This is a genomic window from Mycobacterium sp. RTGN4, from assembly GCF_033804635.1.
GTDB lineage: Bacteria > Actinomycetota > Actinomycetes > Mycobacteriales > Mycobacteriaceae > Mycobacterium.
The window spans coordinates 1-57,671 of record NZ_JAPZLB010000002.1; the positions used below are offsets into that span (position 1 = coordinate 1).

The 57,671-nt window shown below is 64.2% G+C and carries 52 protein-coding genes, 3 tRNA genes and 1 pseudogene (1 of these 56 running past the window's edge); 28 read left to right on the top strand and 28 right to left on the bottom strand.

The window, feature by feature from the left end; all coding sequences use genetic code 11:
* Positions 1-94: 94 nt before the first annotated feature.
* The 3 genes from SLQ30_RS33075 to SLQ30_RS04080 form a co-directional block, all read right to left on the bottom strand.
* Positions 95-742: a maleylpyruvate isomerase family mycothiol-dependent enzyme gene (locus SLQ30_RS33075; protein WP_413467925.1), complete on the bottom strand. Its 648-nt coding sequence runs from the start codon at positions 740-742 to the stop codon at positions 95-97.
* A gap of 185 nt (positions 743-927) precedes the next feature.
* Positions 928-1,323: a hypothetical protein gene (locus SLQ30_RS04075; RefSeq protein ID WP_319448967.1), complete on the bottom strand. Its 396-nt coding sequence runs from the start codon at positions 1,321-1,323 to the stop codon at positions 928-930.
* 113 nt (positions 1,324-1,436) lie between these two features.
* Positions 1,437-2,219, bottom strand: coding sequence for a maleylpyruvate isomerase family mycothiol-dependent enzyme (locus SLQ30_RS04080; protein ID WP_319448966.1), 783 nt, complete (start codon positions 2,217-2,219; stop codon positions 1,437-1,439).
* Positions 2,220-2,591: 372 nt separating this feature from the next.
* On the opposite strand from SLQ30_RS04080, the gene SLQ30_RS04085 reads away from it, so the two are divergent.
* The gene (locus SLQ30_RS04085; RefSeq protein ID WP_319448965.1) at positions 2,592-2,984 is read left to right on the top strand and encodes a hypothetical protein; all 393 of its coding nucleotides are present in this window, start codon (positions 2,592-2,594) and stop codon (positions 2,982-2,984) included.
* 164 nt (positions 2,985-3,148) lie between these two features.
* Positions 3,149-3,490: a hypothetical protein gene (locus SLQ30_RS04090; RefSeq protein ID WP_319448964.1), complete on the top strand. Its 342-nt coding sequence runs from the start codon at positions 3,149-3,151 to the stop codon at positions 3,488-3,490.
* Positions 3,491-3,590: 100 nt separating this feature from the next.
* Here the strand turns inward: SLQ30_RS04090 and SLQ30_RS04095 are convergent, their stop codons facing one another.
* The 4 genes and pseudogenes from SLQ30_RS04095 to SLQ30_RS04110 form a co-directional block, all read right to left on the bottom strand.
* Positions 3,591-3,851, bottom strand: a complete 261-nt coding sequence (locus SLQ30_RS04095; RefSeq protein WP_319448963.1) for a hypothetical protein — start codon at positions 3,849-3,851, stop codon at positions 3,591-3,593.
* A 712-nt stretch (positions 3,852-4,563) separates the two neighbouring features.
* Positions 4,564-6,357, bottom strand: a complete 1,794-nt coding sequence (locus tag SLQ30_RS04100) for a restriction endonuclease (protein ID WP_319448962.1) — start codon at positions 6,355-6,357, stop codon at positions 4,564-4,566.
* 141 nt (positions 6,358-6,498) lie between these two features.
* Positions 6,499-6,729, bottom strand: coding sequence for a helix-turn-helix domain-containing protein (locus SLQ30_RS04105; RefSeq protein WP_319448981.1), 231 nt, complete (start codon positions 6,727-6,729; stop codon positions 6,499-6,501).
* Positions 6,706-7,104 (bottom strand): annotated as a pseudogene (locus tag SLQ30_RS04110) (recombinase family protein); the annotation flags it as partial. The gene SLQ30_RS04105 and the pseudogene SLQ30_RS04110, both read right to left, overlap by 24 nt.
* A gap of 568 nt (positions 7,105-7,672) precedes the next feature.
* Between SLQ30_RS04110 and SLQ30_RS04115 the strand changes: the two are divergent.
* From SLQ30_RS04115 to SLQ30_RS04130, 4 genes are all read left to right on the top strand, one after another.
* Positions 7,673-9,061, top strand: coding sequence for a hypothetical protein (locus SLQ30_RS04115; RefSeq protein WP_319448961.1), 1,389 nt, complete (start codon positions 7,673-7,675; stop codon positions 9,059-9,061).
* Between the two features lie 51 nt (positions 9,062-9,112).
* Positions 9,113-9,568, top strand: a complete 456-nt coding sequence (locus tag SLQ30_RS04120; protein ID WP_319448960.1) for a hypothetical protein — start codon at positions 9,113-9,115, stop codon at positions 9,566-9,568.
* Between the two features lie 240 nt (positions 9,569-9,808).
* Positions 9,809-9,931, top strand: a complete 123-nt coding sequence (locus SLQ30_RS04125) for a DUF3892 domain-containing protein (protein WP_413467926.1) — start codon at positions 9,809-9,811, stop codon at positions 9,929-9,931.
* Between the two features lie 651 nt (positions 9,932-10,582).
* Positions 10,583-11,389 (top strand): hypothetical protein, encoded by an 807-nt coding sequence (locus tag SLQ30_RS04130; RefSeq protein WP_319448959.1) that lies wholly within the window; start codon positions 10,583-10,585, stop codon positions 11,387-11,389.
* A gap of 466 nt (positions 11,390-11,855) precedes the next feature.
* Here the strand turns inward: SLQ30_RS04130 and SLQ30_RS04135 are convergent, their stop codons facing one another.
* Complete coding sequence (locus SLQ30_RS04135) at positions 11,856-12,797, bottom strand: abortive infection family protein (RefSeq protein ID WP_319448958.1); 942 nt, start codon at positions 12,795-12,797, stop codon at positions 11,856-11,858.
* Positions 12,798-12,927: 130 nt separating this feature from the next.
* On the opposite strand from SLQ30_RS04135, the gene SLQ30_RS04140 reads away from it, so the two are divergent.
* Both SLQ30_RS04140 and SLQ30_RS04145 read left to right on the top strand, forming a co-directional pair.
* Positions 12,928-14,937 (top strand): ATP-dependent nuclease, encoded by a 2,010-nt coding sequence (locus SLQ30_RS04140; protein ID WP_319448957.1) that lies wholly within the window; start codon positions 12,928-12,930, stop codon positions 14,935-14,937.
* A complete protein-coding gene (locus tag SLQ30_RS04145; RefSeq protein ID WP_319448956.1) occupies positions 14,934-16,454 on the top strand; it encodes a UvrD-helicase domain-containing protein in 1,521 nt (506 codons plus the stop codon). Before SLQ30_RS04140 ends, SLQ30_RS04145 begins: the two co-directional genes overlap by 4 nt.
* 450 nt (positions 16,455-16,904) lie before the next feature.
* Here the strand turns inward: SLQ30_RS04145 and SLQ30_RS04150 are convergent.
* Positions 16,905-16,987 (bottom strand) — tRNA-Leu (locus tag SLQ30_RS04150).
* 235 nt (positions 16,988-17,222) lie between these two features.
* Here SLQ30_RS04150 and SLQ30_RS04155 point away from each other — a divergent pair.
* The 7 genes from SLQ30_RS04155 to pknB all read left to right on the top strand — a co-directional run bounded on the left by SLQ30_RS04155 (position 17,223) and on the right by pknB (position 26,964).
* A complete protein-coding gene (locus tag SLQ30_RS04155; RefSeq protein ID WP_319448980.1) occupies positions 17,223-18,749 on the top strand; it encodes an FhaA domain-containing protein in 1,527 nt (508 codons plus the stop codon).
* A gap of 168 nt (positions 18,750-18,917) precedes the next feature.
* Positions 18,918-19,385: an FHA domain-containing protein FhaB gene (locus SLQ30_RS04160; protein ID WP_319448955.1), complete on the top strand. Its 468-nt coding sequence runs from the start codon at positions 18,918-18,920 to the stop codon at positions 19,383-19,385.
* Positions 19,382-20,914, top strand: coding sequence for a PP2C family protein-serine/threonine phosphatase (locus tag SLQ30_RS04165; protein WP_319448954.1), 1,533 nt, complete (start codon positions 19,382-19,384; stop codon positions 20,912-20,914). The genes SLQ30_RS04160 and SLQ30_RS04165 overlap by 4 nt, the downstream gene beginning before the upstream one ends.
* Positions 20,911-22,326 (top strand): FtsW/RodA/SpoVE family cell cycle protein, encoded by a 1,416-nt coding sequence (locus SLQ30_RS04170; protein WP_319448953.1) that lies wholly within the window; start codon positions 20,911-20,913, stop codon positions 22,324-22,326. Before SLQ30_RS04165 ends, SLQ30_RS04170 begins: the two co-directional genes overlap by 4 nt.
* Entirely contained in the window at positions 22,323-23,798 is a 1,476-nt protein-coding gene (pbpA, locus tag SLQ30_RS04175; protein WP_319448952.1) for a D,D-transpeptidase PbpA, read from the top strand. Before SLQ30_RS04170 ends, pbpA begins: the two co-directional genes overlap by 4 nt.
* The gene (locus SLQ30_RS04180) at positions 23,795-25,093 is read left to right on the top strand and encodes a serine/threonine-protein kinase (protein WP_319448951.1); all 1,299 of its coding nucleotides are present in this window, start codon (positions 23,795-23,797) and stop codon (positions 25,091-25,093) included. Before pbpA ends, SLQ30_RS04180 begins: the two co-directional genes overlap by 4 nt.
* Positions 25,090-26,964: a Stk1 family PASTA domain-containing Ser/Thr kinase gene (pknB, locus tag SLQ30_RS04185; protein WP_319448950.1), complete on the top strand. Its 1,875-nt coding sequence runs from the start codon at positions 25,090-25,092 to the stop codon at positions 26,962-26,964. Before SLQ30_RS04180 ends, pknB begins: the two co-directional genes overlap by 4 nt.
* Positions 26,965-26,976: 12 nt before the next feature.
* Here the strand turns inward: pknB and SLQ30_RS04190 are convergent, their stop codons facing one another.
* A complete protein-coding gene (locus tag SLQ30_RS04190; RefSeq protein ID WP_319448949.1) occupies positions 26,977-27,654 on the bottom strand; it encodes an aminodeoxychorismate/anthranilate synthase component II in 678 nt (225 codons plus the stop codon).
* A 64-nt stretch (positions 27,655-27,718) separates the two neighbouring features.
* A complete protein-coding gene (locus tag SLQ30_RS04195) occupies positions 27,719-28,555 on the bottom strand; it encodes a DUF881 domain-containing protein (protein ID WP_319448948.1) in 837 nt (278 codons plus the stop codon).
* A 116-nt stretch (positions 28,556-28,671) separates the two neighbouring features.
* Here SLQ30_RS04195 and crgA point away from each other — a divergent pair, with 116 nt between their 5' ends.
* Both crgA and SLQ30_RS04205 read left to right on the top strand, forming a co-directional pair.
* A complete protein-coding gene (gene crgA, locus SLQ30_RS04200) occupies positions 28,672-28,956 on the top strand; it encodes a cell division protein CrgA (RefSeq protein WP_319448947.1) in 285 nt (94 codons plus the stop codon).
* 155 nt (positions 28,957-29,111) lie between these two features.
* A complete protein-coding gene (locus SLQ30_RS04205; RefSeq protein WP_319448946.1) occupies positions 29,112-29,525 on the top strand; it encodes a PH domain-containing protein in 414 nt (137 codons plus the stop codon).
* A 33-nt stretch (positions 29,526-29,558) separates the two neighbouring features.
* Here the strand turns inward: SLQ30_RS04205 and SLQ30_RS04210 are convergent, their stop codons facing one another.
* Complete coding sequence (locus SLQ30_RS04210) at positions 29,559-30,086, bottom strand: peptidylprolyl isomerase (protein WP_319458306.1); 528 nt, start codon at positions 30,084-30,086, stop codon at positions 29,559-29,561.
* 66 nt (positions 30,087-30,152) lie between these two features.
* Here SLQ30_RS04210 and cwsA point away from each other — a divergent pair, with 66 nt between their 5' ends.
* Positions 30,153-30,578, top strand: a complete 426-nt coding sequence (gene cwsA / locus SLQ30_RS04215) for a cell wall synthesis protein CwsA (RefSeq protein WP_319448945.1) — start codon at positions 30,153-30,155, stop codon at positions 30,576-30,578.
* Positions 30,579-30,615: 37 nt separating this feature from the next.
* Here the strand turns inward: cwsA and SLQ30_RS04220 are convergent, their stop codons facing one another.
* On the bottom strand, positions 30,616-31,473 hold the full coding sequence (locus SLQ30_RS04220; protein WP_413467927.1) for a TylF/MycF/NovP-related O-methyltransferase: 858 nt from the start codon (positions 31,471-31,473) through the stop codon (positions 30,616-30,618).
* A 537-nt stretch (positions 31,474-32,010) separates the two neighbouring features.
* Between SLQ30_RS04220 and SLQ30_RS04225 the strand changes: the two genes are divergently transcribed.
* Entirely contained in the window at positions 32,011-33,420 is a 1,410-nt protein-coding gene (locus SLQ30_RS04225) for a wax ester/triacylglycerol synthase family O-acyltransferase (protein ID WP_319448977.1), read from the top strand.
* A 58-nt stretch (positions 33,421-33,478) separates the two neighbouring features.
* On the opposite strand, the gene SLQ30_RS04230 is transcribed toward SLQ30_RS04225, so the two are convergent.
* From SLQ30_RS04230 to dnaA, 10 genes are all read right to left on the bottom strand, one after another.
* A tRNA-Ala gene (locus SLQ30_RS04230) sits at positions 33,479-33,551 on the bottom strand.
* Positions 33,552-33,696: 145 nt separating this feature from the next.
* A tRNA-Ile gene (locus SLQ30_RS04235) sits at positions 33,697-33,770 on the bottom strand.
* Positions 33,771-33,835: 65 nt separating this feature from the next.
* Positions 33,836-34,723, bottom strand: coding sequence for a DUF3566 domain-containing protein (locus tag SLQ30_RS04240; RefSeq protein WP_319448944.1), 888 nt, complete (start codon positions 34,721-34,723; stop codon positions 33,836-33,838).
* 60 nt (positions 34,724-34,783) lie between these two features.
* Positions 34,784-38,569: an intein-containing DNA gyrase subunit A gene (gene gyrA / locus SLQ30_RS04245; protein WP_319448943.1), complete on the bottom strand. Its 3,786-nt coding sequence runs from the start codon at positions 38,567-38,569 to the stop codon at positions 34,784-34,786.
* A gap of 35 nt (positions 38,570-38,604) precedes the next feature.
* A complete protein-coding gene (gene gyrB, locus SLQ30_RS04250) occupies positions 38,605-40,638 on the bottom strand; it encodes a DNA topoisomerase (ATP-hydrolyzing) subunit B (RefSeq protein WP_319448942.1) in 2,034 nt (677 codons plus the stop codon).
* Between the two features lie 217 nt (positions 40,639-40,855).
* Entirely contained in the window at positions 40,856-41,425 is a 570-nt protein-coding gene (locus SLQ30_RS04255) for a DUF721 family protein (RefSeq protein ID WP_319448941.1), read from the bottom strand.
* Positions 41,422-42,582, bottom strand: coding sequence for a DNA replication/repair protein RecF (gene recF, locus SLQ30_RS04260; RefSeq protein ID WP_319448940.1), 1,161 nt, complete (start codon positions 42,580-42,582; stop codon positions 41,422-41,424). The genes SLQ30_RS04255 and recF overlap by 4 nt, the downstream gene beginning before the upstream one ends.
* Before the next feature lie 20 nt (positions 42,583-42,602).
* On the bottom strand, positions 42,603-43,520 hold the full coding sequence (gene gnd / locus SLQ30_RS04265) for a phosphogluconate dehydrogenase (NAD(+)-dependent, decarboxylating) (RefSeq protein WP_413467941.1): 918 nt from the start codon (positions 43,518-43,520) through the stop codon (positions 42,603-42,605).
* Between the two features lie 6 nt (positions 43,521-43,526).
* Complete coding sequence (gene dnaN / locus SLQ30_RS04270) at positions 43,527-44,726, bottom strand: DNA polymerase III subunit beta (RefSeq protein WP_319448938.1); 1,200 nt, start codon at positions 44,724-44,726, stop codon at positions 43,527-43,529.
* 586 nt (positions 44,727-45,312) lie between these two features.
* Complete coding sequence (gene dnaA / locus SLQ30_RS04275) at positions 45,313-46,785, bottom strand: chromosomal replication initiator protein DnaA (RefSeq protein ID WP_319448937.1); 1,473 nt, start codon at positions 46,783-46,785, stop codon at positions 45,313-45,315.
* Positions 46,786-47,348: 563 nt separating this feature from the next.
* Between dnaA and rpmH the strand changes: the two genes are divergently transcribed.
* The 9 genes from rpmH (at position 47,349) to SLQ30_RS04320 (ending at position 53,780) form a co-directional block, all read left to right on the top strand.
* Positions 47,349-47,492 carry a 50S ribosomal protein L34 gene (gene rpmH / locus SLQ30_RS04280; protein ID WP_068001749.1) on the top strand — a complete coding sequence of 48 codons (144 nt, stop codon included), beginning with the start codon at positions 47,349-47,351 and terminating at the stop codon, positions 47,490-47,492.
* 31 nt (positions 47,493-47,523) lie between these two features.
* Entirely contained in the window at positions 47,524-47,883 is a 360-nt protein-coding gene (gene rnpA, locus SLQ30_RS04285) for a ribonuclease P protein component (RefSeq protein WP_319448936.1), read from the top strand.
* Positions 47,880-48,170 carry a membrane protein insertion efficiency factor YidD gene (yidD, locus tag SLQ30_RS04290; protein WP_319448935.1) on the top strand — a complete coding sequence of 97 codons (291 nt, stop codon included), beginning with the start codon at positions 47,880-47,882 and terminating at the stop codon, positions 48,168-48,170. The genes rnpA and yidD overlap by 4 nt, the downstream gene beginning before the upstream one ends.
* Positions 48,171-48,213: 43 nt before the next feature.
* The gene (gene yidC / locus SLQ30_RS04295) at positions 48,214-49,305 is read left to right on the top strand and encodes a membrane protein insertase YidC (RefSeq protein WP_413467942.1); all 1,092 of its coding nucleotides are present in this window, start codon (positions 48,214-48,216) and stop codon (positions 49,303-49,305) included.
* 80 nt (positions 49,306-49,385) lie between these two features.
* On the top strand, positions 49,386-49,952 hold the full coding sequence (locus SLQ30_RS04300; RefSeq protein ID WP_319448933.1) for a protein jag: 567 nt from the start codon (positions 49,386-49,388) through the stop codon (positions 49,950-49,952).
* 147 nt (positions 49,953-50,099) lie between these two features.
* Positions 50,100-50,801, top strand: coding sequence for a 16S rRNA (guanine(527)-N(7))-methyltransferase RsmG (gene rsmG / locus SLQ30_RS04305; protein WP_319448932.1), 702 nt, complete (start codon positions 50,100-50,102; stop codon positions 50,799-50,801).
* Positions 50,798-51,790: a ParA family protein gene (locus tag SLQ30_RS04310; protein WP_319448931.1), complete on the top strand. Its 993-nt coding sequence runs from the start codon at positions 50,798-50,800 to the stop codon at positions 51,788-51,790. The genes rsmG and SLQ30_RS04310 overlap by 4 nt, the downstream gene beginning before the upstream one ends.
* Positions 51,787-52,782, top strand: a complete 996-nt coding sequence (locus SLQ30_RS04315; RefSeq protein ID WP_319448930.1) for a ParB/RepB/Spo0J family partition protein — start codon at positions 51,787-51,789, stop codon at positions 52,780-52,782. Before SLQ30_RS04310 ends, SLQ30_RS04315 begins: the two co-directional genes overlap by 4 nt.
* Positions 52,783-53,027: 245 nt before the next feature.
* Positions 53,028-53,780 carry an acetyltransferase gene (locus SLQ30_RS04320; protein WP_319448929.1) on the top strand — a complete coding sequence of 251 codons (753 nt, stop codon included), beginning with the start codon at positions 53,028-53,030 and terminating at the stop codon, positions 53,778-53,780.
* Positions 53,781-53,785: 5 nt separating this feature from the next.
* Here the strand turns inward: SLQ30_RS04320 and SLQ30_RS04325 are convergent, their stop codons facing one another.
* The 5 genes from SLQ30_RS04325 to sigM all read right to left on the bottom strand — a co-directional run.
* Positions 53,786-54,982 (bottom strand): N-acetylmuramoyl-L-alanine amidase, encoded by a 1,197-nt coding sequence (locus SLQ30_RS04325; protein ID WP_319448928.1) that lies wholly within the window; start codon positions 54,980-54,982, stop codon positions 53,786-53,788.
* A gap of 144 nt (positions 54,983-55,126) precedes the next feature.
* A complete protein-coding gene (gene trxA, locus SLQ30_RS04330; protein WP_319448927.1) occupies positions 55,127-55,459 on the bottom strand; it encodes a thioredoxin in 333 nt (110 codons plus the stop codon).
* Between the two features lie 42 nt (positions 55,460-55,501).
* On the bottom strand, positions 55,502-56,440 hold the full coding sequence (gene trxB, locus SLQ30_RS04335) for a thioredoxin-disulfide reductase (RefSeq protein ID WP_319448926.1): 939 nt from the start codon (positions 56,438-56,440) through the stop codon (positions 55,502-55,504).
* Between the two features lie 161 nt (positions 56,441-56,601).
* The gene (locus SLQ30_RS04340; protein WP_319448925.1) at positions 56,602-57,435 is read right to left on the bottom strand and encodes a hypothetical protein; all 834 of its coding nucleotides are present in this window, start codon (positions 57,433-57,435) and stop codon (positions 56,602-56,604) included.
* Positions 57,389-57,671: the 3' portion of an RNA polymerase sigma factor SigM gene (sigM, locus tag SLQ30_RS04345; protein WP_319448924.1), read on the bottom strand. 308 nt of this gene lie beyond the right edge of the window; only the last 283 of its 591 coding nucleotides appear in the window; the start codon falls outside the window, past its right edge; its stop codon occupies positions 57,389-57,391. Before sigM ends, SLQ30_RS04340 begins: the two co-directional genes overlap by 47 nt.

The window sequence follows — 57,671 nt, forward strand, 5'->3', positions numbered from 1 at the left end:
CCCACAACCGGCTGCCACACCGCCCGGGTGGCGGAATTACGTGACAGACGAGGTGGGGGAATTCCGTGACGGACAACCCCTCAAGCTGGAGGAATTATGTGACCGCTGACACTGTTAGTGGGCCTCGGCCTGAGAGCCAACGTATGAGATCGTCTGCGGGCCCGGCTAATACGGCGGAGCTAGGGCCGCCGCCGACGTCAGGACCGAATGTCCACTTGTGCCCGCGGGTCGTGCGCATGATCAACCGAGTAGAGGGCAGATGTTTGGCCTGGTACCGCACTAGCGGCGGGATTGCCAGGGCGAGGTGGTCTGGAGCGCCGTGGGCCACGCCGTTAGACGTGGTGAGGTCGTCGTGATGCATCCACACCTCAAACAGTGTGGAGGCTGCTACCGCCAGGGCTAGCAGCAGGCGCGGCGAGCGCTGGCGGAGCCGAGCGAGAGGTGCGGGATATCCATCACGACGTTCACGGTTGATGGCAGCAGCGATTACCCGGGAATTTGGGTTGAATTGGACGCCGCGGGCGGCCAGCGCTCGGATGCAGAATGCGAGTGTTCCGGCTGCCCGGTCGGCGGCGACGATGTGTGCCGCAAGGTCGAATGCTGTCCAATCGCCGCATCCGGCCGGAGCGTTAGGGCCGACAGCCTCCAGAGTGTCAGCCAGCATCGCTCGTTCGGCCTCAGCGTCCTCTGCCACCGTCACGACGCGTACCACCTCCCGAAGCTTGTCGATGGCAGCAGCCATTGCTCAACCAATGTGGGCTCGGTAAGCGCTCGCCCAATGGTGGCCGGATCTTGTGGGTAGAACCTGCCAACCTCGACTGATGCGGCGTCCAGCTGAGGATCATCCGTCACCTGCGGGCCTCCGTCGATTGTGTTTGTCTCTCAGTGAGATTCGGCATTGATCAGTACCTGTCTCGCCATTGGCGCCTATATGGCCGTGTAACGCCACTGCGACACTTGGTGATCAAACGTCATGCGCAGCACGGTTTCGGTGGGGTAACGCTCGGCGACCACGCTGACCTCGTCGATGAGGTCGGCGGCCAACATCTCCAACTCACTCGGGTGCTCGACGACGGCCGCCCACTGGCTGAAACCGAGGTGTGATCGGCAGGCCGTGATCAAAGACTCTGGTGCGGCGGCAACATCGCGTACCTCGGCCTCGGTTGAGTATCCGTGCGAGACGATGCCTTGGTGTACGTGATCGCAATCGCAGCCACGGTCCTGGCACACGAATGGGGCGACGACGATCTCACCGTGCATCGCTGACCAGACATCGCCCTCCCGGCGCGGTGATGCTGGCCGCTTGGCCACAAGAACTTTCATCAGTCGCTATTTCCGCCGTGACGCGTCATGTCCGCTCCCATGGACGATCTCAGGCGGCATCGTTGTTAGCCGTTGTTCATGTGGACCTGTCCGACGGCGCACTGCGGTGCGAATCACTCGATGAGGTCGTCGGCTGGAGGTCGTAAGCCGCCGTTGGTGAAGGCAGGAAGCACGTCGGTGAAGGCGGGCATTAGCTTCGTCGGATCGCCGTCCCAGGGGAGCGCCAACAGTTGCCCGACGCTGCGTCGACCACCGAAGGAACGCAGGGCCTCAAAATCCGAGACTTTGAGTGCGACGTGACCGCGAGCAGTGTGTGGCGCACCGAGTTGTACGGAGCCGATGGTGGGAGTGCGCAACCACAGCGCCGGCAGTTGCGCTTGCCGGATGAACTGGTCACCCATCGTCGTCACGAACCCCAGGGCCGCCTTGAACGCGAGATCGCCTGCGCGAGAACCCGGCTCCCTCAGCGCGCCGCGAATGTCGTGCTCATGGGTAAGGGTATCGAAGACGAGCTGGCATACCCCAGCATCCGACGCAAAAGCGATGTTCGCTCGCACTTCGTCGAGCGATTGCCGCCACAGGTCGAGTAGGTCGTCGATGCCGTGTCCGCCTAGGCGCGCGACCTGCGCGTCCGCCCAATGGCTAGTGCCCTTCTTTTCCAAATTCAGCGCAACGACGTCCTGGGCAACGCCAGCCAGGTGCGCAACCACCTGTCGGATGTTCCAGCCGGGACACGCCGGCACTGCCAGATCAGCGATCCCGGCGCGCCCGCGAACCAGCGCATCGACACGTTCGAAGATCAGTCGGTATGCCGCGCCCGCGTCGCTGATCGGCACGAGCAGAGGCGCCTGGCCGCGTTGCACCCTGTCGTCGCCCTCTCCATTTCTAGGGTCCATGCGCAGCGACCTTACACACACAATAAGGAAAATAAGGGAAATCTAAGGTAGCAGTAAGGCCCTTGGTTGATTGGGGCCCATGCCCCACGCCATCCGCGCGATCGATCTCATTTCTAGACATCCGAGACACCCTGCCGGGGGTAACTCCCCCACCACGCAATCCCAGGTCGCGTTGTCTCGTTTCTAGTCTCGGAGCGCGTGTCTCACATCCGCGATGTCGGCAGGCACTGAGACAGTCATTGATATGACCACAACGACAACTTTTGGTTACTCACAAGCCAGCCGAGATCTCGCGGCGCCCGAAAAAGGGTCCCCACGATGAAGGCGGACCATTGCAGAGTGCAGCGGTGTACCCGAGAGGGTGGATACCCCGTGAAGCTCAAGGAGCCAGGCGAAGTTTCAGCGACTTTCATCGCCACCGAGGCGTGCAAAGAGCACCGCGATGCCATCTACAACAAGACCGTTGAATGGGTCCTTGAGATCGGTAAGGATCCCATGAACCCTCGGTGGCACCAAGAGACCCTCATCCTTGGCGAGGATCTGCAGGCGCTCGACGAGCACGTCCTCCAAGACGCCCCAACTCTCAGGGAGCGACCAGACCTCTACTCGCGCATCTTCAGCGACGACGACACCAACGGGATCCATCTCGACCTGCCGCTCCGCCTCCGCGGTAGCAGCGACGTCGAGACCGTCACCGTCGTCATCCCGGATGCGCTCGTCGGCGGACTCATCGAACTGCTTCAGTCAAGGTCAAGCTCCCCGTAGTCGAACTCCAGATCCGAGCAGAACTGATCGGCGCACCGGGGTTTGTACGTTGAGGGCGCGGAGTCTGTTGATTGGTGGGTGCCGCTATCGTTCTATCCGCGAATTGCGTTAATATGCAATGGAATTCGAGATACTGACAGATCCGTGCTTTATGATTACTGACCATGAGTGACTGGACACCCGAACAGGTTGCTGACATCAGGAATGCGTTGGCCGTCATTCGAGACGCCGTGCTTGACGGCGACAATGTGGTGCACCAGCCAGAGCGTCTCGACAGGTACCTGACAAACTACGACAGCGCAGCGAGGACTGCCTCAGGTGCAGTGAAGGTCAGCGGGCTCTTATTGGAGTACATCCGTCAGCTTCAACAACAGCATCAGGACATGGTGACTGCCATCATCGACCACTACGACCCTCGGCGGCGGAACCGCCCCGAGGAAGTGCTCGCGCCAAAGACGCCCGCCGAAGTGCTGAATTTCGTCGAAAGCAGACTGCCCCGAGAATAAGCGCCGCCTGCGGTGATAGGTGCCTGAGACCGCCTGCCAGAGTCCGCGCCCGCCGCCGCTCGCGTCCGAGTCGCCGTCCAATGCTTCGTTCAGCGAGACGTTACTTCTGTCGGCGAGGAACCATTCCGTCCGGTTTGTACTCCCAGGACTGGACGTCCACGCCATGGTCGAAGTGAACCGTTCGGCTCCCTTCGTAGATCGCGACGGTCTCGTCGTGCGCGGCCCTGCTATGAACTGTCGTCGACTGATGAATGTCGATTCCGGTCACTGTCGGCCATTGCTTATTCCAGGGATGGTAGATGGCATCGCCGGGTTTAGTCTCGGTGTAGTGCACCTTCGTGGAGCCATCGCTCTCGCTCATGGCACCTACAACACCTCGGCTCAAATCAAGGTTGTTGGGATGTCAATGGACATGGGAGCGAGCGCGCCGCTGGCATTTGGGAGCTACACGAAACGCAAGACCCGCCTACCCAACTGTTTCCCGGGATAGTGACTGGAATTCCAAGTGATCGTGGTTTCGCTGCGTCGGATCAGCGGCGTCTGGCGGCGGCCAGCTAAGCGATTCGCAACGCCAGAGCTCACTTATACAAGCTTCGCGCGAAGCGAATGGGAGTGTCGGAGCGCGGTGCGACGGTTGTCCTTGACCGCACGACCGTGTGGCAGAGCACCCGGAGGAACAGATGGCCAAGGTCTACGTTGAACCGCGCCGCCCAAGAGCCGCGAGCCGCATACCGCAATCCGCTACTACGTCGTCGAAGATGCCGCCGATAGTGTCCTACACAGCAGCCCAACACAACAGGGGTCTATTGATTGGGCCAAACGACAGGGGCACCGGCCGATCCTGGTCGCACGTGTTCGCCACCTGACCGACAAAAAGGTTCCAGATCACTGGCGCGAGGTATAACGAATTAGCGCGCTGCCTGAAGCGCCCCCGGCACCCGAAAGGGCAAGCCCGGTCGGACTGCCGACGACACGCGAGGGCGGAGGCGCTAACCATCGAAGTGTCTTCTTTCGAAAGAAACTCGCGGCGACTCACATCCCCGACCTCGGCGTGTCATCAGTGCGGTATCTACTCAGCTTTCGACTGCGCCGATGGTGCTGTCGTCACCTTCGGGAGGGTCGCTGACGGTGACATTGCCCTGGAAGTGCCGTGCCGACACGTGTGTCACTTCGGCGTCACCGGAGTATCGGATGCTGAATCCCTTTGAGAGCGGTTTGATTTCAGACTCATGCTCTTTGATTCCAGCGTATTGGCCGAGGAAGAACAGAGCCTGTTTTCCGACCTCGATCACGTCGTCGCCCAGCTCGAATTTGATCTGATTTATTGCGACGAACTCATAGGTCCTGTCGGGTTGACGATCGATCTGAGGTGGCTCGGTGTGGGTCACCGTGAACGTGCCCGTTATCGTGCTCGTCACGGGCTCTCCCAACACCAGCTTGGAGGCCTCGATGATGCCAATCGCTTGGTCCTTGGTCATTTCACTCGGCATCTTCAAGCGCACCCCAACGTGATCTTGCAATGCAGCAAGCGCTTTCGCGATAGGTGCCCACCTCGCCGCCTCTGTGTCGCGCTCTATCGGATCTGTCGCCAGCACGCCATAATTAGGCGGCCCATACGTCAGGCCCATGGCGATTCGGTTCGGTTCCCGCCAGGCGGCCAAAAGCTCGAGCCCGTCGACTACGTCCGCTGGTCGACATCCTGCGAGGTCGTATTGCACTTGTAAGTTCATCTGACCCTGCTTGAGTTCGCCCACCTGCACCAGCATCTCCAACGTGAACAAGCCTGCCTTCTCGGTGAACACGCTGCGGACCCCGGCTTGCCCCACCGAGAGGTCGGTTCGCCTGATAACAGTGCTGGCGATGACCGTGTCGGAGTCGGGAGCGACAACGGCAAGACTCAGTTCCGCGGGTTCGTGGTCATCGCCTGGGCAGGGTGCGGATAGCACCTGGAGGCTGGCACCGCTGAGCTCACCGCCGAGGCCGCCTGGTAAGTCCAGAGACCCGCTTACCGTGCCCGCCGGCATGGTCATGGGCGAGCCATAGTCGATGAAGCGCTCGAACTGCGCGCGGAGCTGCTCGTCACCCGCGGGTATCGCCACTGTGAACTCACCACCGATGGGACGCTCGACAAGCGCCGCTAGGGATAGCGCAAAGATCTCGACGGTGATCCAAACAGATTCGTGTTCCATCGCGTACACCGCGACCAGGCCGTCCTTTCCTGGTCCTCGTTCCACAGGTGGGGGCGTGTCTGATACGGCGTAGTCGTACCGATAGAACGGGTCGTATGCGTTGAGTGCCTTGTGAATTGAGGACAGGTCGGCCACGACGTCCGCAGCGACTAGTGGGGCGCCATCGGGTCGGTCCCTTCGGCCTGAGGCAATGGCGGTCAGCTGATTCATCGTCGCCTGGAGACGGTCCTTGCCGTCGTGCAAGTAGTAGTCGATGACCTTGGGGAAGTTCGCTGCTTGCGTGTCGCAAAATAGTAGGCCGTTGGTTTCGCATGGAAACTCTGCGCGTGCGGTGATCGCGTCGAGCCAGCCAAGATTCACGTCCGTCAAGTCGATCGGCATCACGAGGTGCCACTCCGTGATCACCCAGCCCTCTTCCTCGCTAGTCTTGATTACCTCGGTGTAGGACTTCTTGATCGCCCGCTTCTGAGTACTGGTCAGGTTCTTGTTGTAGCTTTTGACCTGGTAGACGGCCCGCTCATTGCCGAACCCGGCCGCACCGGGCACGAAGATGTCGACGCCGCCGTCACCCTGACTGGGGCGTACCCGAACTGCGTTCGGGTGCTTGCTGCAAATGAGCATCCCGACGACGGCCTCTGTCTCCTCACCCGACAACCGGGTCCATTCAACTCGCGCCACAGTGGCAATCCCCCTTGAACGCAACGATTGATGGCTATGAGACAGACTCCATCATTCGCCTCTCGGTTCTCCTACGGGACACGCAAAGGTGTAGGTGTTGGCTTGGCTCGCTCGGCCACCGTCCTCGGGGCGGGTGTTGAGCTAGCGCGGGGCGTTACGGTCTCCGGTGGCTTCGCGGGCATCGGTCGGTGGTGTCGCTGGGGCGAGAGCACGATAAAGGGTGGATCGACCGGCCCCAAGAAGCTCGGCGATCTCGCGCACCGGTGTGCCGGTTGCCGCCAGTGCCTGGGCGTGGGCCAGTTGAGCCGTGGTCAAAGCGCGCGGTCTGCCGCCCACCCGGCCGCGAGACCGGGCAGCAGTCAAGCCAGCCATGGTGCGTTCGTGCATCAACGCGCGCTCGAACTCGGCCAGGGCGCCGAACACGTGCAACACCAAACGTCCTGTGGCGCTTGTGGTGTCGATCTGTTCGGCCAATTATCGCAAACCCACATTGCGGGAGGTGAGATCTCTAATGAGGTTCAACAGATCTGGCAGCGAGCGTCCCAACCGGTCCAGTCGGCACACCATCACCGTGTCACCTGCGTCGGCTGCCGCAATAAGTTCGTCGAGCGCCGGGCGATGAGCGTGCACACCCGAGGCGACATCGGTCCACACCCGCGCACAGCCAGCGGCGGACAGAGCATCGGATTGACTGTCGGGGGTCTGATCGGCCGTCGATACCCGTGCATATCCCAGCAGCTCACCCATGACGGAAGTTCTACTCTCCCCCACCGACGAATCGGGACGGGTTATCGGGATGCCAAACCCGCAGGTCGCCAACGAATTTCGGCACTGTCCCAAAAACCTTCGTTATCGAGAACTGAAGCGACGGCAGAGTCGTGCGGGGGAGCCGTACACGATCCCCAATTGCTTATGGGCCTACCGCAGTCCGTCACGCTCCCGGATTCACCACCGACGGCGGTGGGGGCTTACTAGTCCATGAACCCCGCCAAGAGGAGCGAACCCGCTGTCCGGGCGACACCCACCCACGATCTCATTTCTCTAGATTCGAGACGCTTCGTCGAAACGAGCGACGAGCCGGGCTACCTGACGGATCTCCCGGTTATCGGCGCCTCCCCATTCACGAGTCGGCCAACGCAGACGCCATTCACATCACCCTGCCAGCGTCGATTCACCGCCTGCCCCAACGCCGTACACGGTCGGATGTCTCGTTGACCCACTGCCGCACGAAATGTCGTGGGCATCACCCATCATTGGGTTGCACGCAGCGACGTGACGCACGGTTCCAACGGGGCCGCACAAATTGGGGGAGGCCATGGATCCACTCATCGCAGACACATTGGCGGGTTCGGTTGCCTATGTCTGGCCGTTCTTCGGAGACGAGGACTGGGAGAAACGGCAGTATGCCGGGCACGTAGCACGGTCGAACAACACGGTGAAACTGTCAGTGCTAGCTCCTCTGCCTCTGGGCAGCGGTCGCGGCTCATTGGGGGCACAGACCTGCACACCCGAATCTGTCGTGGCGGTGTCGGAATTCGGAGGCACCCTCGCGTTCGACATCAGCGGGGTTGGCGGCGCAACGCGCGTTGGCTCTTCAAAGCCTTCCAGCCGTAATTACTACTCCCGCGCCATTGCGGTCGGATTCCCCGCGGAGGATTTGCAGTCCTCACGCATGTTCGAGATGGCGGCATACTTCCCCGGACTGGAGCACTGGTCAAACATCACCGGCGCAACCGCGGAAACCAGCTATGACGAACACCACCGACCGACCGAGATACTCCTGACGATCAGAGCGGCCCCAGACCAGATCACTAGATTCTCGGACTCACGCAGCGTCAGCCTTTCAACCCACTTCGAGGTGTCCGGCCCTGCCGACGACCAGCAGGTTTACACGCCCTTGTCGATCAGCTCGGTCACCGAGGAACCAACCGACTGGTTGGACCACCTGCTCGTTCTCACCCGGATTCAGGACCTGCTTAGCTTGTGTTGGGACGGGTTCGTCGTCGCCGACGGCGGGTATGTCCGGCTTGATCTGCGCGATCCTCATCCCACCTCGAACGCAAAGCTGTGGTCGTACCAGTTGATGGAGGTGCCAGCCTCGGTAAAACAGGCGGGACCAAGCTCTTCGTTCCCGGAGGTTCACTACGAAACACTTGGCGGAATAGATGCTTTCGCGCGGTGGTGCGACATTGCGAAAACACACCCGCGCGCGGTTGTTCCGCTAATAACACGCCATCGTGTGGCGCGATCAGGCGCACTACAGAGCAAGTTGCTCGACATCTGTGCTGCCATTGGCTACTGGGTTGACTTTCATGCTAGGCAGAAACATGTCTGGGTAGCAAAGACTTCCAAGAAGGACACCAAGGCCGACATCCTCGCCCGACGCGTCGGCCAGCACTTCGAATCGTTTGTCGGCGACGCCACCAAATGGTCTCGGCTCTTGTGGAAGCGGTACGACGAACTGCGGCACGATCCGACAATCCAGCACGACGTAGGTGAGCTCGCCCTCCTCGTCGATAGCGCTCGGATATTGCTGACGGCTGCACTTCTCAATGAAGTCTCGGGAGATGCCGCACCCAGTCAATCTCTCTGCGCCGCGAGGAACAATTACATGATTGGCTACGAAATCCGGCACGACCTCACAGGAACTGGTGCGTGCGCCGTGCCGACAGACGACTCCATACTGCCCTCCGAGGACGGGTAGGCACGAACCACGGATGTTGTCGGAGTGCTCGCCTCATGGGCGGCTGTCGTTGTGGCGATCATCGTCGCGATCCGCGCTTACGTCTCTGAGCGTCGCGCAAAGCAATCCGCCGAAGATGCCGAAGTACTTCGGCAGCGCACCGTAGCCGCATCCGAGCGGTCAGGCAGCGCAATCGAAAAGGTCGCTGAAGCCCTTAAGGCAGGCAACACGACGAGCGGGACATCAGAGCCACTGCCGCTCTACCGTGGACCCACGTGGAACCTCGACTACGTCACCGGCGCGAAGTACGCGCTCGTCAACAACACTCCTTACGCGCAGACAAACGTCACTGTCACGGGCGAGCCAATACGCGGCGATTCCGAACGGCCAAGCAGCATCGCAGCATTCGGGGAGCACCAGTTCCTTGCTATCAGCGCATTTGGTAGAGACGACAAGATCACCGTTACGTGGACAGACAACATAGGTGACGAGCAGACATGGTCCAAGGCGCTGCCGCCGAAGCGATAGCGGGACTTCACACCCCCGGAGGCGTTTGTGAAGGACTACCTCAACTCATATCAACGCGCCTCGAACCGTGGTGTCAGCTTGACCCCGGTCCAGTAGCCGTCGTCCCAGGTGCGGGCAGCTCCGATGACGGCGCTGGCCTGACGGATTTCTAGTTGCAGGTTCCCCACAGGTGCACCGCGGCGGTGACAACACGCGGCAGAAATCGTCTCATGGGTTGAACCCGAGAACGGCAAAGCCTACGTGGACGAAGCTGGCCACCGCGTCGACGTTCTTGTCGTGACGCCGGCCACTGGTCCTAAGTACTTACGGACCTACGCCGGCGGCACTTGGAAGAACAACCTACTCGCGCTCCCGCAGCATTGACGTCGCAATCGTGTTGGGGGGTACCCTGAATACTTCTATCCCCCAACACGATTGCCGACCATCTTGCGTCTCCAACGACGCGCGTGCTGTCAGATCGGGCGGGCGTGACGTGCACACCTGACTGACGATTCTCGCCCTCATCGAGCCCACAGCTCCTGCATCACACCTTGTTTGATTGGCCGCAGGTGGACACGTCCCGCCGAAATCACATGACCGGCCAGTTCGGCTGTCGGGCCCTGATCGACCAACACAGCTCACGTGGATCTGAAGGTGCAGTCCCTCTGGCGACGGTTTCGGGCAGGATCCACCCAGTACCGGCGAAGTACGAGTCCAACGTCTCGATCGGTGTCAGTGCGGATTGGTAAGAAGGTGATCGTGTTCAGTGCTGGAATGTGCGCAAGTATCGACCGATCAGAGTCTCGCAGGACAACTCGACGCGGTGCTGGCACCCGCCCGGGCGCGAGTACCCGTTGTGGGACGGCCGCCAGCGTCGAGCGAGCGACAAGTGCACCACGTGGGAGAATTACGAGAATTAGTCGTGGCAGGAATATCTGTTGCCAAAAACGCAGCCACGCTGCTCATCGGGCGATCGGACGATCTGTCGGGCACTACGCAAGAGCACATTCACTGCATCGGCGAAGGGCCCGTCTAATGGCGATGACTGACCACGACCGCAAGAAGCTGTGGGGACAGGCCGCCGCAACGTGCAGCATATGCCGTAAAGCTCTCGTCCAACCCGCCGAACACCCCGATGACCGGGATGCCCTCCTCGGCGAAGAAGCTCACATCATCAGCGCATCTCGAAGCGGTCCGCGCGGCTCTGCATCAGTTCCAGGAATGCGCTTCGACGGGTACTACAACCGAATTCTGTTGTGCCGCATTCACCATCGGATCGTCGACGAACAACCACGCAAGTACACCGTCGAAAAACTGCGCGCGATTAGATCCCACCATGAGCAGTGGGTCCGCGACCGACTACACGTCATGCCGGATGAATCAGCCAGCACACCCGTGGGCGTGCGTCTCAAGCACCCGGGATTTGGCATGGTTCTGCCTCGCTTACGGACCGGCAAAGATGCCTGGCATTCCGTCATCGGATCCTCGTTTTATCTACTCGACCCTGTCGACGAGGACGACGCTTCGATCGATGCGTGCAATGTCGCGGATAAATTCCTCACAAATTTGAAGGACTACGGCGAATTTCATGACGCGATCACCGATCGAGGGTTCGAGTCAATCCGTGAGGCCCAACGCGACTTGCGTGAGGGACTCGATGAACTCTCTAGCCACGGCTTAGCGACGTTCGGCGCCCAGCGAGACATGCTCATCACGGGTGGAAGTGCATCTCCCACCCCGTGCACAATGGCAGTAGCCGTCATTAGGCCTCTGACGGAAGTAGGCGACGAGCATGAACTGCCCATAGTCTTCCCAGCGTCCCTCAGGCCCTCGACTGGCTGATCTTCTGCAGACCACGGCTCGTTTGCCGTGCGCTGCACCAATCGCTCCGAAACCGCCCGATCTGTGAATGCGCCGCGGCTTGAACGCATCGCCCTTAACCTGCCGGTTCGACACCGGAGCCCGTTGCAGTGGCCAATCTTCGGCAGACAGAGTCCCACACCCATGGCAAAACAAGAGCTGACAACGACCAGGTTGAAGCGACCGAAGACAGGACCGGTCGACGGTCCATTTTGAACGTGGTCTGAGAGGTCGTCGGGGGCTCAAGCACGGGGAGCGGCCAATACCGCTGGAGCGCGGGATGATCTCTAGCCGACGATGCCCGACACTCTCCGTAAGGTTCAGACGTAACATATGCACCACTTCTTTTAGGGGGCAGTGACTTTCGATTCTTCACCGACAAGCAGAAGTGGCTCATGTCTCGGTCTAGGCGACCCCTAACGAGCTAGCGCCCGTGCCCGCTTGTGCGCTAACAATCCCCCACGGAGAAGAGGAACTCGGTGACCGCGACCGCTGCGTTCAGCGCTAGCCGTGCATGGTGCTTTTCGACAGCAGCCTCGGTGGAACGTCCATGACCTGTGCCCGCACTGTTGCGCAGCTCGGCAAGGCTTTGAACTGTCGCAGTCAAACCACGCAAGAGCGCTACTACAGCTTCGCTTGCTTTTGTGTCCCCGCCGACAGCCTCACTGCGGAAGTCCAGCGACTTGGACACCGCCTTGAACAAACCCGGTAGGTCATCGCGAAGCGGATACGCCACTTCGCGGGAATCCAGGATCTGCTTGAGGACCGATTCGACAAGTTCTTTGCATGAGCCGATCGTCGCCTCTGGATCATCACCGAGCCCCCGCTCGATCCTCTTCAGATGCCGGTCAAGAGTCGAGCGATCGCCCAGCGTCGCTTCCTCAGGACGTCGTATCGCCGGACGATCACCGTGGAAGCTGTCAATCCGCCGGGCGGCGTACGTCTTTCGTCCACTGATCTCGCCGTCAACGTACAGCTCGTACCCGTCAACGGAGAGGATCTCATTGATCCTGACAACCATTACGGCAGCGACCTCAGTGTTACGACGAACCGTCGGATGCACAGTGCGGACGACAAAGCGAAGAAAACCCTCGTCAGGGCCATGGAGCAGGTTGAAACGCTCGTCACCAAAGACCCATCCATTGCCGCCGTCATCGTTTCGCACGCGGTGCTGGCGGATGTCTTCACTCGCCATCTTGAATCTGAAGTCGGTGCTCGGGAGCCGTTGGAGGTCATAGAGCGGAGCGAGGAACGCGAGTTCATCGAGAGCTCCCGCCCAGAACATGGCCGGCTCAAGCGTCAGCATGTCAGCAATTTCCTGTCGAGTGACAGCGGAAACGTCCGGGCGGGGCTCACGCGGTCCAGTTCGACCACGACGCTCAGTGACCATGAGGCAGTATCGCTTGGCGTAGATGTCGGACGAGGACCAGGGCTGCGCGATTCAGGCCATCGCGGTGGAAGGACCGCGGCGGTACTTCTGGAATTGCCGTTAGCCACAAGCAGACAGGGATCGTATGCACTTGAGTCGGCTGCGGGTATTAGGCGTCAGGGCTACAGCACACGGCGAGATCGATATTGAACTGCCTGGCAGATTCAGTGTGCTGATTGGCGCGAACGGGGCGGGCAAGACAACGGCGTGCGAAGCGCTCTACATGAGCCACAGGAGGACCTTCCCGCATTTGGCTAGGCCATCTGCTGCAACACTTGGTCCACCCGAACGAAGAATCGACGTCGAGTACTCGTTCTCGCCGGCCGGCGCTGCCGAGGGTCCATTGGGCGCTAGCCTGCAAGCGCAGAGTGGGCGTGTCACTCCGGGCACGGTCGCCACGAGTTGGTCGCGCACCCTTCACCGGGATCTCGGCAGGGTGCGCGCTGAATCGGTTGTAAATAGCGATATAGAGCCTTCTCTTCTACTGGTCTACCTCCCCGCGTGGCGCAATCCGCTCGATGAGCTCGCTCGTCAAGAGACTCGGATCCTCATCGAACTGCTCAGAGCCCAACAACAGAATCGCGGCAAAGGACGCGATCTCACTTCGCTCCGCAGTCGAGCGTCGGGTCTGCTGGAGGCGCTGGCAACCGACGGCCTCCTCGCCGCGTTGGAAGAACGGGTCGATGAACACCTGAATGCGTTGTCGGCCGGGGTATCTCGAACGTGGCCGTACATTCGAGGCCAGGTAGTAGACGATCGTTACCTAGCCCGCGTGCTCGAGTTGATGTTGGCCACGTTTGAGGGACGCGAGCACGCCCTGCCTTTGGAGGTGGCGGGCCTCGGTTACGTAAATCTCCTACACATCGCTGTGATCCTCGCGGCGATTCCAGACTTTACGCGCGCGGCCTCGGCAGCAGCGGAGGGCGCCGCTGCGGAAACAGCAATGGAGGACCCTGCGGTCGTCGAAGCCTCTTCAGCCGAGGAGCCGGTCGAAATAGGGGTGGCTTCGGAAGGTCCATCAACAGCGGAGGACTCTGAGGTGACTGCGGCAGAACTTCGCCTCCGCCAGGCACGCGCCGAGAGCGAAAGCGCGGAGGACTCATTCTTCTCGGACGGTCCGTTCCACGCGACATTGGTCATCGAAGAGCCTGAGGCACACCTTCATCCACAACTTCAGCACTCTCTTGTTCGCTACCTACGGCGCGAGGTTCAACGCCGCCCCGAGTTGCAAGTCATTCTGTCGACTCACGCGACCGATGTCATCACGTCCTGCGATCCGGAGGAGATCGTTGTCCTTCGTCGCGATCGAGATGGGCGCCATGTTTGCCGGGCTGTAGCGAACCTGCCGCTTACAGATCGAAAAGATGTGCTCCGCAAGACGCGCCTCCATCTTGATGCCAGTCGCTCGGCCGCCCTGTTCGCCGAGCGACTCCTGCTAGTGGAGGGTGTTACCGAAGCGGCTCTAGTTCGTGAATTTGGCTGGGCTTGGGCTGGTGCAGACCTGCAGAAGCAATCCTTCGTCGATGCGCTGAGCATTGTGCCTATGGGAACCAAAGTGGGCTCTTGGGCCGTTCGCCTGCTCGCCACTACAGACAACGAACTGTGCCAGCGAGTCGCGGTTCTCCGCGATAGTGATTTGCCCTTTGAAACGGAGCCCACACAACCGACCTGGGCGAGCGAGCATGACGACGAAGTGGTGCTCGTCGCACACAATCATCCGACGCTAGAGCCCGCGCTAACCCTCGGCAACGAAGCGCTTGTTGTCAAGGCGCTGAAGGAGATCGAAATTGACGCTCCGAATCCTCTCACCCAGGAGGCGGTGCACTTGCTGTTCCGCAGCGCCAGGAAACCCAAAAACGGCACTGCAACTCCCGCAGGACCGGCCGCACGAAGGAAGGGCGAATTTGCGCTCGCGCTTGCGGGCCTCGTAAGCGACGCTCGTCGGGACGGCACGGCGGTCACCGTGCCCGGAGCAGTGTCGCAGGTTTTGGAGTTTCTTTTCGCGACGATGAGTTCAGCGATTGGCGAGTCAGCCTCAGTCACTGTGGATTCCGGTAGCGATGGGGGTGCCACAGGTGGTGATAGCGACACAGCCACGTGACCGATCGATCGACGTCTGCGCAACCAACGACAGCCAGCAAACCAACCTCGCAACAGATTCTGGCTGCGGGTACGACTGCGGCTCGGCTCTTCATCGAAGCAGGGCCGGGAACCGGCAAGACGACGGTGGCAGCACACCGATTCGGGGTTTCCCGATACCAGCCCGATGCACGTAGCGACCTACGAGCCGTAGTCGCGGTGAGCTTCACCCGCGCGGCCACCTTGAACCTGGTTCTCAGGATCCGACGATTGTGGGGATCGCGGGCGATCGCGTGGCCACACCGCGTCGTGACACTAGACACGATTATGGTTGACCTGCTGCAGGGCCTCCTGCGGGCGGGTGTGCTGCAGTGGCCGAATGGGCACAAAGACCTTCGGGTAGAAGACAGTTGGTCTTCCTTTGGCGGTTCTACGTGGAACCGGACAACCTACGGATTCAGCATCGTTCGCGGACACATCCAAATCAAACAGGGTTTCGTCCGGAAACGGCGTTCGTCCATTCCTGCAACGGTGAGCATGCCGCTACTCGCAGACGGTGTTTGCACCCACCAGGACGTTCGCGACATACTGGAACTGGCTTTGAAAGACTCCGGGGTCGCCGCGTATCTGCGGGATCGACTGGGCACAACCATCCGAGCTCTCATAGTTGACGAAGTCTTTGACGCCAACGACTTAGACATCCAGGTCATAGAGATGGCGGTTGACGCTGGGGTGGCCGTCACTTTAGTCGGAGACCCGTGGCAAGCGTTGTACGTCTTTCGAGGGGCGAAGCCGGAGACGGTTCCGCTGCTACTCGCAAGACAGGGTTTTCGCACATTGCAGCTAACCCAGTCGTTCCGTTGGCAACATCCCGGGCAGGAGCAACTTGCAGGCGCCCTGCGGTCTGGCCGCGCCGTGACGCTCCCAATCGCGAGCCATGGGGACGACTTAGCAGGTCTCGATGTTGTTCTTGCTCTGTGGTGGAAGGAACTCTGGGAACTCGGGCCTGGTGTTCTGCCACTTGCTTTTCATGCCTTCAAGGGAGGTCATGAGGAAGCTGCGGCAACGCTCCTGTTGAATCACGCTACCCGCAATATCTTCAGTCTCGACGCCATCTACCTGAATGATGCCTTGACCGCTCTGGCCATTTCGGATCGCGATGTCGTGGGGCAGATCGCACCGGATTTGCAGGAGGTGACCGAGATGCTTCGCCTCGGAAGCAACTCCAGCGTGAGAGCCGCGTATCACCAACTCTCAGAACTAATTTCGCGCATATCGCCGCGGCGTCTCAAGCCTGTCCACTACAAGTACACCGAAAGGCTTGCCCAAGTTCAGGCAAGGCTCGCCTATCCGGGCCGCCCGATTCCCGGACTTACGACACACCAGGCGAAGGGTAGTGAATGGGACGCCGTGGGAGTCAGACTCGCAGCAGATGGGCGCGAAGCGTTGGCCCATGGCTTGCAGCTTCCTCGTGACACGGACAGGAAGTTGTACGTTGCCTGCACCCGGGCACGGTTCTTAACCACCGAGGTCACCTGATTGCAGTCCGTCCCGTTGCACGGGGTCTCGCATATAGGCCGACGGCCCGGGTGCAGGTGGCGGACGTTTGCACCCAGTCGCCAGATAGGTCGCACAGAATGCTTCGCACTAAGGACGAGCTAAACGTCTCAGCCCATCCTTCCTGAAGTGGCGGGAGACCGACAGAGAGGTCGTCAGAAGCGTTTGTAGCCACGGTGACGACGGGGCCGGACGTCAGCGTTGGGGCCACGAAGCTAGGGCTACGCCACGGGCAGCGCAACGTGCGATCGCCGGTTCCGACGAACGATGCATTTGCAGCCACGCCGCTGCGACCGGTTGGGGACCTGGTTCGCGAAGTCCCGACAACTGTCGCGGAATACGCCTGCGCACGCTAACCCCACCAAACACAAAGGTCACGACCCCTTTCGAGTTCGTGACCAAATGCGCCGCAGTCCGTAGAACCGCTCATTGTGGGCGAAGGGGGACTTGAACCCCCACGTCCCGAAGGACACTGGCACCTGAAGCCAGCGCGTCTGCCATTCCGCCACTCGCCCCAACAACCGGGGGAGCCTATCACGCACTCCGGCCCGTTCTCCAACCGCGCAGGTCGCCGTCGGGAGCCTCGGATGGTGCGCTGACCTCCCGCGATCCGATTCTCAGAGTTCTGTTGGTCCCGTTCCGTCAGGTTAGGCCGATACCATGCGTACAGGGTGATCGGGCCTGCGACACGCAAGTTCGGACACCACGCGAATGGATCCGACGACGACAGCCAGCGAGGTGGGCGGTGACATGGGCCTTGTCAACCGATTCGAGCGCAAGCTCGAGTCCACGGTTGGTGACGCCTTCGCCCGGGTATTCGGCGGATCCATCGTTCCCCAAGAGGTCGAGGCGGGTTTACAACGTGAGGCCGAGACCGGCGCGCGCGATGTCGGCGGCGGCCGTATTTTGGCCCCGAACGACTACGTCATTACCCTCAGTGTGTCCGACTATCAGAAGGTGAGTGCCGATCCAGCCCTTACCTCGACCACTTTTGCCAGACACCTGGAGGGATACATCCGTGACCAAGGATGGCAAACGTATGGTGAGGTGGTCGTCAGGTTCGAATCGTCACCGAATTTGCACACCGGCCAGTTCCGCACACGAGGAGCGGTCAACCCGGACTCGACCGCGAGCGAACCCGCCCCGGTCCCCACAGACCGCACGGACACCGCAGAACCAGGAGTACCGCCAATGACTGACAATCCGAGCCACCGCGGGGGCCCCGGCCAGGGGCAACCCGGCGACGAGTACTACGACTACGGCAGGCAGGCCGACGAGCGTAGTGGGGTCTATCCCCCTGATCCGGCCGGATACCCGCCGCAGGGCGCGCCGCAGCCCGGCTACCCGCCCCGCCAGCCCGGCTACCCCGATCAAGGTGCCCATCCCGAGCCGGGTGGATACCCGCCTCAGGGTGCGCCTCCACCCGCCTACCCGCCTCGCCCGGGTGGCTACCCCGACCAGGGCGGCTATCCGGAGCAGGGCGGCTACCCGCCGCAGGGCGGATACCCCGACCAGGGTTACGGCCGCGCGCCGGGCGGATACCCGCCTGGTGGACAGCCCGGCGGCTACCCCGCGCCGGGGGGCGAATACGACTACGGCAGGCAGCCTGCCGCGCCTGCGCCCCAAGACGACTACGGCCGCCCCGACCAAGGCGGCTACCCCCCTGCGCCGGGCGGCTACCCGGACCAGGGCGGCTACCCGGCCCAACCCGGTGGATACCCGGAGCAGCCCGGCTACCCCGGCGGCTATCCGGACCAGGGCGGCTACCCCGAACAGGGCGGCTACCCCGACCAAGCCGGATACGGTGCCCAGGGCTACGGCGGTCGTCAGGATTACGCACAGCCCGACTACGGCCGCTACGCGGATCCCGCTGCGGCGCAGCCCGCCGGGTACGCCGATCCGGGCTACCCGGCCGGCCAGCCTGCCGGCTATGAGTACGGCCAGCAGCCAGGTCCGGCCGGCGGATACGGTCCGGGGTTCGGCTCCGGTGCCGCCACGGTGACGCTGCAGCTCGACGACGGCAGTGGTCGCACCTATCAGCTGCGCGAGGGCGCCAACGTGATCGGCCGTGGCCAGGACGCCCAGTTCCGGTTGCCGGACACCGGCGTTTCGCGTCGGCACCTCGAGATCCGGTGGGACGGGCAGCTGGCATTGCTGTCCGACCTGAACTCGACGAACGGCACGACGGTAAACAATGCGCCCGTTCAGGAATGGCAGCTCGCCGACGGCGACGTCATCCGACTGGGCCATTCCGAGATCATCGTTCGCGTTCATTGAGACCCCGCGTTCATTAACTCTGAAGGACTCAGACCGGTCACAGTCGCGGAGCTGGTGTTCGCTTCGCCTCCACGCCGTTCCGCGCCCAAGTATCGTGACGTTGCCGACGATCTCCGAGCGGGTGATCGGCGTGCCACGACAACGGGGCGGTGACGGAGAGGACGTCAGATGCAGGGGTTAGTGCTGCAGCTGACGCGCGTCGGTTTCCTGCTGCTGCTGTGGCTGTTCATCTGGTCGGTGCTCAGGATCCTTCGCACGGACATCTATGCGCCCACCGGCGCGGTGATGGCTCGCCGCGGCCTGGCGCTGCGCGGCACGCTGCTGCCCAGCCGGGGCCGTCGGGGCGTGGTCCGGCAGTTGATCGTCACCGAGGGGGCACTGACGGGTACGCGCATAACCTTGGGCAGCCAGCCCGTGCTCATCGGCCGCGCCGACGACTCCACACTCGTGCTCACCGACGACTACGCCTCGACACGGCACGCCCGGCTCTCGCCTCGAGGGTCCGAATGGTACGTAGAGGACCTAGGATCGACCAACGGTACATACCTTGACAGGGCGAAGGTGACGACAGCAGTACGGGTTCCGATGGGCGCGCCGGTTCGAATCGGCAAGACGGTAATCGAGCTGCGCCCGTGACCCTCGTCCTCCGCTACGCGGCCCGAAGCGACCGCGGTCTCGTCCGAGCCAACAACGAAGACTCCGTGTACGCCGGTGCCCGGCTGCTCGCGCTCGCCGACGGCATGGGTGGGCACGCTGCCGGCGAGGTGGCGTCCCAGTTGGTCATCGCCGCGCTAGCCCACCTCGACGACGACGAACCGGGCGGCGACCTGCTCAGTGCGCTCAACTCCGCGGTGCACGAGGGCAACGCCGCGATCGCCGCGCACGTCGAGGAAGACCCCGAGCTCGATGGCATGGGCACCACGCTCACCGCAATCTTGTTCGCGGGCAACAGACTTGGCCTCATCCACATCGGCGACTCGCGCGGCTACCTGTTGCGCGACGGCGAGCTCAACCAGATCACCAAGGACGACACCTTCGTGCAGACCCTCGTCGACGAGGGCCGCATCACCGCCGAAGAGGCGCACAGCCATCCGCAGCGGTCGCTGATCATGCGGGCGCTGACCGGTCACGAGGTCGAGCCCACGTTGATCATGCGGGAGGCGCACGTCGGCGACCGTTACCTGCTGTGCTCCGACGGGCTCTCCGATCCGGTGAGCCACGAGACCATCCTCGACGCGCTGCAGCTCCCCGACGTCGCCGAAAGCGCCGACCGGCTCATCGAAATGGCGCTCCGCGGCGGAGGTCCGGACAACGTCACCGTGGTCGTCGCTGACGTCGTCGACTATGGCGTCGGCCAGACCCAACCGATCCTCGCGGGCGCGGTGTCCGGCGAAGACGACCAGTCCGCGCCGCCGAACACCGCCGCGGGCCGCGCCTCGGCGTTCAATCCCAAGCGCGCACAGCAGCCCGCCCCGCGGCCGGCCATCGAACCGGAACCGGCTGCGCGCAAACCTCGTTCGCGACGCCGGATGCTGTACGCCGGGATTCTGGTCATCCTGCTGGTGCTCGCGGGCCTAGCCATCGGCCGACTCGTAATCCGAAGCAACTACTACGTTGCCGAGCACGACGGCGGCGTCTACATCATGCGCGGTGTCCAAGGCAGCTTCCTCGGCATGCCATTGCAGCAGCCGTTCCGGCTCGCCTGCCTCGACTCCCGGGCCGAACTGACGATCATCTCCTCCGACGACCCGCGCGGCGACTGCCAGGTGCTCAAGGTCGGCGATCTCCGGGAATCCGAACGGGCGCAAGTGAAGGCAGGGTTGCCGGCGGGCAGCGTCGACGACGCGATTCGTCAGCTCAAGGAACTCGGGCACTCCTCGCTACTGCCGATCTGCCTGCCACCGGCCCCACCGACCACGACCACCACCACGGCTCCCCCGCCGCCGGGCCCTACCCCGTCGGAGCCCCCGCGCGAGCCGACTGAGTCCGTCAATCCCGAGGTGCCGACGACCGTCACCTCGCCGGCCCCGGCGCCAACACCGACGCCATCGGCTCCGGAACCGTCCGTCGCGTCGTCACCCGCGCCTCCTTCGCCGTCGCCCACCGTGACGGCACTGCCGCCACCACCGCAGGAGCCGGGCACAAACTGCCGGGCAGCGTCATGACGACGCAACCGCAGGCCGCGATCCCCGCCGCTGTGCCGCTGCCCAACCGTCGCAACGCGGAGCTGTTTCTGCTGGGGTTCGCGGCGCTGATCACCACGGTGGCGCTGCTGATCGTCGAGGCCAATCAGGAGCAGGGGGTGAACTGGGATCTGGCCCAGTACACGATCGCGTACCTGGCTCTGTTCGGTGGCGCCCACCTCGCCGTGCGCCGCTTCGCCCCGTATGCCGACCCACTGCTGCTCCCAGTCGTGGCGCTGTTGAATGGCTTGGGGCTGGTCATGATTCACCGCATCGACCTTGCTTCGGGCCCGGTGATCGCCGGCGTCGACCGTGGACCCGACGCCAACCTCCAAACGTTGTGGACCCTCGTCGGCGTCGTCGCGTTCTCGCTCGTCGTCGTGTTCCTGAAGGACTATCGGTTGTTGGCGCGGTACGGCTACGTATGCGGGCTGACCGGCCTGGTGCTGCTCGCCATCCCCGCGGTGCTGCCCAGCTCGCTCTCCGAGCAAGGTGGCGCGAAGATCTGGATTCGCTTGCCCGGCTTCTCGATTCAGCCGGCGGAGTTCTCCAAGATTCTGCTGCTGATCTTCTTCGCCGCGGTGTTGGTGGCCAAGCGGTCACTGTTCACCAGCGCTGGCCAGCACGTGCTCGGCATGAACCTCCCCCGCCCCCGCGACATGGCGCCGCTGCTGGTGGCATGGATCGCGTCCGTCGGCGTCATGGTGTTCGAGAAGGACCTCGGGACGTCGCTGCTGTTGTACGCCTCGTTCCTGGTACTGGTCTACGTCGCCACCGACCGGATCAGCTGGGTGCTCATCGGATTGACCCTGTTCGCCGTGGGAAGCGTTGCGGCATACCAGGTTTTCTCACACGTCCAGGTGCGTGTCCAGAACTGGATCGATCCGTTCGCCGATCCCGACGGCTCCGGCTACCAGATGGTCCAGTCGTTGTTCAGCTTCGCCACCGGTGGCATATTCGGCACCGGGCTCGGCAATGGTCAGCCCGAGACGGTGCCCGCGGCCTCGACCGACTTCATCGTCGCCGCGATCGGTGAGGAACTCGGGCTCGTCGGCGTCGCCGGTGTGCTCATGCTTTACACGATCCTCATCATCCGCGGACTCCGCACCGCGATCGCGGTCCGCGACAGCTTCGGCAAGCTACTGGCTGCCGGGCTCGCGTCGACGCTGGCGATCCAGCTGTTCATCGTCGTCGGCGGAGTCACCAAGCTCATTCCGCTGACCGGCCTGACCACCCCGTGGATGTCCTACGGCGGCTCCTCGCTGCTCGCCAACTACGTCCTGCTGGCGATCCTCATCCAGATCTCGCATGCGGCTCGTCGCCCGATCAGCACGAAGCCGGTCAACGCCACGCCCATCGCGAGCGCGAGCACCGAGGTCATCGAGAAGGTATGAACACCTCCCTGCGCCGCATCTCCGTCACGATCATGGCCTTGATCGTGCTGCTGCTCGCGAACGCCACGTTGACCCAGGTGTTCACCGCCGACGGCTTACGGGCCGATCCGCGCAACCAGCGCATCCTGCTCGACGAGTACTCGCGGCAGCGCGGCCAGATCTCGGCGGGTGGTCAGCTGCTCGCGTACTCGACCTCGACCAACGGTCACTTCCGGTTCCTGCGGGAGTACCCCAACCCGTTCTTGTACGCACCGGTGACGGGCTTCTACTCCCTGCAGTACTCGAGTTCGGGGCTGGAGCATGCCGAGGACTCGATTCTCAACGGGTCCGACGAGCGGCTGTTCGGACGACGGCTGGCGGACTTCTTCACCGGCCGTGACCCCCGCGGAGGAAGCGTCGCGACCACCATCAACCCCAGCGTGCAGGAAGCGGCGTGGGACGCCATGGAACAGGGGTGCAACGGTCCGTGCAAGGGTGCGGTCGTGGCATTGGAGCCGTCGACCGGCAAGATCCTGGCAATGGTGTCCTCGCCGTCGTTCGATCCCAACCTGCTGGCATCCCATGACGGTGCGACCCAGTCGAACGCCTGGCAGCAGCTCCGCGACGACCCCAATTCGCCTCTGGTCAACCGGGCGATCTCGGAGACCTACCCGCCAGGCTCGACGTTCAAGGTGATCACCACCGCCGCCGCGCTGCAGGCGGGCGCCACCCCGAGCACGCCGGTGACGACGGCCTCGCGAATTCCCCTGCCGGACAGCACCGCAACGCTCGAGAACTACGGCGGGACGACCTGCGGCAACGGCCCGACGACCACCCTCCACGACGCGTTCGCGAAGTCATGCAACACCGCGTTCGTCGAACTGGGCATCAAGACCGGAGCGGACGCAATGCGCAACACCGCGCGGGCGTTCGGCCTCGACACCCCGCTGCCGCCGACTCCACTACAGGTCGCCGACTCGACGGTGGGTCCCATCGACGATTCCGCCGCGCTCGGGATGACGAGCATCGGCCAGAAGGACGTCGCCCTCACCCCGTTGCAGAACGCGATGAACGCCGCGACCATCGCCAACGACGGCGTCACGATGCAGCCCTATCTCGTTCAAGACCTCAAGGGACCTGACCTTGCGAACATCGCCACGACCCGCCCGCATGAGCTACGCCGGGCGGTATCCGCGCAGGTCGCAGATACAATCACCGGTCTGATGATCGACGCCGAGCAGGTCACGTCGCAGAAGGGTGCCATTTCTGGCGTCCAGATCGCGTCGAAGACGGGTACCGCCGAACACGGCACCGATCCACGCAACACTCCGCCCCACGCGTGGTACATCGCGTTCGCTCCGGCCAAGGCACCCAAGGTGGCCGTGGCGGTGCTAGTGGAGAATGGGGGCGACCGATTGTCCGCAACCGGCGGCGCGCTGGCCGCGCCGATCGGGCGGGCCACCATTGCCGCAGCGCTGCGGGAGGGATCATGAGTACCCGCGTCGGAGTGACGCTGTCCGACCGCTACCGGCTTCAGCGGCACATTGCTACTGGCGGTATGGGTCAGGTCTGGGAGGGGTTGGACACCCGACTGGGCCGACAGGTCGCGGTCAAGGTGCTCAAGGCCGAGTTCTCGTCGGACCCCGAGTTCATCGAGCGGTTCCGCGCCGAGGCGCGCACGGTCGCGATGCTCAACCACCCCGGTATCGCCGGCGTCTACGACTACGGCGAGACCGACCTCGACGGCGAGGGCCGCACCGCGTATCTGGTCATGGAGCTCGTCAACGGCGAGCCGCTGAACACGGTGCTCAAGCGCACCGGAAGCCTGTCGCTGCGTCACTCCCTCGACATGCTCGAGCAGACGGGCCGGGCCCTTCAGGTGGCGCACAACGCGGGGCTGGTGCACCGCGACGTCAAGCCCGGCAACATCCTGATCACCCCGACCGGCCAGGTGAAGCTCACCGACTTCGGCATCGCGAAGGCCGTCGACGCGGCTCCTGTGACGCAGACGGGCATGGTGATGGGCACGGCGCAGTACATCGCCCCTGAGCAGGCGCTCGGTCGCGACGCCACCGCGGCCAGCGACGTGTACTCACTGGGCGTCGTCGGCTACGAGTCCGTTTCGGGCCGACGACCTTTCACCGGCGACGGCGCCCTGACCGTCGCGATGAAGCACATCAAGGAACAGCCTCCGGCCCTGCCGGGCAACGTGCCGCCCAACGTGCGCGAGCTCATCGAGATCGCGCTGCAGAAGGAACCAGGAAACCGGTACCGCACCGGCGGCGCTTTCGCCGATGCGGTCGCGGCCGTGCGCACCGGGCGTCGACCTCCGCGGCCCAACCAGGCGCCGTCGCTCGGGGGTCGGGCCACGCCGGCCAACATCCCCTCCACGCAGGCGCGCCCCCCGGTCAACTACGGGCCCCGGCCGCCGGCGCAGGCTGCTCTCCGGCCCCGGCCGACCACGGGCAGCCACCGGCCTGCCCCGCGGACGCCGCCGCCTCGCCGCACCTTCTCCCCCGGTCAACGTGCCCTGCTGTGGGCCGCGGGCGTGCTCGGCGCACTCGCGATCATCATCGCGATCATGATCGTGCTGAACGCACAGGACAAGAAGGACAAGGAACTGCCCCGCCAGACGGTGACCACCACCACCGTGCTGCCGTCGCCCAGCCCGTCACCCGGCGCGCGACCAGCGCCCGATTGGACCGACGTGGGTCCCATCGTGAATGGTGAGGACGAAGCCGGACCGTCCCGGACCACCCTCGCGGCCCTGGAACAGAAACTCCCATGACCACCCCCCAGCACCTGTCAGAACGTTACGAACTCGGCGAAATCCTTGGGTTCGGCGGTATGTCAGAGGTCCACATCGCCCGTGACACGCGATTGCACCGCGACGTCGCGGTCAAAGTGCTGCGCGCAGACCTCGCCAGGGATCCCAGCTTCTACCTGCGGTTCCGGCGGGAGGCTCAGAACGCCGCCGCACTGAACCACCCCGCCATCGTCGCCGTTTACGACACCGGCGAGGCCGAGACAGCGGCGGGTCCGCTGCCCTACATCGTCATGGAGTACGTCGACGGCGTGACGCTGCGGGACATCGTGCATACCGACGGGCCCATGGAGCCGAAGCGCGCGATCGAGATCATCGCCGACGCCTGTCAGGCGCTGAACTTCAGCCACCAGCACGGCATCATCCATCGCGACGTCAAGCCCGCGAACATCATGATCAGCAAGGCCGGCGCCGTGAAGGTCATGGACTTCGGCATCGCCAGAGCGCTCGCCGACAGCGGCAACCCGATGACCCAGACCTCGGCCGTCATCGGCACCGCGCAGTACCTGTCACCCGAACAGGCCCGCGGCGAGACCGTCGACGCCCGGTCGGACGTCTACTCGTTGGGCTGTGTGCTGTACGAAATCCTCACTGGCCAACCACCTTTCGTCGGTGACTCGCCCGTCGCCGTGGCCTACCAGCACGTGCGGGAGGACCCGGTTCCGCCGTCGGAGCGTTACGAAGGCATCTCCCCCGAGCTCGATGCCGTGGTGCTCAAGGCTCTCTCCAAGAACCCGGAGAACCGCTACCAGACCGCTGCAGACATGCGCACGGATCTGATCCGCGTGCACAGCGGCGAAGCTCCTGACGCGCCAAAGGTACTAACCGACGTCGAGCGCACCAACTTCATGGCGGCAGGGCCACGCGCGCGCAACGCACCGACCGAGCACATCCCGACGCACCGACCGAACAGCGAAGAGCCCGAGCGCAGGGCATCCGTCACGCGTTGGCTGGTGATCGTCGCGATCCTGGCCGTGCTGACCGTCCTGGTGACCGTTGGGATCAGCATGATCGGCGGCAGCCCGCGCGACCAGCAGGTGCCGGACGTCACGGGCAAGTCCCGTGACGACGCCATCGCGACCCTGCAGAACCGCGGCTTCAAGACGACTACGCAGCAGCAGGACAGCTCGAACGTCAAACCAGGCTTCGTCATCGGCACCCAGCCGAGCGCCAACTCATCGGTGAGCGCTGGCGACGACATCACCATCAACGTTTCTGGTGGTCCCAAGCAGCAGGAAGTCCCCGACGTCAGCACCCTGAGCCCCGCCGACGCGGAGGACAAACTCAAGGCGGCGGGGTTCGACAACGTCAAGCAGACGCTCTCGGCGTCGGCGCCCGAACAGAAGGGGCGGGTGACGGGTACCGTCCCGTCCGCCAATTCCACGTCGGCGATCACCAACGTCATAACGATCGTCGTGGGCTCGGGACCGGACAGTAAGCCGGTGCCCGACTGCTCGAACCTGTCCGCCACCGACTGCGATCAGATCGTCAAGCAATCCGGCTTCCCGAACACCGCCCAGGTGCAGATGGACGGCACGAAGGCAGCGGGCTCAGTCCTGGGCACCAATCCGCCCGCAGGACAACAAGTTCCGGTGGACACGGTCATCCAGATTCAGGTGTCAAAGGGCAACCAGTTCGTCATGCCGAACCTGCGTGGCCAGTTCTGGGTGGACGCGTATCCGATCCTGCAGAGCCTCGGGTGGACGGGCACTCTGGTACCGCTACCCAACGCGCAGAACAGCGGCGTCCCGTCGAACGGCGTGGTGACTCAGGATCCGTCCGCGGGCACCCCGATCAAATTCGGTGATTCGATCAGGCTGAGCTTCGCCCAATAGAACTGCTCGGCGTTACCCAGCCCTGGCGCCGCTGGTGGCCGCACGTACTGTTTCGGCCACTTCGCGCTCGAGCAGGCTGACGAGCTGCTCGCGCGGCGGTTCCCCGCAGATGCCCAACCAGTTGGCGAGCATGCGGTGTCCCCCCTCGGTGAGGATCGACTCGGGATGGAACTGCACGCCGTGAATCGGTAGCTCGACGTGTTGGACGCCCATGATGACGCCGCCGTCGGTGCGCGCAGTGACCTGTAATTCCGTGGGTAGCGTCTCCGGCAGGATGGTCAGCGAGTGGTAGCGCGTCGCCGTGAACGGATCCGGAAGGTCTTTCAGCACACCAAGATTCGCGTGGTTCACACTGCTGGTCTTGCCGTGCAGAAGTTCCGGGGCGCGGTCGACGGTTGCGCCGAAGGCGACGCCGATTGCTTGGTGGCCGAGGCAGACGCCCAGCAGCGGCGTCGATGCGGCCGCGCACGCGCGCACCAGCGGGATGGACGCGCCCGCCCGTTCCGGCGTACCCGGACCTGGGCTCAGCAGAATGCCGTCGAACTCCGCGGCGACGGCACTCACGTCCGCCTCGGTCGCCAGTCGCGCGTCGTCATTGCGCCAGACCTCTGCGTTCACGCCGAGCTGGCCCAGGTATTGGACCAGGTTGAACACGAAGCTGTCGTAGTTGTCGACGACCAGAACCCGCATGTCGCCAGGCTACTTCCCTATCCGGCCAGGGTTCTTCCCGACTGCCCCGGGGCTGGCCGGTTCGTCAGTAGCCCAGGGGACCGGCCGGCTTGGCGAACCGCATCCGCACGGGAGCCGGGTGTCCGACAAGCTCGACCTGCGACTTGGGTTCCTCCGAATATCGCAGGCCGAAGCGCACCGCGTACTGCCGGTAGAGCGTGACCAGTGGCGCGGCGGCGAGCGCGGTCTGCATGGCCCCCACGTCCCCGATGGCGGTGATGACGTACGGCGGACTATAGGTGCGCCCGTTGAGCAGCAGGGTGTTGCCCACGCAGCGCGGAGCCGAAGTCGCGAGGATCCGTTGATCCTGCATCTGAATGCCCTCTGCACCCGCGCTCCACAAGGCGTTCAACACGGCCTGAACGTCCTGCTGGTGCACGACGAGGTCGTCCGGCGAGGCATCGCCTGGAAACCGGCCCTCGGCGTCCCGCTGCGCATCGTTGAGCGAGATCACCAGCCCGGGACCCTGCATCGGGTCGACGCCGGCGTCGACGGCCAGTGCATCGGCCCGTTTGGTGATGGCGGCTAGGGCGGCGTCGGTGGTCGGTGAGCCTCCGTGGTGCGCGTCGAGCTGAGCCTCCAGCGCGTTGCGCTGCCCGGCCAGTCGATCCACCGACTGCTGCGCTTCGCGAACGAGATCGACCAGCCGCGGCGCGTCACTGCTCCGAATCTCGGCGCCCTTGGAGACGGTGTGCGTGGTGGCCAGCAGCACCCCGGCGCAGAGGCATACGGCGGGGACGCCGAAGCGCCACAGCGAGGGGCGGCGATGAGCGCTCGCGCGAAGAGCAGAGGACGGACGCTGGGCGCTTGCGCCGGCAGGAGCGGGTTCAGGCACTGGCGCGGGCTCGCTGGATCGCGACATTCGCACCTCCTCCGCTGCGGCTGGCTGTCAGAGCCAGGCCGTGCACTGCGTTAGGCTCTGAGCTGCATCCGCTCCATCGTCGCACTGTGTGACGCCGACTGTCCGTGAAGGTAATCATGCCCAAGTCCAAGGTTCGCAAGAAGAACGACTTCACCATCAACCCGGTGAGCCGGACCCCGGTCAAGGTCAAGGCCGGTCCGTCGGGCATGTGGTTCGTGATGTTGTTCGTGGGGCTCATGCTCCTCGGCCTGCTGTGGCTGCTGGTGTTCCAACTCGCGGCGACCAACCCCGTGGATGCCCCGAGCTTCCTGCTGTGGATGGCCAACCTGGCCCAGTGGAACTACGCGATCGCCTTTGCCTTCATGATCACCGGACTGTTGCTCACCATGCGGTGGCGGTGACCGTAATCACGGCCCGGATGAATTCAAATTGGTTCCTGTACGTTCCCCGTTCTGCAACCTTTTGGTCACCCAATCACATCAATGTGATTCATCCCCATTGGGGATAGCACTTGTGGATAACCTCATCAGGTACGCGTAGAGGGCACCCCGAACCCATGCAGCAAACTCATTGGAGCCCGCGGACCCCGGGTATCGCGGCGTGTGCAGCAATCGGCGCAATCATGGCTACGGCGTCTGTGACCATCGTCACAGACCCTCCTGGTCGACTCCTAGCGGGGATTGCCGCAGTCGGATTGCTGGCGTTTGCAAGCTTGTCTTGGCGCGCGCGGCCAAAACTGGCAATTACTGCTGACGGGCTCGAGGTCCGTGGCTGGTTTCGGACACAGCTCTTGAACCGCGCGGATATCACGAGCGTCCGCATCACTGAATTCCGCCGGATCGCACGGAAAATCCGCCTGCTGGAACTCGATACCGCAGACGATCAGCTGCTGGTTTTCACCCGATGGGACCTGGGTACCGACCCGATCGACGTGCTCGACGCTCTTACCGAGGCGGGTTACGCAGGCTAGCTGCTCGGGGGCGCTTCAGCGCCGCCGAGACGACTAAGAGATGGTGATCGACTCGATCACGACCGGCTCCAGTGGCCGATCGCTGCGGTCGGTGGCCGTGGCCCCGATCGCGTCGACGACCTTCTGCGACTCCGGATCGACGACCTCGCCGAAGATGGTGTGCTTGCGGTTCAGGTGCGGCGTCTTGCCGACCGTGATGAAGAACTGCGATCCATTGGTACCTGGCCCGGCGTTGGCCATGGCGAGCAGGTACGGCTTGTCGAACGCAAGCTCCGGGTGGAATTCGTCGGCGAACTGGTAGCCCGGTCCGCCGCGACCCGTTCCGGTCGGATCGCCGCCCTGCAGCATGAAACCGGCGATGACGCGGTGGAACACCGCACCGTCGTAGAAGGGTCCCGAGCTGGCACCAGTGGCGTTCTCGGTGCTGTAGTCCTTGGTGCCCTGCGCCAGGCCGACGAAGTTGTCGACGGTCTTCGGGGCGTGATTGCCGAAGAGCGCAATCTTGATGTCACCGCGGTTCGTGTGCAGGGTCGCGGTCGCTGTCTGAATAGGGCTCGTCACGGGAACCCAGTGTGCCATTTCGATGTTCATGGCCGAGCCCGACCCCCAACGAATACTGTTGTCGGCATGAGCTCGAAGACGAAGCCCGACCGGTTGACCCCCCGTGAGCGGCTGGCCCGTGGGTTGAAGTATTCGACGGTCGGACCGGTCGACGTGACCAGGGGAGCGCTGGGCGTCAGCGTGCACTCCGTGGGTTCGTCCGCGGGCTGGCTGCGTGACCGCTATCGCAGCGGCAAGCTGCGCGAGGACCTCGAGGCGGCCCAGGAGGCCATCGCCAACGAGCTCGCCGCCGCCCAGGAAGTGGTGTCGAGCCTGCCTCAGACGTTCAAGGACGCACGGCGGTCCAAGCGGCGGCCCCGCCCGTGGGTGCTCGCCCTGGCCGGTGTCGCCGTGCTCGGAGTCGGGGCAGTGACGTTCTCGATCATCCGCCGGTCGACGCAGCCCGAACCCTCGCCGCGCCCGCCGAGCGTCGAGGTGTCGCCGAAGCCGTGAAGTTCGCGAGGTTCCGCTAGCGGATTCGACTGGGGGACTACCTAATTGGCCGGGCGGCGTTGTTGGCCGGGCGGCGTTGGCTTTCCTTTCGCCACAGCACCCCGACGCCGTCGATGTCCACGATCTCGGCGGTGATGTTCTGTTTGTTGCGGTAGTCGGTGACCGCTTGCTTGCACACGGGCAGCACGGAGTAGTCGTCAATGATGCAGAACCCACCGGGGCTCAGCTTCGGGTACAGCGCCTCGAGGGCTTGGATAGTGGATTCGTAGAGGTCACCGTCGAGCCGCAGCACGGCGATCTGCCCGATCGGCGCATGGGTGAGGGTGTCCTTGAACCACCCCGGGAGGAACCGCACCCGCTCATCGAGCAGCCCATACCGGCGGAAGTTCGCCCTGACCTGTTGCTCGGACACTCCGAGGATCGGCGCGAAGTAGTCGAGCCGGATCTTGCTGTCCATCTGATAGTTGACGGTGTCCGGCGCGGGCAGACCTTCGAACGAGTCCGCCAACCAGACGGATTTGTCGGTGTTCCCATGCAGTTCCAGTACGGCCCGCATGAAGATAGCCGCGCCGCCCCGCCACACCCCGCACTCGACTAGATCGCCCTCGACGTCGTCGTGCAGGACGGTTTCGACGCACTCCTGCAAGCTCGCCAGCCGCCGCATCCCGATCATCGTCAGGGCTTCGGCTGGCCAGTCGCGACCCAGTTCCCGCTTCAGGTTCCCGAACGGGTTCACCCCAGCCATCGCACTGGCGCAGGCGTTTAACACGTTCGCTCCGTGCAGCATCAGTTTACGTCGCAGCGGCCAGGACCTCGGCGTTCTTTCGCGCATCCCGTACCGGCTGAGGTCACGGCGTAGCAACTCCAAGAACGCCGCGCGAAAGTCAGGATTCAACTGATCCCCCTGTGTTCTGTTCTGACAAACTGCCGCAGTCTGACATGCGAACCCGGCGACCGAGGTGTTTTCACTGACGCGTTCGTCATTAAGTTCTTCGTCGGTAAACAACAAGCTCATGGGCGTTGCGGCCAGCCCGGACGGTAGTCTTAACATTCCGGCGGAGGGGGCGGTTCGGGGACGACCGCGAGATCCTTCGGAGGATGTCCGGAGGGGTCTTGGCCCCCGCCGGGAGCCAAAAGTGGCCGGCTCCGGGTTCGCTCTTGGCGCCCGGTTCCGTGGGAGAATCCCGCACGAATGGGCGTCCGACGGGAAAGCGCCGGGCACACGAACCGGCACTTTTGGCAACTCATGGGCAGTTCGCCGGATCTGCACCATTAGCTCGCGTCCTCCCTTGAGCCGGGATAGCATCTGGCAAAAAGCTCGGACGCGTCTGATACCCGGGGGGTAAGCGTGAGCGGCAATGACACAGTCGGCGACACGGCAACAGGCACGGGCGAGGTCGCGACAACGGTTGAGTCCGTCGACGCCGCCGGATTGCCCACCAAGCTGCGACCGGCCGACTATTTGCATCTTCGTGGTGAAACCAACCCGCGAACCCGCTCGGGTGGCATGGGGGTGAATCTCCTGGACACCACCCCGGACTGGGACACCTTCCGCGCCCACTTCGACAACGCCTCCCGACGTGTACTGCGGCTGCGACAGAAGGTCGTGGTGCCCACATTGCGAACGGCTGCACCCCGCTGGGTGGTAGATCCTGACTTCGACTTGAACTTCCATGTGCGACGGGTGCGCGTACCCGAACCCGCCACGATGCGCGAAGTCTTCGATATGGCCGAGGTGATGCTGCTCTCACCGATGGACCTAGCGCGGCCGCTGTGGACGGTCACACTGGTCGAGGGGCTTCCGGAGGGTAGGGCCGCGATGCTCTTACACACCAGCCATGCGCTCACCGACGGGGTCGGCGCAGTCGAGATGTTCGACCAGATCTTCGACCTGGAGCGCGATCCACCGGCCGAGCCGCCGCCTCCGCCACCAGTCCCGCAGCCGCTGTCCCCCAACGGCCTGATTCGGCAAGGCATTCAACAGGTGCCCCGCGCCATCGTCAGTGCAGTCTGGGGAGCGCTGTCGATGATCCGCAGTGTCGTGCTCCGCCCGATGTCGGCGGCCGCGCGCGTCGTCGGCTATTCCCGCTCGGGCATTCGGGTGCTGACTCCACCCGCGGAGCAGTCGCCGCTGCTGCGCCAGCGCAGTCTGGCCACCCGCACCGAAGCGCTCGACATCCGGGTTTCCGACCTGCGCAAGGCCGCGAAGGCCGGCGGTGGCTCCTTCAACGACGCCTTCCTAGCCGCTGTGTGCGGCGCGGTGGGGCGCTATCACGAGGCGCTTGGCGTCCCGATTGACACGCTGCCGATGGGGGTGCCGGTGAACTTGCGCACCGAAGCCGACCCTGCTGGCGGCAACCGGCTCACCGCCGTTTGCCTGGCGGCGCCGGTCGGGATGGCCGATCCGGTCGCGCGCATGCGGGCGATCCGCGCGGAGATGGCGCGGCGCCGCGAAGAGCCCGCGAGGGACATCGTCGGTTCCATTCTTCCCATACTTGCTTTGTTACCGCAGCCCCTGCTGGAGGCCATCACCGGCGGGAAAGGTCCATGGGATCTGTCGGCCAGCAATGTGCCTTCGTACCGCGACGGCACCTACATCGCCGGTGCCGAAGTGCTGCGGCAGTACGGCCTTAGCTCGTTGCCTGGGATGGCGATGGCGGTACTGCTTCAATCGCTGGGTCCGTGGTGCACTGTCTCGGTGCGCTACGACAGGGCGGCAATCCAGGATGACGAGCTGTTCGCCCAGTGCCTACGGGAGAGTTTCGACCAGATCCTCGCGCTGGCGGGTGAACCAGCGCCGCGCGTGGCGTTGGCGTCGTCCGCTCGCGACCTGGCTGGGTGATGAGTTGGTCGCCTCTACGGGTACGACGTCAAGGCCGGTCGGACCGCTAGTTTTCTCGTGGAGCCTAGGAGATTCGAACTCCTGACATCTGCCTTGCAAAGGCAGCGCTCTACCAACTGAGCTAAGGCCCCTTATTGCGGTCGGTCAGCTTGGCTGATCCGCGGCTGCGTGCCACACCTCGACGCGGCTGCGCGACCGAATGATCACCACGCCAGCCACGAGGACGGCCACCACCACGAACAGCCTCACTGCACACCTTCCACGAAAGGCAAACCGTGGGCCTGGGAGGACTCGAACCTCCGACCTCTTCGTTATCAGCGAAGCGCTCTAACCACCTGAGCTACAGGCCCGTAAATGGAACACGGCCGAGCGACGAGATTACCGCAACGGCAGCCCGGCTCCCAAACCGCTCGTTTTAGTCGCGATCGGCGAGGGTGACTTCAACGCCACCGACGAGGTCGGTGGTGAGGTTGTAGATGAACGCGCCACACGTGGCCATGGCGGTCAACAGCACGATGTTGACAAGGCCGATGAGCGCCGCGCCACCGAAAATGGTGCCGCTGGAGACCAATTCGCCGCCGCTGCCGCCCGAGCTGGTGAGCAGATCGCCGACGTTGCTATTGAGCTTGCTCCACACGCCCATCCCGCCGAGCACCAGGTACAGGAACGCCACGGCGATCATCCACACGAAGAACGACGCCACCGACAGCACCAGCGAGACCTTGAGCACACTCCACGGGTCAAGCCGCCGGATCTGCATGCTGGCACGTACCGGGCCCGCTTGCCTGCTTGCCGACCCCGCTCGGGTAGACGGCGGGCGGATCGCCGGCTCGACAGTGCTGCGGTCGCCAGTTGACTTGCGCGGCGATTGGCGGGAGGACCCGGAAAGGTCCGGCAGCTCGCTGGCATAGGTCTCGGAACGGACGCTCTCGCTGCGGCCGGCCGGTGGCGCGACATCGGGTTCCCGCGCAGGCGTACCCGACGACCCGCTCGGTTGTGCGGGCGCGGCCTGGGCCGCAGGACCGCCCGAGATGAACCGGTTGAGTCGAGCATCGGCGCCGCTGGGGGAGTGGCCCGCCGCGGTGCCTGCCCGTCCGCCTTCGACGTGCGAAGGGGCGTCGGAGCCACGCGGTGGCCTGGCCCGCGATGTGCCCCGCTGCCAGGGCGGGACGTCCACGTGTTCGCCGGGCGTACTGAAGCCCACTGGACCCGGTCGTCCGTCGCCTGTCCCGTTAGCCGAGCCATTGGTGCCGCCGGCACCGTCCCCCGTGCGGGGTGGTCCCGGTTCGTTCGGTGAACTCACCTGCGGCTCCTTAGCTCAGGTCGACTGCGGTTGGCAGTCGGCTTGCCCACGTCCCGGCACTTACGTCTCGCCCGACTCGTCGGCTGCGTCGTCCTCGGCAGCGTCCTCGTCGGCGTTGCGCGCGACGGCAATCAGTGTGTCGCCCTCGCCGAGGTTCATCAACCGCACCCCCTTGGTCTGCCGTCCGGCCTTGCGCACTTGACGTGCCCTGGTCCGGATGACACCGCCACCAGAGGTGATGGCGTAGAGCTCCGTATCGTCGTCGACGATCAACGCTCCGACCAGAGTGCCACGTTTGGGGTCGTACTGGATCGTGAGGATGCCCTTGCCGCCACGGCCCTGGACCGTGTACTCCTCGATCGCCGTGCGCTTTGAGTAGCCACCCGACGTCGCGACCAGCAGATACGTGCCTTCTTGGACGACGTTCAGCGACAGCAGTTGGTCTTCATCGTTGAACCGCATGCCCTGGACGCCCGAGGTGGCGCGTCCCATCGGCCGCAGCGCCTCGTCGGTCGCCGAGAACCGGATGGACTGGCCCTTCGCCGACACCAGCAGCAGGTCCTCCTCCGCCGAGCACAGCACCGCGCCGACGAGTTCGTCGCCATCGCGCAGGTTGACCGCGACGATGCCACCCGAGCGGTTGGAGTCGAAGTCAGTGAGCTTCGACTTCTTCACTAGACCGTTCTTCGTGGCGAGCACCAGGTACGGCGCGTCTTCGTAGGTCTTGATCTGAATGACCTGCGCGATGCGCTCCTCCGGCTGGAAGGCCAGCAGGTTCGCGACGTGCTGGCCGCGCGCGACCCGGGACGCCTCCGGGAGTTCGTAGGCCTTCGCGCGGTACACCCGGCCCTGCGTGGTGAAGAACAGGATCCAGTCATGCGTCGACGACACGAAGAAGTGCCTGACGATGTCGTCCTGCTTGAGCCCTGCACCCATGACGCCCTTACCGCCGCGCTTCTGGCTGCGGTACAGGTCGGACTTGGTGCGCTTGGCGTAGCCCGTTTCGGTGATCGTGACGACCACCTCTTCGCGTGCGATCAGATCCTCGTCGGCGACGTCGCCGTCGGCCGGGATGATGCGGGTGCGGCGGTCGTCCCCGTACTTCTCGACGAGCTCTACAAGTTCGTCGTGCACGATCGCGCGCTGGCGCTCCGGCTTGGCCAGGATGTCCTCGAGGTCGGCGATCTCCGCCTCGATCTTGGCCAGGTCGTCGACGATGCGCTGACGTTCCAGGGCCGCCAGGCGACGCAACTGCATGTCGAGGATGGCCTGCGCCTGGATGTCGTCGATGTCGAGCAAGTCGATCAAGCCGGCCCTGGCGATGTCAACGGTCTGCGACGCCCGGATCAATGCAATGACCTCGTCGAGCGCGTCGAGCGCCTTGACGAGTCCGCGCAAGATGTGTGCGCGCTCATTGGCCTTGCGCAGCCGGTAGGTGGTCCTGCGCACGATGACGTCCAACTGGTGAACCACGTACAGGCGGATCAGCTGGTCGATGCGCAGGGTGCGCGGCACGCCGTCGACGATCGACAGCATGTTGGCGCCGAAGCTGGTCTGCAGCTGGGTGTGCTTGTAGAGGTTATTCAGCACCACCTTCGCCACTGCGTCGCGCTTGACCTCGACGACGATGCGCAAACCAACGCGGTCGCTGCTCTGGTCCTCGATGTTGGAGATGCCCGCGAGCTTGCCGTCGCGGACCTGATCGGCGATCGAGGTGATGAAGTTGTCGTGGTTGACCTGATACGGCAACTCGGTGATGACGAGCAGCGTGCGGCCCCTGCTGTCTTCCTCGACCTCGACCACGCCGCGCATGCGGATCGACCCGCGGCCCGTCGTGTAGGCGTCGTGGATACCTTGCGACCCGACGATCAGACCGTAGGTGGGGAAGTCCGGCCCCTTGACCCGCTCGGTCACCGCAGCCAAGGTGGCCTCTTCGTCGGCCTCGAAGTTGTCGAGGCACCAGAACACCGCCTCCGCCAGCTCCCTGAGGTTGTGCGGCGGCATGTTGGTCGCCATGCCGACCGCGATACCTCCCGAGCCGTTGGCCAGCAGGTTGGGGAACCGGCTGGGCAGCACGGTCGGTTCCTGCACCCGGCCGTCGTAGTTCGGGATGAAATCGACTGTCTCCTCGTCGATTTCGCGTAGCATTTCCATCGCCAGCGGCGTGAGTCGCGCCTCTGTGTTGTGGCTGACGAAGCCATTCGTAATGAAGCTGTGGTCGTCGGTGTCCACCCGGAGGCTGTAGACGGGTTGCACGCCGGCGTCGGTGACACTGGCCACGCGGGCGTAGTAGAAACGCCCGTCGGTGAGCTCTCGGGCAATCGCACGCACATCAGCGTTCGCAATATGCCCGAGGATCTCGGCGCCATCGCGATGCCAGCGTGACAACCGGTCGACGTTGTGCTTCCGCAGCCATTCCTTGTCGGCCCACCGGCCCCCACTGTGAGCACGAATGAACTGCGCTAGCCCCGGAACATGATCTCGGTCGAGACCAACTGCTGTTACGGGCAATTCACCGAGAATCGCCGCGAGCTTCTCCTGTTTCGCCCCTCCGAAGCCGACCTGCGCCGCGAACCACTCGGCGTGGGCGCGGTTAGTGATGACCACGTTGTGTTCACCCGTGGCATGGAGGTAACGGCGGGAGATGACACCGAACTCCAACAACAGCTGTTGGACGTCCTTGGACAGTTGTGCGCTTCGTGTCGAATAGGAAATCTGGATGGTATTGCGGGGTAATGCAGAGCACGACCCATCACCTTCGAACAGGGCCTGCAGGAACGCCCGCTTGACCGCGGCAGGGGTGTGCCACAGCCAATCCGGTACCGCCTTCGCAGCGGACCTCTGCCCGACCATCTCGCCAAGACGGCTGGCGCGCAACGCCTTCGTGTTGTGGATGTCCAATTCGAGGAGATTGGAACCCGATGCAATGGTGCGCTCGTAGACGTAGCGGGGACCGCCAACGACCGCGTCATACGCCGTAACGACCATGTTGAAGAAATCGCGATCGAGATTGTTGAACCCGGCCCGATTCTCGGACACGAAACCCTCGCTGATGAAAGCGCCGAGCAGGAGCGCCTCCAACGTATCGAACCAGTCCGCGGGACCAAACTCGGTCGGTGGTGTGCGTTGGATCGCAACGCGATCATCCGGACGGATTTCTTCAATGAGCTTCCAGAGCAACGTGGGAACCCCTGCAACGTCGACCAAGCAAAGAAGCGGGTGGTTGGCCGTGCCCGTGACGGTGTAGCCCTCATCGGTCTCGACCGTGTAGGTGTGATGGTCCCCGGAATGGAACAGCCGGTCTGCGGCGACGGGGTTGCCATGGCGGTCAAGCACCTTGACGTCGACGACATTGTCCGAGTTCGGCCGCGCTCCCGGCGCGATGTCGGTAATCCGCGCCGACTGCCCAAACGGCAAGCGCACCAACGCGTCACCGGTAACGCAGTACCTCATGGCAGCCGGCGGGTCGTTGCCCGGTGAGCCGAAGTTGCCCTGCCCGTCGACCAATGGATAGCGCAGCGACCACGGCTGCGCCATTCGGACGAGGGTGTCGTAGATCGACGAATCACCGTGCGGGTGATAGTTGCCCATCGTCTCGGCAACGGAGCGTGCCGATTTGGCATGTCCACGATCGGGTCGGAAGCCCGAGTCATACATCGCGTAGAGCACTCGGCGGTGCACCGGCTTGAGGCCGTCGCGCACCTCGGGGAGCGCGCGGCCCACGATGACGCTCATCGCGTAATCGATGTAGCTGCGCTGCATCTCCTGCTGGATGTCGACCGGTTCGATGCGGTCGGTGGTCACGCCATCGTCGCCGCCGCTGGGGGGCAAGGTGGTGTCAGTCATCGTGTTTCAGCCCTATTCGTCTTTGGATACCGGCGTTAAACGTCGAGGAAGCGGACGTCTCTCGCGTTTCGGGTGATGAAGCTTCTGCGCGCTTCGACGTCCTCGCCCATCAGGATGGAGAACAGTTCGTCGGCCGCGGCGGCGTCGTCGAGGGTGATCCGGCGCAACACCCGGGCACTCGGATCCATCGTGGTCTCCCACAGCTCCTTCGCGTCCATCTCGCCGAGACCCTTGTAGCGCTGGATTCCGTCTTCGGTGTTGATCTTCCGTCCGGCTGCCCGACCGGCCTCCAGCAGTCCGTCCCGCTCGCGGTCCGAGTACGCGAATTCGGGTTCGCTGCGCTGCCATTTCAGTTTGTACAGCGGCGGCTGTGCGAGGAAGACGTGCCCATTCTCGATGAGCGGCTTCATGAATCGGAACAGCAGCGTCAACAGCAGCGTCGAGATGTGCTGTCCATCGACGTCGGCGTCGGCCATCAGCACGATCTTGTGATAGCGCAGTTTGGTGATGTCGAATTCGTCGTGAATGCCGGTCCCGAGCGCGGTGATGATCGCCTGGACTTCGGTGTTCTTCAGCACACGGTCGATGCGGGCCTTCTCGACGTTGATGATCTTGCCGCGAAGGGGCAAGATCGCCTGATACATCGAGTCGCGGCCGCTCTTGGCCGAGCCGCCGGCCGAATCACCCTCCACCACATAGACTTCCGACAGCCTTGGGTCGGTGGAGCGGCAGTCGGCCAGCTTGCCAGGCAGGCCGCCGATGTCCGTCGCGCTCTTGCGGCGCACCAACTCACGGGCCTTGCGGGCGGCCATCCGGGCCTGGGCGGACGAAACCGCTTTGTTCACAACAGTCTTGGCTTCGGCGGGGTTGGCCTCGAACCAGTGGCTGAGCTGTTCGTTGCAGATCTTCTGCACGAACGACTTGACCTCGGTGTTGCCCAGCTTGGTCTTGGTCTGCCCTTCGAACTGCGGATCGCTGACCTTCACCGAGATGACGGCGGCAAGTCCTTCGCGGATGTCGTCGCCGGTGAGGTTGGCGTCCTTCTCCTTGAGCAGCTTCTTGTCCTTGGCGTACTTGTTGACGACCGTGGTCAACGCACTTCGGAAGCCCTCTTCGTGGGTGCCGCCTTCGTGGGTGTTGATGGTGTTCGCGAAGGTGTGCACCGACTCCGAATACCCTGCGTTCCACTGCATCGCAATCTCGACCTCGTGACCGGGGCCCTTGCCGTCGAAGTCGATGATGCTCTGCTGGATCGGAGATTTCGTGCGGTTGATGTGCTTGACGAAGTCCACCAGGCCGCCGGGATAGTGGTAGGTGCGGTGCTTGGTCTTGTGAGGACCCTTGGCCTCCGCTTCCTTCTCATCGGCGGACTTCGGTGCCTCCGCCGTATCGCTGACGACTTCGTCCACGACCTGGTCGACCGTGACGCGCTCATCGATCAGGTCGATGGTCAGCCCCTTGTTCAGGAACGCCATCTCCTGAAGCCGTCGCGCCACGGTTTCGAAGTCGTAGACCGTGGTCTCGAAGATGTCGGGGTCCGCCCAGAACCGGATGGTGGTGCCGGTCTTCTTGGACGCCTCGCCCTGCTTCAGGGTGCCGGGCACGGAGCGGTCGTAGTACTGAAACCACTCGAAGCCGTCGCGCATGACCGTGGCCTCGAGCCTGGTGGACAGGGCGTTCACCACCGAGACACCAACGCCGTGCAAGCCACCACTGACGTTGTAGCCGCTGTTCTCGCCGCCGAACTTGCCGCCTGCGTGAAGCTGCGTCATCACGACGTCGATGGTGGGAACGCCAGATGCGTGCATGGCGACGGGGATGCCGCGGCCGTCATCGGTGACCTGGACGCTGCCGTCGCCGAGGATCTTCACGTCGACCCGACTCGCGTAGCCGGCCATGGCCTCGTCGATCGCGTTGTCGACGACTTCCCACACCAGGTGATGCAGGCCGCGCTCGCCGGTGGAGCCGATGTACATGCCCGGGCGTTTTCGGACTGCCTCCAAGCCCTCCAAAACGGTGATCGAATCGGCGCCGTACTCCTTGGGTGCACTCTTTTTCGGGGCAGCCACGTTGAACGAGTCTCCTTGGGGTTTGCAAGCAAGAGGCGAAGGCCGCTCGCGGTCTGATTCGAGTCTACCGTCAGGCACCGTCAGCACTGACTCTGAGGCGGCGTTTCTACACAGCTATTTGCGCCCTGATCGGAATATCTCGGCAAGCGGAGCGTCCTGACGCTTGAGCGCTCGGCTTTTTCTCTTGTCGGCGCTTTCAGACAGTGGTCGCGAATGCCTACCCGTAGGTGTCCCGCGGGCCGCGCCCCGAGATGTGGAACTTGCCCTTGCGCCAGTTCGGAGCGGCGGGCCCGACGATCCGCAGCGACGTCACGACGCCGTCACCGACCGCGGCCGCGATTTTCGCAAGGAGTTGCGCCTGAACCATCCGCAACTGGGTGGCCCAGGCCGTCGACTCCGCCTCGACGGTGAGCACGCCGTCCCGCAACGATGCCGGGTTCGCGTGTTCGGCGATCTGCTCACCCACCACCGTGGGCCACTGTCCGAACACCGACCCCTCCGCTACGCGGGTGGACCACCCTCGGGTTCGGGCCAGGTCCATGGTCGCCGCGCCGAACGGTTGCGGGTCGCGCTTGTCCGGGCCGGGTCCCGACCACGAACGGCGCTGCCCCTTCGCCCGCACGGGTCGGCCCTTCGACGCTCCGCCACGCCCCACGTCCTTGCCCTGGCTGCGGGCCGCGCCGCGGGCTTCCTCGAGGGTGCGCCGAACGAGATCCATCCCCTTGAGGTGGGCCAGCTCATCTGGTGGCCCCGACGGCTCCTGATCGGGCCCGCGCTCGTCCGTCATCCCATCACCTCCGAGAACCGTCCGTCGTCGCCATCCTGCATACCGATCTCTATTCTGCGCGCATCCCAGCCGGTTGGTACGTCATCTTCGACTGCGGCGGTCACCAGCACCTGCTCGGCGGACTCGGCCGCACTGACCAGCGCCCGTCGGCGAGCTGAGTCGAGTTCGGCGAAGACGTCGTCGAGCAACAGCACCGGGTCGCTCCCGTCACCCCGAAGCAGCTCGTAGGAGGCGAGCCGCAGCGCCAATGCCACCGACCACGACTCCCCATGACTGGCAAAGCCTTTCGCAGGCTGATCACCGAGCCGCAGCTCGAGATCGTCGCGGTGCGGTCCAACCAGACACACGCCGCGCTCCAACTCCGCGGACCGTCGGCGGCCGAGTTCCTCGAGCAAAGCTGCCTCGTACGGCGCACTGGCCACGGTCCCACCGGTGGCCTCCGCCTGCACCGCCTCGACCCCGCTGCGATACCGGCCAACGGCACTGCGCGACGACGGTGCCAACAGTTGATAGGCCTTCTCCACTTCGGGCGCCAGCGCGTTCACCAACTCGACCCGCGCAGCGATCAGCTGCGCGCCGTGCGCGGCGAGGTGGCCATCCCATACGTCAAGCGTGTCGAGTGCGCTGGAGTCGTTGCGGTATCGACCGCCGGCGGCGCTCTTGAGCAACGCGGTGCGCTGCCGAAGCACTTTGTCGTAGTCGGCGCGAATGCCCGCGACGGCAGGCCTTCTGGTGGTCGCCAACTCATCGAGGTAGCGCCTGCGTTCGGCCGGATCACCGCGCACCAGCGCGAGATCTTCCGGGGCGAAGAGCACCGCGCGCAACACCCCCAGAATCTCGCGGGCGCTGCGGACGGGGGACCGGTTCAGCCGTGCCTTGTTCGCCCGGCCCGACGTGATCTCCAGATCGATGGCCAATTCTCGGCCGTCGCTGACGACAATCGTCGAGACCACGGCTCGGTCTGCACCCGCTCTGATCAACGGCGCGTCGGAGCCGACCCGATGGGATCCCAGCGTCGCCGAATACCACAGCGCCTCAACGAGATTGGTCTTGCCAAAGCCGTTGGGACCAATGAAGACCGTGCGTCCGGGCTCGAGCTCCACGTCCGCACGCGGCCACGACCGAAAGTCGGTCAACCCTAAGTGGCGTACGTACAAGCTCTATCCCAACCGACTGATCAGCCGGAGGTGGAGATCCGCTTGACGGCGTGCCCACCGAACTGGTTCCGCAGGGCGGCAACGGCCTTCATCGTCGGCGAATCGTCTTGCCGGGACAGGAACCGAGCGAAGAGCGCGGCCGCAATGGCAGGAACCGGTACCCGCAGTCGGATCGCCTCTTCGACCGTCCAGCGACCCTCGCCCGAATCATCGGTGTAGCCCTTGATCTCGGCGAGTTGTGGGTCTTCCTTGAGCGCCTTCGCCAACAGGGTCTGCAACCACGACCTGACGACGGTGCCGTTGGTCCACGCCTGATAGACGGCCTGAGGGCTCTTCACCAACGGTTCGGCTGCCAGCAATTCGTAACCCTCGCCGTAGGCCGTCATCATGGCGTATTCGACACCGTTGTGCACCATCTTGGCGAAGTGGCCAGCGCCCACGGGGCCGGCGTGTACGAATCCGTCTTCCTGCGGTCCCGGCGGACGGAGGGTGTCGAAGATAGGCATTACCTTGGCGACGTCCTCATCGGACCCACCGACCATCAGCCCGTAGCCCTCGGTGAGCCCCCAGATGCCACCGGACACACCCGCGTCAATGAACCCGATTCCCTTGGCCGCCAAGAGTTCTGCGTGGGGACCGTCTTCGGTGTAGCGCGAATTGCCACCGTCGATCACCAGGTCGCCGGACGTGAGCACATCGGCCAGTCCGTGGATGGTGCCGTCGGTGACCTCACCGGAGGGGACCATCACCCAAACCACCCGCGGCGCGGTCAACGCAGCGGCAAGCCCGGCCAGATCGGGGACGTCAGTCACTTCCGGGCGCGGGTCGTAGCCGATTACTTCGTGGCCGCCCTCGCGCAACCGTTCGCGCATGTTGAAGCCCATCTTGCCGAGACCGATCAAGCCCAACTGCATGTGCGCCTCTTCCGTGGAAGTCAGGGCCGGTCAGCCCGGAAGGCGTACCGGCATCAACAGGTATACGTAGTCGGTTTGAGCAGCAGGGAACGGCCCGCTCGAGCCGGCATACCCATCATCATCGCCTGCCGGACGCAACACCGCGGGTCGACTAGGTGTCGTAAAGCCGAACGTCACCTTCTCCGAGTGCAACGAACCCAATCCGTCGGTCAGATACGTTGGATTGAAAGCGATGGTGAGCGGCTCACCGTAAAACTCGACCGGTAGGTCCTCTTCCGCGCGACCAACGTCGTCGGCGCCCGCGGCCAAGCGAACGACGTCGGCGGCGAACTCCATCCGGATCTGAGCACCACGATCGGCCACCAGCGCGACGCGCTTGATGGCATCGGTGAGCTCGGCAACCCCGATGGTCGCGATTGCCGTGTGTTCGGCAGGCAGCAACTGACGAAACTTCGGGAACTCCGCGTCGAGCAGTCGGCTGGTATTCCGCTTGCCCGCACTGCGGATACCCAGCAGTCCGTCCTTGCCGACGGATGCGCCCGCACCCAACGAGAGGTGGACGTCGCCTCCGTCGGTGCCGGCCTTGGCAGCCTCGGCAAGCGTCTTCGCCGGGGCCAGCACCGCGGCCTCGATGTCGGCCGACGCCGTGGTCCACGTCAGCTCACGCACCGCAAGTCGGAACCGGTCGGTGGCCGCCAAAACGACTTTCTCACCGGAGATCTCGACCCGGATGCCCGTCAGCATCGGCAACGTGTCGTCCCGGCCCGCCGCGATCGCAACCTGACTGATCGCCTGGCTGAAGAGTTCGGCCGACACCACTCCGGTGTCTTCGGGCAGCGTGGGCAGCTTCGGGTAGTCCTCGACGGCCATGGTCGGCAGCGAGAAACGCGCGTTGCCGCAGCTCAGCGCGACTCGGGTGCCCTCGACACTGACGTCGACTGGCTTGGCCGGCAGCGCGCGGGTGATCTCCGACAACAGCCGACCTGACACCAAAACACTTCCAGGAGAAGCGATTTCGGCTGCCACGGTGACTTCGGCCGAGACCTCGTAGTCGAATCCTGAGATCGTCAGGCCGTCGTCGGACCCGGTGAGCAACACGCCGGAGAGCACGGGCACGGTGGGCCTGGTGGGCAGAATGCGCGCCACCCACGCCACCGCATCGGAGAAGTCCTCCCGGACCAGCCGAAACTTCAAATCGGTGTGACCAACTGTGGTTGTCGCCACGTCCATAGCGTCCCTTCGATGAAACTCCAGCCGCAAGCTCTGAGCAGCGTAGTTACGAGTCTCTCACCACGCTGAGCCCGCTGTCCGTACCGACTGCCGAAGACCCACCGTAGAGCCTTCCGCTCCAACTTGAAAGCTAATCGATTGGAGTGACAAACCGCTGAGTGAAGGGCTCCGAGCGAGCTGTCCCCAAGCCTTGTCTTCAAGTAGTGAACCTTTGAAGAGAACGAAGTAGTAGTAATAGGGCCTGTGCAGGTTGGGGATCAACCCATAGGCGTCCAGGTGGGGTGTGGTGCACGGGTGTGAGTGACCTGTGGAGCATCCGGTGATTCCGTGTTGGTAACTGTGGACGAAGCGAGGCTCGTGAATGAGCCGGTTGATTTGATGTTGATTCGCGGACTGGTTCTCCACGAGTGCTCCACACCGATTCGGTGTGACGAGTGGGGCAGACGCGACCAATGTTTTTGGCCGAAGAAGGCCGAAGAAGTTTGAATCAGGGCGAAGTTGGGTGGCATTCGGCGCGGGGAGGGCTGGCGCTGGGAGCGCCGGGCCCGTGGAACGTCAGCTTTTGGAACGTGAACGTTGGGGAACGTCAGCGCTTGGAACGCTGACGAATCCGGGTCGTGAGTTCCTTGACGTGATCGAAGACTTCGCGGCGCTGGGCCATTTCGCCGCGGATCTTGCGTTCGGCGTACATGACGGTGGTGTGGTCGCGGCCGAAGCCCTGGCCGATCTTCGGAAGCGACAGGTCGGTCAACTCGCGGCACAGATACATGGCGATCTGGCGAGACTGCGCGAGCGCCCGGGTCTTTCCGGGTCCGCGGAGCTCTTCGATGGTGGTCTCGAAGTACTCCGCCGTCGCAGCCATGATCGTGGCCATGCTGATCTGCATGGTGCTGGCGTCCGAAATGAGGTCGCGCAGCACGATTTCGGCGAGCGACTTGTCGATGGCGCTCTTGTTCAGCGAAGCGAAGGCGGTGACCCGGATGAGCGCACCCTCGAGTTCGCGGATGTTGCGCTCGATGCTGCTGGCGATGAGCTCCAGGACGTCGTCGGGTACGTCCAGACGGTCCATCTGTGCCTTCTTGCGAAGGATCGCGATGCGCGTCTCGAGTTCCGGTGGTTGAACGTCAGTGATCAGTCCCCACTCGAACCGGGTCCGGAGTCGGTCTTCTAGCGTGGCCAGCTGCTTGGGCGGCCGGTCGGAGGAGATGACGATCTGCTTGTTCGCGTTGTGAAGTGTGTTGAAGGTATGGAAGAACTCCTCCTGGATCCCTTCCTTGCCTTCGATGAACTGGATGTCGTCGACCAGCAGCACGTCGATGTCGCGGTAGCTCCGCTTGAACGAAGCCTTGCGGTCGTCGCGCAGTGAGTTGATGAAGTCGTTGGTGAACTCTTCGGTCGAGACGTACTTGACTCGCATGCCGGGGAACAGCCGCTGCGCGTAGTTTCCGGCGGCGTGCAGTAGATGCGTCTTGCCCAGCCCCGACTCGCCCCAGATGAACAAGGGGTTGTACGCGCGGGCCGGCGCTTCTGCGATGGCTAGCGTCGCGGCGTGCGCGAACCGATTGGATGCACCGATGACGAACGTGTCGAACGTGTAGCGCCGATTCAGACTCAGATCGTTGGAGGCCGGGTTTTGCGGACGGTTCGTGAAGTGGCTCGGCCAGGTCTCTTCGGCGCTGGCGAGCGCTTCTTCGTCGTCATCCACCTCGTCGGGATCGGGGAGGGTCTCCGAATCTTCGTCGAGTCCGGGTTGTGGGGTGGCGATGCGAACGCCCAGCTCGACTCGTTGGCCGAGGTGTCTGCTCAGGCTGCTGATGATGGGTTCGCGAAGGTGACGCTCGATCTCATTCTGGACGAATGGCGTCGGCACCGAGAGCAGAGCAAAGCCCTCGGCAATCACCAACGGCTGGACGAGCTTGAGCCATGCTCTTTGCTGGGCGGTCAGGGTCGGCAGCGCAACGTCGCCGTTCACGTGTCCCTGGGGCGACGTTTCTCCGTTGAGTTCGGCAACGACGTTCTTCCAGATTGCGACGAACGGCGGATCGGGGTCGGCTGTCAACGAGACGTACCCCCTCTAGGCCAAGCTCAGGGATGGCCAAGTTGACGACGGCAAAGTGTCCACATGGTTATCCACAGTCTGTGGATAACGAACAGTCGCCGTCGTTCGTCGTGTGTGGGCAAAAAGGCCATGCGTCGGGGCTCGTCACAGGCGCCGTGCGATCTGTGGGCTCGCGGCTGGATGACCGTCCTTGCTCCGTTGTCTTCCGCCGTTCCGGTCTGAAACGGCACTGCCAGAAGCTAACAAGTTTTCGGGCCCTGTGCCAACAGTTCTGCAACATTCCTCGGCGCAGACTGGACGTCTGCCCGGCGGGGGTGAACGATGTGACGAATGAGGTCTGAAGCGGGGCTGTGCGAGTAGGTTTGACCTAGGGAAATCTCGTCAGTACCCTCGAACAGTCGCCCGTACGTGGCGATACGGCAGCGACCCGGAACTCCGGGGTAACGCGCCGGGGCTAGCAAGCAAGACGAACGTTCGTACGAAACCGCGATCGCGTCTGCACGGCATGGAAGTTCATGTGTGTGACGGACTCGGACGCAAGGTGTAACTGAGGAGATATAGCCGTGGCCAAGGGCAAGCGGACATTTCAGCCGAACAACCGGCGCCGTGCACGCGTGCACGGGTTTCGGCTTCGTATGCGCACGCGCGCTGGCCGCGCCATCGTGTCGGGCCGCCGTAGCAAGGGCCGTCGCTCGCTCACTGCGTGATCCTGCATGAGTACAGGCAGGGTCTAGCGAAGTGCTTCCGGCCCAGTACCGGATGACACGGTCGACGGACTTCGGCCAAGCAGTGAACAGGGGAGTCCGCACCGTTCAACCCGATCTGGTCGTCCACGCGCTCCGAGCGAAGGACGACGAATCTGGCGTGCCGAAGATCGGGCTGGTCGTCTCCAAGTCCGTCGGCAACGCGGTGCAACGCCACCGGGTATCTCGCATCCTGCGCCACGTCGCGCGCGGCGTGCTCGAGGAGCTTGCCGCCGGCGACAAGGTCGTCATACGCGCGCTGCCGAGTAGTAGGTATGCAATCTCCGCGCGGCTCGAGCAAGAGCTGCGCACTGCGCTGCGGCGGACGCAGGGCCGGACCGGGGCGACACGGTGAGCGGCGGCCGAGGTTCCAGGGCGCTCGCGCGCGGCGTCATCCAGCTCGTTCAGCTGTATCGCACGTTGATCTCCCCGTTGCGTCCGGCCTCCTGCCGGTTCACCCCGACGTGTAGTCAGTACGCCGTGGATGCCTTGCAGGAGTACGGACTGATTCGCGGGAGTTGGCTGGCGACCGTGCGGTTGGCCAAGTGCGGACCGTGGCACCGTGGAGGGTGGGACCCGATCCCCGAACGATCCGACGAAATCGAGCGTGACCCGAAGCTGAGGAGCGATTCGCTTGTTTAACTGGTTCAGTCTCGACTTCATCTATTACCCGGTCTCCGGGATCATGTGGGTCTGGTACAAGCTGTTCTCGTTTCTGCTCGGATTGATCCCCGGCGTCCACGGACCGACGAACTTCTTCGCGTGGGCGCTGTCGGTGACGTTCCTTGTGTTCACCCTGCGCGCCATCCTGTACCGCCCCTTCGTGCGGCAGATCGAGACCACGCGTCAGATGCAAGAACTCCAGCCCCAGATCAAGGCGCTTCAGAAGAAGTACGGCAAGGACCGCCAGCGGATGGCGTTGGAGATGCAGAAGCTCCAGAAGGACCACGGGTTCAACCCGATCCTCGGGTGCCTTCCGATGCTGGCCCAGGCGCCGGTCTTCATCGGCCTGTACCACGTGCTGAATTCGTTCAACCGCACGCAGACGGGCTTCGGCCGACTGGGGCTGACCGTCCAGGAGAACGCGTCGCTCGGTAACTACTTCTTCAGCGCTGAGGACGTTCGCAACTTCCTGGATGCGCATCTGTTTGGCGCGCCACTTGGCGCCTCGATGATCCAGACGGTGGGCCTGGGCGCGTTCAAGGAATTCAACCGTCCGTCCGTCATTGCTGTCGGTGTGCCGCTGATGATCATCGCGGGCATCGCCACCCACTTCAACAGCCGGGCCTCGGTGGCGCGTCAAAGTCCCGAGGCTGCGGCAGCCCCGCAGACCGCGATGATGAACCGACTGGCGCTGTACTTCTTCCCGCTGTTCGTGGTGATCGGCGGACCCTTCCTACCGATCGCCATCATCATGTACTGGGTGTCCAACAACATCTGGACGTACGGCCAGCAGCACTACGTGTTCGGCAAGATCGAGGAGCGCGAAGAAGCGAAGAAGAAGGAAGACCTTGAGCGCCGCGCCTCGAATGCCCCGGCGCCGGGCGCCAAACCGCGCAAGGCCAAGGGATCCGGTGCGGCGAAGCCGGTGGCGAAGGCCGACGCCGCTGCGGACGTAGTGCAGGACTCGGACGAATCTGACGCAGCCGAATCGACGGCTGTGGGCGACGTTTCCCAGACTGGGACTGAGCTTGGCGACAAGAGTGTCGGCGTCCGCAACGGCGCCCCGAAGAATGCCCCGCGCCGAACGAACCGGCCGAAGAAGCGAAGGCCTTGACCGCGCTTCGGACCTAGACCCCCAATGCGGTCCGCGGTGTCACCGCGTACCGCCGATGAATGAAGAAGAGAGGACGAAACATGACTGACGCCGATACGACCGAGCGCACCGCGACCGACGCCGAGGACACAGAGCAGGCGCCCGACGGCGTTGAGCCGCCTGCGCCGAAGAAGGCCGATTTAGAAGAGCGCTTGGTGGCGGAGGGTGAGATCGCCGGGGACTACCTCGAAGAGCTTCTGGACCTGTTGGACTTCGACGGTGACATCGATCTGGACGTCGAAGGCGATCGGGCCATCGTCAGCATCGACGGTGGAGAAGATCTGACCAAGTTGGTGGGACGCAAGGGCGAGGTGCTCGACGCGCTCCAGGAGTTGACCCGGCTCGCGGTTCACCAGAAGACGGGGGAGCGCAGCAGGCTGATGCTCGACATCTCAGGCTGGCGCCGTCGTCGCCGCGACGAGTTGGCAGCCCTCGGCGAGCAGATCGCTCGCCGGGTGTTGGAGAGCGGCGAGCGCGAAGAACTGACACCCATGACGCCGTTCGAACGGAAGATCGTGCACGACGCCGTAGCGGCGGTCGATGGAGTGCGTAGCGAGAGCGAGGGGGCCGAGCCATCCCGTCGCGTCGTCGTCCTCGTCGAGGGATAGTCCCGACCTGAGTTACACCCTTGTAGTTCTTACCTCGGCCGCCCGGCCGCGGATCCGGAGGATGTTTCACGTGAAACATAGCGAAGCTCCGAAACCGCCGCGGGCGGCCGTGGTCGTTTCTGTCGCGGGGCCAGAGCGGGCTCGAGGGTGTTTCACGTGAAACATGACGAAGCACCGGACCCGCCGCCGGCCGCCGCCACCGTCTTTGGGGAGCGGTTGGAACAGGCCCGCCGGTACGCAGAGCTGCTCGCCGGCCCCGGTGTCGAGCGCGGCCTCATCGGACCCCGCGAAGTCGATCGACTTTGGGATCGGCACCTACTGAACTGTGCGGCCGTGGCGGAACTAGTCGGCGACGGCGAACGCGTGGCGGATGTCGGCAGCGGTGCCGGCCTGCCGGGAATTCCGCTCGCGCTCGCACGCCCAGCCCTGCGGGTGACGCTCGTTGAACCGCTGCTGCGACGGGCCGACTTCCTGCGGGAAACGGTGGCGGAGCTAGGGCTGTCAGTAGTCGTCGTTCGGGGGCGCGCCGAGGATCGTGCGGTCCGGGACGAGCTGGGCGAGTTCGATGCGGTGACGTCCCGGGCGGTCGCGGCGTTGGACAAATTGGCGAATTGGTCGCTGCCGTTGTTGCGAGACGGGGGGCGGATGTTGGCGTTGAAAGGCGAACGCGCCGAAGAAGAAGTGGCCGAACATCGGCGAGCCTTGAGCTCATTAGGTGCCGTTGACGTGAAGGTGGTCAAATGTGGCGTGGACTATTTGAATCCGCCCGTCACCGTGGTCGTAGCACGACGCGGGGCGCGGGGGACAACAACGGATCGGCCAGTGCGGCCGCGGCGGAGGTCGCGATGACAGTGCCCCCGAAGCGGAACCGGGACGTGCCCGATCCCGTCGCGACGCCCAATGTTTCACGTGAAACATGGACACCCGATCCCGGTGATTCGTGGCGGCCCGACGACATCGCCGACACGCCAATCGGGGCCGAAGCCGAGCGCGCCGTCCGCGTGCTGCACGGCGCCAAGGGCCGGGGCCTACCGCGCCCGGGGCGGCAGCGCGTGTTCACGATTGCCAACCAGAAGGGCGGGGTCGGCAAGACGACGACGGCGGTGAACGTCGCCGCGGCGCTCGCGCTGCAAGGCTTGCGCGCTCTTGTGATCGACCTCGATCCGCAGGGGAACGCGAGCACCGCGCTCGGCATCGAGCATCGTCCGGGCACGCCATCCTCGTACGAGGTGCTGATCGGCGAGATGGAGTTGTCGGAGGCCATCCAACGCAGTCCGCACAATGAGCGACTGTTCTGCGTCCCCGCGACGATTGACCTCGCGGGCGCAGAGATCGAGTTGGTCAGCATGGTCGCCCGGGAAGGTCGGCTGCGGAATGCCTTGGCGACACTCAAGGAATTCGACTTCGACTACGTGTTCATCGACTGCCCGCCGTCCCTTGGTCTGCTCACGATCAATGCGCTCGTGGCAGCCCCGGAAGTTCTGATTCCGATTCAGTGCGAGTACTACGCGCTTGAGGGTGTCGGCCAGTTGCTCCGCAACATCGAGATGGTGAAGTCCCATCTCAATCCAAACCTCGAAGTCACCACCGTCATTTTGACGATGTACGACGGACGGACCAGGCTCGCCGATCAAGTTGCCGACGACGTCCGGACGCACTTCGGGGACAAGGTGTTGCGCACCGTCATTCCGCGCAGCGTCAAGGTCTCCGAGGCCCCGGGATACGGCATGACGATCTTGGATTACGACCCGGGATCGCGCGGAGCAATGAGCTATCTCGATGCCAGCCGCGAGCTGGCCGAACGCGGTGACCCCAAGGCGAAGAGGAGCCAAGCATGACGCAGCCTTCACGCAAACGGAGCGGCCTTGGGCGCGGACTCGCATCGCTCATTCCGACTGGTCCCGCCGACGGCGAGGCGGGGCAGCTCAGTCCAGGCATGGGCGCCGCAGCGGCCGATGTCGTGCTAGGTGGCGGCATCCCGACGCCGCACGTTCCCGTTTCCGATGTCGGCGCGGTGTATCGAGAGATCGCTCCGGCGTCCATCGAGCCCAACCCGAAGCAGCCGCGCCAGGTCTTCGACGGGGACGCGCTCAACGAGCTCGTGCACTCGATCCGCGAGTTCGGGCTCATGCAGCCGATCGTGGTTCGAGCGATCGACGCGGTCGACGGAGCCCCGCGCTACCAACTCGTCATGGGGGAGCGGCGGTGGCGTGCGGCCCAGCAGGCCGGCCTGGAGACCATCCCCGCCATCGTTCGGGAGACCGCCGACGAGAGCATGTTGCGCGACGCGCTTCTCGAGAACATCCACCGCGCGCAGCTCAATCCGTTGGAAGAGGCGGCGGCCTATCAACAGCTGCTCGACGAGTTCGGCGTCACTCACGATGAACTTGCCGCCCGCATCGGACGGTCGCGACCGGTGATCACCAACATGATCCGGCTGATGAGATTGCCGATCGCCGTCCAACGTCGGGTGGCTGCCGGCGTGCTTTCCGCCGGACATGCCCGTGCGGTGCTCGCGCTCGAGGGCGGACCGGACAAGCAGGAGGAGTTGGCGGCGCGCATCGTTGCCGAGGGACTCTCGGTGCGCGCGACGGAGGAAGCGGTGACGCTCGCCAACCGGGAGGACGCTGGTCCCGCGACGCCGACCAACCCACGCCGCAAGCCGATTCAGATGCCGGGCCTGCAGGACGTTGCTGAGCGGCTGTCTTCGGCCTTCGATACTCGGGTATCGGTGAGCCTTGGCAAACGAAAAGGCAAGATCGTGGTGGAGTTCGGTTCGGTTGATGATCTGCGACGGATAGTGGACCTAATGAACGCAACGAAGGCGTGACCCACCACACCGCGTAATTACGTCACTGTGACACGAAACCGCACAGCAAGCTCGGCATGGCGTGAACGAAGAGGAAACATTCAGTGCAGCAATGGAATTGGGCCTCAGGTGCGCGGTGATGACTGTTTGCGCAAAGATTCCTGCACCGCGGTGAACAGAGGTGCCGAAAAGCGGCCGGCAACGGCGCGCGCTCCTATCCTTGAGGCACAGCCATCGGTAGCACCGATCGAAAACCAGGGAAGCTAGTGTCAGCTCGAATTACGCCGCTGCGACTCCAAGCATTTGAGCAGCTGCCCAAGCACGCGCGGCGATGTGTGTTCTGGGAGCTCGATCCGTCGACGCTGCAGGGTCCCGGCGACAGGCAAGACCATCTGGCAGATCCCGAGTTCGAGAAGGAAGCTTGGCTGTCGATGGTGATGTTGGAGTGGGGTTCCTGCGGGCAGGTTGCCGTGCAGTGCGGCCCCGGCGACGAAGCACTCACCGCCGAAGCCGACGACGATGCGCCCTGCCTCGGGTATGCGTTCTACGCCCCGCCGCGAGCGGTGCCGCGCGCCCGACTGTTCCCGACCGGACCAGTGAGTGCCGACGCGGTGCTGCTGACGTCGTTGGGTGTCGAGTCAGACGCGGACGGACTGGCCCACAATCTGATGACGTCGGTCGTGGGGGATCTGGTTCGCCGCGGTGTGCGGGCATTGGAAGCATTCGGCCGCACCGCCGAGGCATCGGAACTGTCCAAGCCGCAAGCGGTTCCGATGGAACTGCGCTCGGCCGTGGAGGCGCTCGGAGACTGTTCGGTGGAGCAGTGCGTCATCGACGCGGACTTCCTCATCGACGGTGGCTTCACCGTGGTTGCGCCCCATCGGTACTTTCCGCGACTGCGCCTTGAGCTCGAGCAAGGTCTGAGCTGGAAGGCGGGCGTCGAGGCGGCCTTGGAGCGGCTACTCGCGAGCGCGCAGTTGGAGCAGCCGGTGGGCGCGGGCGCGGCACCCTGCGGTTGAGCGGACTAGGCCTGTGCGGCGCGGCCGGCCTGTTCGACCGTGCGCTCGTGCGCCAACAGTTCAGCAAAGGTGAATGTGCCCGTCGGGCGGTCGTTCTTGCCGAGCAGGTAGAGCCGTTTCACCGCCGCCAGGATGCCCTCGGCGAGCGAGTCCCTGACCTGGCTGGACACCAGTAGCTCACGGTCGCGAAGATTGGTGATGTATCCGACGTCGACCTGGACGGTGGGCATCCGAGTGAGCCGAAGCAGATCCCAGGTGCGGCCGTGCGTACGGCAGTCGCGTAACCCGGTGCGTGCCACCAATTCTCGCTGGACGAAGTCGGCCAGATTGCGGCCGATGGTGGACACCGAACCGTGCGAGTTTCCAAAGTAGAAGGACGCCACGCCGTTGGCCGCGCCCCCAGGTAGCGTGCCGCACCGCAGGCTGATCATCAGATCGGCGCCGACGGTATTGGCTGTCTCGGCGCGCTCGGCATCGGCGGGACTTCGCCCGACGGGGCGGGACAGGAATGTCTCCATGCCGATGGCGGTCATGCGCCCCTCGAGCCGACTGGCCAAGTCCCACAACATGTCTGCTTCGCTGATCGGACCGGACGGACCGTTCACGATGAGCCCGCCGTCGTCTCCGCCGCGGCCCGGATCGATGATCACCCGCTTGCCGGAAAGGCGCGGTCCGGAGCGCCGCACCAGCTCCTCCTCACGGATCGCATGCAGGGATCCGCCGGTGACCCGGGAACCAAGAAAGTACAAGGAGCGCAACGTTTCCGGGCCGCAGATGCCGTCGGGGTACAGCCCGTACTCGCGCTGGTAGGACATCAACCCGTTGTGCGTCTGCAGCCCGAAGTGACCGTCGACCAATCCGGTGTAGAAGCCGAGATCCTGCAGGCGGGCCTGCAACGTGGCTACGTCGTCGCCGTACATCGGCGCCCCGAATTGGTGTGCCAGGGTGCGTGCCCCCAGCCGGTAGGAAGCCTCGCGCAACGCGCGGTAGGTGGCCTCTCCAACGATGCCGTCGACGAGCAAGCCTCGGTGCTGTTGAAACGCACGGACGGACTGGTCGAGTTCGTCGTCGAACGCATCGAGCGCGACATGCCGACCCGTGGTCAGGTCGTCCTCCGGGTCGCCCATCAGCCCTAACGCAGACAATGCCGCCCGAATCTCGGTGACCGCGCCTCCGCGGTCGCCGCGACGCAGAATCGACATAACAGGCCTCTCGGTGACCGGCGCCGAGCGGCGCGCGGCATTGACAGTGTCAGGACAAGCTAGCCAGCATTGTCGCAGACGACGCCGAAAATACAGAAACCCCAGCGCGTCCGAGAGTCGTCCACAAGAGGACGATCTAGACCGTCAGACGTGGTCAGCGAGCTCGCGCAGAAGCGCGGCCTTGCCCTTGGCTCCCACGATGCGCGTCACCGGCTTGCCGTCCTTGAAGAGGATCATCGTCGGAATCGACACCACCTGGAAGTCGCGCGCCGTCGCGGGGTTGGAATCCACGTCGAGCTTCGCCACGGTCAGCGTGCCCGCCTTCTCGGTGGCGATCTCTTCGAGCACCGGGGCGATCATCTTGCACGGGCCGCACCAGGTTGCCCAGAAGTCGACCAGCACCGGGGTGGAGCTGGACAGTACGTCCGCGGAGAAGGAGTCGTCGGTTACGGCGACCGTTGCGTGGGTGTCACTCATGGGTGCTCCTGTCGTGGATTTCTCGGGAAAACTGTGCACGAATCATTCGTGGTCGGACAGCCAGCGCTCGACGTCGATGGCCGCCGCGCAACCGCTGCCGGCGGCGGTGATGGCCTGACGGTACGTGTGGTCGACCAGGTCACCGGAGGCGAACACACCATCGACCGAGGTCTTGGTGCTACGCCCCTGCACGGCGACGTAGCCCTCGGCGTCGAGTTCGATCTGACCCTTGACCAGGCTCGAGCGGGGGTCGTGGCCGATGGCGACGAACACACCGGTCACGGCCAGCTTCGACTCCTCACCGGTCACGCGATCGATCAGCCGCAGTCCGCTGACCTTCGGGTCGCCCTCGACCTCGGCGACCTCCGTGTTGAGCACAAACGTGATCTTCTCGTTCGCACGCGCCCGCTCGAGCATGATCTTGGAGGCGCGGAACTCTTCGCGCCGGTGGATGAGCGTGACACTGCTCGCGAACTTGGTCAGGAAGATGGCCTCCTCCATCGCGGAGTCACCGCCACCGACGACGGCGATGTCCTGGTCGCGGAAGAAGAATCCGTCGCACGTCGCACAGGTGCTGACGCCGAGGCCGGTCAGCGCGTCCTCACCGGGTACGCCGAGGTGCCTGGCTGCGGCGCCCATCGCGAGGATCAACGAGCGGGCCTGGTAGATGTCGTCACCGACAGTGACGGTCTTGACGAGGCCGTCCAGGGACACCTCGTCGACGTCGTCCATGCGGAGGTCTGCGCCGAAGCGCAGCGCCTGCTCACGCATCTCGTCCATCAGCTCCGGGCCGGTGATGCCGTCACGGAAGCCGGGGTAGTTTTCCACCTCGGTGGTGGTCATCAACGCGCCACCGAACTGCACGCCTTCGAACACAAGGGGCTTCAGTTGAGCGCGGGCGGCATAAACGGCCGCCGTATAGCCGGCCGGTCCCGAGCCAATGATGATCACGTCATGGACCGTCGTGGGAGTGGAGGTCATGTCCGCCTTTCTGCCATTCGCGTCAGCACGCATATAACACCAGCGTAGGCGGGGCTGTTCCCCACCGGGCGGGATGGTGGGGGAGAGCGGGGCGGGATGGTGGGGGAGAGCCGGGCGGGATGGTGGGGGAGAGCCGGGCGAGATGGTGGGGGAGAGCCGCGTCAGGGCCGGTTCAGTGCCGTGTCGGCAAGCAGCCCCGTGTCGGCCGAACTGCAGTTGGGTCGCACGACCAGAGCGTTGACGGCCTTCTGTGCGGCGCCAGGAACCAGCAGCACGACCAGGGACTGACCGCCGGCATGGATTCGCTTTGCGCCGAGCACTGGAGTCGAGGTCGGGTAGCCCAGGCCGGACAGGCAAGAGCTCCTGCGCTGCGGATCGGTGAGCGGCCCGAGGTCGGGTGGCCGACCGAGCAGCGCGACGAGCTCGGGCGCCGACAGCGGAAAGCCACTCGGTGGCGGCGAGACGGTCAGCTTCTCGGCGGTGGGCCCGTCCGAGTACGTCGGCCCTACCGGACGGAACAGTATGGCGGTCCCGATGCCGACGGCGGCGAACGCGGCGAGGGCTCCGACGACGGCCACGACCACCCTGAGCTGTATCCGGACCCCGCGGACGGCGTGTCCAGCAGCGCGCGAGCCGGCCTCGTCGGGTGCGCGCAACGCGGCGGCGACGCGCTCGGTGACCGCGGCAGGCACCTCGGGGGCCGACTGCGCATCGGCGCCAAGCAGGGCCAGCTCACGCCGGACTCGGTCGAGTGCGCCCAGTTGGCGGGCTAGCGCCCGATCGTCGCGAACCCGTTGGCGCACGTGCGCGGCGGTTTCGTCGTCAAGCAGGCCGGCCTGCAGATCGGCGAGCACGCCGAGGGTGATCGGTGCGTCGGGATCGAGCCCAGGACGGGGGAATTCCGCGGGATCGCTTGCACCGCCGTCCACCGGCTCCTCCTGATCGGGCTCACCCCGCTCCGCCAAAGAGGTCGGCGGCGGCGGCGTCGTGGACAAGGTACTCCAACCCCTTGGCGAGTTTGGCCCGTGCTCGCGAGCAGCGACTCTTGACGGTGCCCTCGGGGATTCCGAGGAGCCGGGCGGTCTCGGCCACCGAGTACCCCTGCATATCGACGGCCACCACGACCGCGCGTTGCTCGATGGGGAGTTGCATCAGCGCCCGTTCGACGACGAGTGCGGTGTCGATGCGGGGCGTCGGATCGCTGCCCGAGCCGACGGCGTGCTCCAACGCG

What these genes read in the sequence shown, in the direction of transcription:
- SLQ30_RS04090 (WP_319448964.1), top strand. Translation starts at nt 3,149, where the DNA reads ATGAGTGACTGGACACCCGAACAGGTTGCTGACATCAGGAATGCGTTG.
- crgA (WP_319448947.1), top strand. Translation starts at nt 28,672, where the DNA reads ATGCCCAAGTCCAAGGTTCGCAAGAAGAACGACTTCACCATCAACCCG.
- SLQ30_RS04135 (WP_319448958.1), bottom strand. Translation starts at nt 12,797, where the DNA reads ATGGTCACTGAGCGTCGTGGTCGAACTGGACCGCGTGAGCCCCGCCCG.
- SLQ30_RS04315 (WP_319448930.1), top strand. Translation starts at nt 51,787, where the DNA reads ATGACGCAGCCTTCACGCAAACGGAGCGGCCTTGGGCGCGGACTCGCA.
- pknB (WP_319448950.1), top strand. Translation starts at nt 25,090, where the DNA reads ATGACCACCCCCCAGCACCTGTCAGAACGTTACGAACTCGGCGAAATC.
- SLQ30_RS04205 (WP_319448946.1), top strand. Translation starts at nt 29,112, where the DNA reads ATGCAGCAAACTCATTGGAGCCCGCGGACCCCGGGTATCGCGGCGTGT.
- SLQ30_RS04300 (WP_319448933.1), top strand. Translation starts at nt 49,386, where the DNA reads ATGACTGACGCCGATACGACCGAGCGCACCGCGACCGACGCCGAGGAC.
- SLQ30_RS04115 (WP_319448961.1), top strand. Translation starts at nt 7,673, where the DNA reads ATGGATCCACTCATCGCAGACACATTGGCGGGTTCGGTTGCCTATGTC.
- cwsA (WP_319448945.1), top strand. Translation starts at nt 30,153, where the DNA reads ATGAGCTCGAAGACGAAGCCCGACCGGTTGACCCCCCGTGAGCGGCTG.
- gyrA (WP_319448943.1), bottom strand. Translation starts at nt 38,569, where the DNA reads ATGACTGACACCACCTTGCCCCCCAGCGGCGGCGACGATGGCGTGACC.
- SLQ30_RS04195 (WP_319448948.1), bottom strand. Translation starts at nt 28,555, where the DNA reads ATGTCGCGATCCAGCGAGCCCGCGCCAGTGCCTGAACCCGCTCCTGCC.
- dnaN (WP_319448938.1), bottom strand. Translation starts at nt 44,726, where the DNA reads ATGGACGTGGCGACAACCACAGTTGGTCACACCGATTTGAAGTTTCGG.
- SLQ30_RS04105 (WP_319448981.1), bottom strand. Translation starts at nt 6,729, where the DNA reads ATGGCTGGCTTGACTGCTGCCCGGTCTCGCGGCCGGGTGGGCGGCAGA.
- SLQ30_RS04180 (WP_319448951.1), top strand. Translation starts at nt 23,795, where the DNA reads ATGAGTACCCGCGTCGGAGTGACGCTGTCCGACCGCTACCGGCTTCAG.
- SLQ30_RS04155 (WP_319448980.1), top strand. Translation starts at nt 17,223, where the DNA reads ATGGGCCTTGTCAACCGATTCGAGCGCAAGCTCGAGTCCACGGTTGGT.
- trxB (WP_319448926.1), bottom strand. Translation starts at nt 56,440, where the DNA reads ATGACCTCCACTCCCACGACGGTCCATGACGTGATCATCATTGGCTCG.
- SLQ30_RS04095 (WP_319448963.1), bottom strand. Translation starts at nt 3,851, where the DNA reads ATGAGCGAGAGCGATGGCTCCACGAAGGTGCACTACACCGAGACTAAA.
- SLQ30_RS04075 (WP_319448967.1), bottom strand. Translation starts at nt 1,323, where the DNA reads ATGAAAGTTCTTGTGGCCAAGCGGCCAGCATCACCGCGCCGGGAGGGC.
- SLQ30_RS04130 (WP_319448959.1), top strand. Translation starts at nt 10,583, where the DNA reads ATGGCGATGACTGACCACGACCGCAAGAAGCTGTGGGGACAGGCCGCC.
- SLQ30_RS04170 (WP_319448953.1), top strand. Translation starts at nt 20,911, where the DNA reads ATGACGACGCAACCGCAGGCCGCGATCCCCGCCGCTGTGCCGCTGCCC.
- SLQ30_RS04310 (WP_319448931.1), top strand. Translation starts at nt 50,798, where the DNA reads ATGACAGTGCCCCCGAAGCGGAACCGGGACGTGCCCGATCCCGTCGCG.
- trxA (WP_319448927.1), bottom strand. Translation starts at nt 55,459, where the DNA reads ATGAGTGACACCCACGCAACGGTCGCCGTAACCGACGACTCCTTCTCC.
- SLQ30_RS04325 (WP_319448928.1), bottom strand. Translation starts at nt 54,982, where the DNA reads ATGTCGATTCTGCGTCGCGGCGACCGCGGAGGCGCGGTCACCGAGATT.
- yidC (WP_413467942.1), top strand. Translation starts at nt 48,214, where the DNA reads ATGTGGGTCTGGTACAAGCTGTTCTCGTTTCTGCTCGGATTGATCCCC.
- SLQ30_RS04160 (WP_319448955.1), top strand. Translation starts at nt 18,918, where the DNA reads ATGCAGGGGTTAGTGCTGCAGCTGACGCGCGTCGGTTTCCTGCTGCTG.
- SLQ30_RS33075 (WP_413467925.1), bottom strand. Translation starts at nt 742, where the DNA reads ATGGCTGCTGCCATCGACAAGCTTCGGGAGGTGGTACGCGTCGTGACG.
- pbpA (WP_319448952.1), top strand. Translation starts at nt 22,323, where the DNA reads ATGAACACCTCCCTGCGCCGCATCTCCGTCACGATCATGGCCTTGATC.
- SLQ30_RS04255 (WP_319448941.1), bottom strand. Translation starts at nt 41,425, where the DNA reads ATGACGGACGAGCGCGGGCCCGATCAGGAGCCGTCGGGGCCACCAGAT.
- SLQ30_RS04080 (WP_319448966.1), bottom strand. Translation starts at nt 2,219, where the DNA reads ATGGACCCTAGAAATGGAGAGGGCGACGACAGGGTGCAACGCGGCCAG.
- SLQ30_RS04190 (WP_319448949.1), bottom strand. Translation starts at nt 27,654, where the DNA reads ATGCGGGTTCTGGTCGTCGACAACTACGACAGCTTCGTGTTCAACCTG.